Here is a 57671-nt window from a genome sequence, read left to right as displayed (position 1 = left end):
GATGCCTTCGTCTTTGCCATCACGAATATGGACGACCCTGGAGTGGGTGAACTATTGTGGCACCACAATGGAAGACGCTACGCCAAGACGGCTTGTAAGTTCTTCGAAGCTATTGAGATAGATTCAACGGAGGCTAAGGAGCTTCGAGAGAGACACGAATACGCCAAGAGACTAGGACAACGGCAGTGGCCTGGCCGAGTCGGTTTTGTCGAGAAGTGGACTGCCTCGAGTGACGACCTACTTGCTGCACGACCTGGTTCAGACGCATTGGTATATGCGAACCTCATCAACGCCATGATGGTCGATCTAGATACTGGCCGCTACAGCTTCGACCGCACCGATGACATTACATCCTTTCCTGGGTGGGGAAAGATAGCCAGCGCCGACACTGGCTTGTGGGTCGAGGCAAGCAGGTCCTACTTGGAGTCTTCCCATGACCATTCGGACGATTCGCTGGAAACGCATGTAGACAACATATACGCGACTGCCGGCTACGTCGCACTGGTCCTCCTAATCCAGTCCGGCAGTGAAGACAAAATGGAAGACATAGCTTGGGCGAAATGGTGCGGCTCGATCATCACCTTTTGGGCTACCAGCAGTGACGAAAGTTCCCGAAAACGCCGGCAGGCACTTCTCAAACTTGGCCTTACGAATGCGCCAGAGCATTTTATGTCTGTTCTCAGACGGTGCATTGGTACTGAAACCCAGTGGCGGTCTTATTCCGATGAGATCGAGCTCATTGATACGGCCTGGCACCCTCAGATTCTGGAGCTATGGTGCTCTTTGGAAGAACACATTCGTGAAGCCGGTGGTTTGACGAAGTCCAAGGCAGCTGCCGGGGGCCAGGCTGATGCCAGTTATCCGGATCACGAATTATCTATGAAGCTCATGACCTGGCATGCGATCGTCAAGAAGATCGTTGACTCCGATCCCGCGAGGGGGCTCGCGCTTCTTGAAGGGATCATCAGATCAAACAACAAAGTCAGCAGATCGTGGACGATCGAGGCGGCCAGTCTATTGATGGCTTACGGCACGGACGCCTCGTGGCAGGTCATCCAGCAGACGGCAAAAAGCGATGAAATACTCTCTCGCGACATGGCTTTGGCTGCCGCGAGACCGAGGCAGTTTCTACCTCCGCTCACTGCATTTTCACCGACAACTTTGAGAGAACAATACGACTGGCTCGACGATCTCTTTCCTCGGGTTCCATCTCCCTCGGGCGTTCATACTGTAGGCCCTGAAGAGGAGGCTGGCCGCTGGAGAGACTCCCTACCAGCTCAAATAGCCGCAGTGGGCACAGCCGAAGCACTTGCCCAATTGAAAGATCTCCACTTGCATAACCCGGAAGACCTAAACTTACGTGCAGTACTTTTGGAGATTCGCGACAGATTGTCCGAATCGGAATGGCAACAACCGACGCCGGGCGAGGTCAATAGCCTGCTCGCCTACTCAAACCGCAGGTTTGCACGCACGGACGCAGAACTGGCATCAGTCGTCCACCAAGTGATTGCGGAACTGGAATCCAACCAGTCAATTCTCGCTGACCTCCTTTGGAACATGATCCCCAAGAACTACACGGGCGAGGGTGTCGGTGAGCTGTGGCAACCGAAATCAGAGGCCGCCATGTGTGCCTATCTGGCCTTTGCCCTGGATCTGCACTTCAGAAACAGAGCGGTTATCGTGAATCGTGAAGTGATGATCAAACCCACAAATCACCAAGGGGCAGGAGAACGCACCGATCTGTATGTTCAATCACGCAGCTTCAACAACGTAGGGACTTCAGGCCCACCCAACGAGACGAAAGTGGTCATCGAAGTAAAAGGGTCGTGGAACGCGGGTCTTATGTCGTCACAGGAAACTCAACTAGCCTCGAGGTATTTGCCCGAAGTCGACAGTGTTGCCGGGATTTACATCGTCTTTTGCGCCAGTCTTGAGCAGTGGAGTGACACCTCGGACCATCGCCGTGCATCGGCCAGGCGCCTCAACTTGAGTGATGTCGCCACAAACCTCGAAGCGCAGGCGCAACAAATACGTATCGACACTGGCCGCAATGTGATTCCCATCCTCTTTCGGATGACACGGCCTACCGTCATCACCTAAGCCGACAGCGGAGTGTCCCTCAGACCTCTTCACCGAGGTCACCCATGTTGATGAACATGGGGAAGAACGGTCCTGATTCGTTGAGGACGAATGATCTTTTTTGCCATGCTTTGAACATAGTTGCTCCCATTTAAAGCCTAGTGGCCATTTTATGGGCTCTTCGTAATTAGGCATGGTTGGCGGGTTTGGTCCGGTACGGGCGGTGGCCGCCAACCATGCCTAATTACGAAGAGCCGCATTGTCGGACTTCACCTCACCTGTCACCGAACGCCTGAAGTACCTCGCTGTTGTCTGGCGCCTCATGCGTTTTCTGAACGTAGTGCTTGCTGGTGATCTTTTCGCTTGAGTGGCCGAGCTGAGCCGTCGCGGCGGCGATGCCCTGGGTGTTGGCGAGGATCGTACCAACGGACTTGCGGAACGTGTGCGGCGTGACCCAGTCGTAGCCGAGGGCCTCTCGGACCTCGCGCCATTGCTTCCGGAAGCCATTCGGGTCACGAATCGTCCCCACGCTGGAAGCAAAGACAAGGCCAAGGTCATTCGTCCGTGCAGTATCGGCCTGGCGCCGGCGGAGCATGTCAACCGCAAAAGAAGGTAGAAAGTATCTCTGCCGCGAGTTAGAACTCTTTGGGTGGTCCTGAATTTGCAGACCACTCAAGCCCTTGACTTTGATGACCGTCCCATTGATCGTCACAGTTGGCTTTTCGGCCTCGAGATCTACATCGGTCCACCGGATGGCCATTGCCTCGCCGATGCGGGCACCGGTGGCCAGCATGATGTCGACGACGTCCAGGATGTCCTTCTCGTGCAGTCCGTTGGGGCGCCCAGTGGGTTGCTGCCACGCATACACGCCCCTGCGCAGGGCGATAACTTCGTCGAGCGTCAGTGCTCGGACTTCCTTGGTGACAATGGGGATTTTTGCAACGTCCCTTAGTGGATTGGTACTGATGGCGCCGTGCCGCGTCGCCAGGCTGAGCATTCCGGAAAGGATGGACTTGCACATCTTTGCGGTCGTGGGTCCGCTATTGGTTCGGATGGTCTTGAGGAACCTGTCCAAGGAATTGACGTTGGCTTCCCTAATGGTGAGCTCACCTGTCCCCGGCAGGATGTGAGTGTCAAGGAGCTCCCGGTACCGTTTACTGGTGTTGGCGGCCCTGCCAAGGTCTTCAAATTCAGCCCACCAAATCCGTGACAGCTCGCGCAGCTGCATCTCCGGACGGATCTCATCCTCGTTCACGGGGACAAGCAGCGTGAGCTTGTGAATCAGAGCCGCTTCAGCCTTTGGCCCAGAGGCTCCCCAGGCTTCGTACCTGCGGACGACGCCGTCGAAGGAACGGAACTTGGCGCGGGCACGCCAAATCTTGGGTTTGAGCTGCATGCGGGTGATCTGACCCCAGGTGCCCAACGGCAGGCGCGCTCTAGGCAAAGTGATCTTCCGTCGTTGCGAGCCACTCATTCAGGTCGCTCCGGCTGATGCGCAGGTGCCGGCCAATCCGGTGCGCTCGTGGACCAAGGTGCTTGACGCGCCACTGGTAGAAGGTCTGCTCCGGAATTTGCAGTTCCTTGCAGATGTCCCGTGGGGTCAGCCATTCCTCAGCGATTGCTGCGGTGGACGGGACGTGGCTAGTTTGCTCACTCATCAGATGCTCCTGTTCAACATGGACGTTCCCCTTCCATGGTGCAAAGACTCTGAAACTACCTGACCGTCGTTGCCATCGTGAAGAACGACGGCGGTCATCTCACCCAGCGCTACAGCTCGGTGACAGAAGATCTGCCGGATACTTTTACGCTGAACATCACAGAGTCATTGAAGCTCGGGCCGCGCACAACATGGCTTCCCATGGGACTTCCCGCCACGGGTTAGACCTTGGGTGCCAGACGCGTGAAGGATTCTTGATATTTGTTCCATCGTCGGAGCATAGTACGGTTTTGAATTCAGGTTGAAGGCTGCGCTACGAGGTCTGAGTTCAAGAATGAGGTTTGCCTTAGCAGCCTTTTGGAATCGTCGATGCGGCTCAATTGGGGGAGCCGTCATTGTGTTATCGAAGACTGTGGCAGCCATTGACTCAGCGATGTCTGGGACCTCGGCAAAGATCTACTCCCCGCGCCCAATGAACTGGAGCTCATTCCGGACAGAGTGCTCAAGACCGAAAGAGATACCATTGAGATCGTGTTAGAGGGGTCAGTGGCCTAACTTGGCGTCCATGTTTCCCTTGACTACCAAACTCCGGCGGATCAAGAGTCAACATACCAAGCTCGCGAATATAGTTTGGTACCCCACGACGCCGCTAACAAATGGCTCCGTAGTTACCTGATCAATTTAGATTGTGCGGTAACGGGGTCATGCAGGACCATCGGGGAACAGGAATACTGTATGGAAGGCGGCACTGCTATCTCGGTAACGAGAGATCTTTGGCCGAATGCCCCAACGCTTAGTCACGATGTAGTGGGTATACGGGGTGGGTGAGGCCATACCTTTGGCAATCACAGTTGCTAGCCGAACCATAGTGGCCTCGCTGCAGACATCAGCATCGACACGTACTGGTGGGAGCTGGATTTGATTGCCGTTGCTGGTCAGGAGGAATGTCGCCAATATGTTGTGATGACTGTGAGAGATTTTCGAAGCAAGCATTGGCAGTTGAAGAAGCGTGTCGGCTAAATCTCCTGAATCCGTGCGACTTCTCAGTCCAGATCTTGGCCAAATATCCAGATGAATTCCGATTGTTGGTTCAAACGGCCGTAGTTTCTTTTTGCGGTAGGATATGATTTTTTGATTAACAAGTCGTCCGAGGCTGAAACCTGCCATCAGGAGCTTGCCGACCATAGGTATAGATCGAAGCAGCCATTCTAAAAACTTTGAAGGTCCCACAGCAGCACCTATGCCAGGACGGTACCCCCTAAGTAGTTGTATGCCACGCGAGTTGAAATACTCTTTGACGGTATCGAAGATGGAATCTGAAAAAGTGTCTTCGTCGTAGATTCCACGGGCTCGATTGGGGGTTATAGACACGAGCAGGCCTGAAAAATCGGCCACATCTTCCATTGGCAGCAACACCAATCAGCTCACCTTTAGCCCTTCATCAAACGACTTCAGCACTAGCTCAAGCCGGTCAAACGTGGCGTCTCCAAACAACTCATCCGCCCCGGTGGGCGCCAGTTCGCTGTAGGGGGAGTCGTAGAGCGCGCCGATATCCACCGAGCCGTTCTCGGACAACTGTGTGGTCAGCACAGCCAGGAAGTCCAGCTGTGCGGCGTTAAGGGTTGCGCCAGCAATGAACTCGGACAGGGCTTCCTCAATGGCTGTGCGTTCCAGCCCCACCAGCGAACGGACAAAGTGGGCCAGGCCCTCGGTGCGGGCCCGTGCGAGGTCCTCCTGCGTGCCGGCGCCGCTTTCCTCAAGGATGCGTTCCAGTTCAGAGAGGTCCATCGGAGTCAGTGGCTTGTTGCGGCGCAGGCGCTGCAGTGTGGCTAGGTCCAGGTGGGAGCGCAGGTACATCTGCGCCTTCTGGCGGTAGCGGTCAAAGTTGTTCACGCCTGAGTGGACGCCGTCGAGCTGGATCTCCACCAGTTCGCCCAGTTCGTCTTCAAAGTTGGTGTAGACCACGTTGCGGCGCTTCTTCTCGATCAAGTGGACCAGCCCGCGCAAGTTTCGCCGGATCGATTCGAGCCACTCCAGGGAGACGGACTGCCACTCGTTGTCGTCGGCTATTTGTTCCAGCAGGACCAGCACCGGTGAAATGGCTGGGTTGTTGGGCTGGTCGGCCAGAGCCGCGGCGATGTCTTGGATCTTCTTGCGGTATGTGTCCACGGCGCCGGGATCCACCAGGGATGCCAGCTGGGCATTGAGCACGATCAGGTCAAAGCGTTTCGCTTCTTCCTTCTCGGCAGGGGATCCCTGTCCGGCAACTTTGGCTAAACCGGTTTCCAGTCCGGCCACGTCCTCATCGGACAAACCATCCCAGCCCTCCGGCGTCGAATATTTCTCAACAGCCTGCCGGTGCGGCTTAACCAGGAAGTTAGCAGCAGGCAACAAGGAAACTTGCCCGGAAAGCCCCTGCACCAGGTCCGTGACGAGGGACAGAGACCCCAGCCCAGCAGCCCGGGAAGCCACCAGCAGATTGGCCCTCGTGGCGAATGTCGCCTCGGAGAGTGACTTGCCCACCGAGCCCTCGTTCCCGGGAAGTCCGGCGTTGAAATACTCGGCGTTGCGGCAGAGGTCGAAGATAAAGAAGTCCTGTTTGTCCTGGCCGGGACCGTAAAGGTCGGGGCGCAGACGCGTGCCGCGCCCCAGCATCTGCCAGAATTTCGTCTTGGAGCGCACCATCTTGAAGAACACCAGGTTGACGACTTCCGGTACGTCAATGCCGGTGTCCAGCATGTCTACCGACACGGCAATGTGCGGGTTGTCTTCAGTGCGGCTAAAGGAATCGATCAGACTCTCCGCATACGTCTCCTGGTACGTGATAACGCGGGCGAAGTGCCCTTTCAGATGAGGGTAGTTCTTGTCGAACTGGCGGGCAATGAAGTTCGCGTGGTCGTTGTTCTTGGCGAAGATGATGGTCTTGCCCAGCCTGTCGCCGCCGGCCACCTTGTGCCCGCGCGTCATCAGCACTTCAAGCGCCTTGTTCACGGTGTCGGTGTTGAACAGCCAGCTGTTAACGACGGCGGGGTCCACAGCATCGGGGATCTCACCTTCCTCGTCCCATTCGAGTTCGTCCCACTGCTCCTTTTCTGCTTCGCTCAGATCGTCGTAGCGGATGCCTTCGTAGGGGAACTTCAGTGGCACCGGCACAACACGGGGCGGCACGAGATAGCCGGCCTCGATTGCCTCGTCCAGCTCGTAGGCGAAGGTGGGGACGTTGTCTTCAATGTCGAACATTGAGTAGGTGTTGCGGTCCACGTCGGCCTGCGGCGTGGCGGTCAGGCCCAGCAGCAGCGAGTCAAAGTAGTCGAAAATAGCCCGGTACTTTTGGTAGATCGAGCGGTGCGCCTCATCGACAATGATCAGGTCGTAGTGTCCAATCCCGAACGACGGCTGACCATCTGCGCCCCGCGCACTGCCGGAAATCATGTTCATGATGGTCGGGTAGGTGGCCAAGTTGATGCGGCTGTCGGTGTCGTTGTCGCGCCCCAGGATCGCCGGTGCGCTGCCGGGAAGGTGGGTTTTGAAGGCCCTCGCCGCCTGCTGGACCAGGGATACCCGGTCGGCAAGGAACAGGATGCGCTTGGCCCAGTTTGCGTCCATGAGCAACTTGGACAGTGCGACGGCGGTCCTCGTCTTCCCGGTTCCCGTCGCCATCACAACAAGGGCTTTTCGGGACGAGGCCTCGAAGCTTTCCGTCACCGCGCGGATGGCACTGTGCTGGTAGTTGCGTTCCACAATGTCGTTGTCGATCGGCTCGCCGGCAAGGTGGCGGCGCGTGGTTCGACGCGCGACCATCAGTTCCAGCTGGTCACGGGTGTGGAACCCCTGGGCGGGGCGGTCGCCGTACAGGGCATCGTCCCAGATCCATGTCTTGTAGCCGTTGCTGTAGTAGATGACCGGGCGGCGGCCGAACTTTTGCTCGAGGCAGTCGGCGTACAGCTTGGCCTGCTGCTTGCCCACCAGCGGATCCTTGGTGGAACGCTTTGCCTCAACCAGGGCCAGCGGCAGCCCATCGGCACCCCACAGCACATAATCGACATAGCCGACCCCGCTGGAACTGGGCATCCCGGTGACCGGATACTCACGGTCCTCATCCTGCGTCAGCGGCCATCCGGCGTCGTGCAGGTCCTGGTCAATGAGGTAGGCGCGGGTCAGTGCCTCGTCATAGTTGTGCACGTCCGGGGTAGCCTGGTTGCGCTGCTTGGCCGCCGCAACCTGGGCCAGGGCCTCCGCGAGCTGGTGTTCCAGTGACGTGGACGCGGCACGGGCTTCAGCGAGTTCCTTGTCCTTTGCGGCAAGCTCATCAGCGAGCTTTGCCACGGCTTCCATGGAAGAAGGAGCAAGTGCCGGAGTCTTCAGCTTCGGCTTGAGCAGTTCGAGATCGAACGCCATGCCGGTTGCCGGCAGGTTCGCAGCGTCGATCGTGTAGGTGCGGGCAAGCCAATAGCAAACATGGAAGAGCTCAGCCACGGCGAACTGCGAGTTTTGGGGAGAAGGATCAGACTTGCCGTGGACGGCGTTGTTGCCGGCCTTGCGGATCGCGTTGAGTTTGCTGGTGACGGTGCTGCCCACCAGCGCTTTGAATTCGAGCTGGTTCAGCAGGCCATTGAAGTCCCGCTGATACGGGTACGGGATGGCGGATTCATGCTCGTAAATCCAGTCCACAATGTGCTCGGCCGTGTGGCGGGCATACATCATGGACACGCGTGGATCTATCCAGGCAAACTGCTCGGCCTTGCGGGCCCGCTGCGCCAGGTCCGGCCACTGCGCCGACATGAAAGCGAAATTGCTTTGCACTTCCCCCAAGACTGCTCCATTCGTATCAACAATTGTTTGCTTGACTCATTGAATCATGCAGCAGTGACAGAACCGGAGTGCAAGCCGCTCTTTGACGGTACGGCGCCCATTTGCCCTGAATTACGATGCCGGACAGCTTGCGTGGGTGCGTCAGTTCACTGTTGCTGCGGTGTTTGAATCTCAAACGTGCCAGGTGACTTTGACGATGACCCGCAAGTGATGACCAACGTGTTCTGGATTGATATGTTCAATAGCTGCCGTCGCAGGTGCGGACTCAAATCCCAGCAGCGCCAAGTAATCCAGAACTGGTGCAGGGACGTAACCCAGGCGCTGATCAGTAGTGGTCAGAAGTTGGCGCGCGCGCCGATCGAACAGATTTTCCTGCTCGGGCACGACTTTCAGCTGGGATCCCTCAGTGAACTCGCCGGCATTCACAGAATTCATAACAGCCGCATCCTGGTGCCGTAGACCATGTACGGGGACAACGAATGCAACTGTTTTGGCAGTCAGGTCAAGGTCAGGTTCACGGAATAATTCATAGGTGTCTGCAACACGGTGTCCAAATGAGCGGCCAAGAATTTCGAAGGGTGCTGCATCAGCGTTTAACCCCATATTGCTTAGCCACTCTGGACGATCTGGGCGCTTGGAACCCATCAGCCTGCCCGAGAAAAATGGGAACATCACTGTGGATGTATAGGTTGATTTTGGATCACGGAAGCCTGGAATGGGGCGGAAATCCTTGTTGTCCTCGACGGAGGCAAAATACTTGAACTCGTAGGAGCCAGACTCGTTCATGCCGAGGCGTCCCAAAAGGATGTAGCGACGAGTGTTCGGGTTCTGCCAAGTGACCAGCAACCCGCGGTCATCTGTCTGCTGTGTCCAGCGTGGCTCATGCATCAGTAGCTGAGACATTGACGAAGCCTTTCCAAGTTGGACTGAATGATATTGGTTGCAAGACTAGTTGCAGGTAGTGACATTCTAGAGGAGGTAAGCGCTTCTATGGCTTCGGCTGCCGGAAAGTCATTGATCCGGTGGCGCCAATGTTCTTGAGCCTGGGGTGAGCATCCGGCCAGAAAACTGCAGGCAAAGTCTACCAAACTGACGGTCTTGCCAGATTCAAACCTATGCGCGGTAGCCTGGGCTGCAAAGTCAGGGATCAGCTTTGGTGACTCAAGTAGTCGATCCCGTTTGTCACCGCGATTGCTGATGCCAAGGCTTGTTGCGTGGTCAAATGATGGCGCGAGGTGCAATTCGCCGGTCTGAGTAGTTTCGACGGCCCAGTTCTGGCTGTGCCGGTCTGTGTTCCCGATGAGGGCATCGAATAACAAGTAGCCGGAAAACCAATCTGCGGCCGACAGTGTGGGATCGTAACCAATAGGGCCCTGGATCTGCTCAAGTAGCGCGCGGATCGTGGCGAGGCTGTGTCCGCGTGACTGCTTGTCTCTTGGATCAAAGTTCTTTGTAAACTCAACAAGATAGGACGCGGCTTCTTCCATCTCATGGGTTGGGTCGAGGATCACATTTCGAGAGATGCACCCAGTAGTTTCGGCATACCGCGCCAACTCAACGGAGGCCGCCGGAATGCCCAGTAAATTCGCTATCCGGCTTGTAGCGGCTTCGCAGGAGCCTTCGTCCTGACTTCGATTCTGACGGTTGGGCTTGTAGAGCCAGCGTTGGCTCGTGCATGGATCCACGAACCAACGCTTGTCGGTTTCTCCAAGCGGCTCGTCGTCAGCCCTGCGCCATGAACTTAGATCGATGACGGGTAGTGGAGAAGCTGACATTAGGCAGCCTTTCTAGGAGAGGGGATGAATACTCCTTGCACCTATATCCAATCACTGAGATTCAAGGATTATCTCGGGTAAATTATTCGGCTGACCCGGATTCATCTAGCCGTGTCTCGAATGCCTGGCGGACAATTCCTAAAACCTGTGGCAATGAGAACTCATCCTTGACCATCATTCTGAAGTTTCCGATTCCCCAGTGGCCGAGCTTGCTAATGTCCCTGCACAGCCCATGAGGATCATCAAGTAGGTGGCTATCAATCTTCACTTGGACTGCAAGTCCTTTAGCCATGGGGAAAGCATCCACGAAAGCCTCGTCCATGACAAAGTTTGCCCAGTTCTTGGTGAACTCTTCTGCCACGGTTGGGTCGAGGGCTAGCACTTCTTCTCGTAGAGCATTGTAGAGATGAGCCCAGGGTCCGGATGTAAGCCCCGGGTGGTCGTCCACGGTGTATTTGGGTCTTTTGGGAGTACCTTCCTCGACAATCAGGTCCGGAGCGACGGCCGGTTTTACCCAGATTTTAAGTGCAAGCTGAGCCAGAACCTGCGCCCTGCTGACGATAGCGTTCTCATCCCACACTGATGCAGAGCGAACAGACTCATTTAGTTTGAGCGGGCTGGACTTGAACCCACCTTCCATGGACATCTTGGCCGAGAAACTCTTGTCGCTGTACTCGGAGTTGTAGCCAGTTAGCGTCAAGTTTCCTATGGTGTGAAGCCACTTGGTCCGGACGTCTGACCAGTTGGGGCCGAGCTCAGCCTGCCATGACTCAGGAAGATTCGGGTTCTGCGGCATAACATGCTCAATGGTGTAGTCGGCGATGCTGATGGGTTCCTTGCGGCCATGGTTTTCCAACTTGCGGAGCAGGTACAGTCGGCGTTGGAAGTGGTAGGAATCGTTGATCTGAAGCTGTTGGACAAATTCCTCATCACTAGGAAAACGCTTATAGCTCTTCTGTAGGCCTAGCGAAGCCACAAAGCTATCCGAATACCGGCTCTTGTCTACCTGCTTCATCATCCGAGCAAATGTCAGGTTGAGGGAGTTGGTAGGGATGGAGCAGACGGCCCTGCGGAAAACGTAGGACTCGATGGCCCTAGCTGCGTCGATCAGCTGTTGCTTACTGAGCAGGTTGTACTGGTCATAGTCTGCGTACAGTTCCAAGAGTACAGGGTAGGCTACATCCACCTTGAGTGATGCAATATCGTGGAACACGGATTGCAACGCAGGGTCCTTCTCCGCCCCAAGTGCAATAGCGCAGTAGTACTCCGCATGGGAGCGCACATCAGAGAGTAAGTCCTCCAAAGCGGCGTCTGCTTCCTGAGGATCATCAGGCAGTACAGACTTCGCATAGGTTTTGAACGCCTCATAGATGGCGTTCTTCTTGGGAATGCTATTGGACTTAATCGTCAAATAGTGACGTACGAAGGGGTCAAACTGCTCTGTGTATGCCTCCTGGCCGAATGCCATCTCCATGGGCCGCCAGTAGTTTTTGTACAGTTTCGACTGCAGCCCTGGTTCAAGTCCCATCAGCACATAATTGCGGATCAGGTCCGCTTGGCTGAGTTCCTTCCCAGTCGAATTCATCGACTCGAAGATCAACTGCGGGTTTTCTTGGTCTCGGTTGAGAGCGATGTCCACCACCATCAGCTTCTGCAGGCCGTGGCAAATGACGGCCAAGTCTTTGCCCTTAGCGGTATAGTTTTCCAGCTTCTCCACGAACCACGTGAAATTTTCGTGGATGCGGATGGAGACTTCGTTAGGCATTGGGTTGTCGTCGACCAGTGCGCACAAAGTGTCCTTGTCCGTCTGCGTGAGGACGAGTTTGTACCTGCGGTGATCGACTTCGTCGTCATTGATCAAGTATCGTTTTGCGATCTTGGTGGGTGAAAACCCGTCTGCCGGCTCTTGGGATTCAACGGGGAATTTCTTGATTGCCAGCGCCAGCGCCTTGAGGAACAAAGTTGTCGAAGTGAGCCGTTGTTGTCCATCGATGACCAGCAGCGGCTCATGCGAAGTGAGATTGCTTTGGCCCTTGCTGATATGCACAACCGAGCCGATGAAGTGGGCATTGATGTGATCGCTGGCTCCAGCTCGTGCAACGTCATCCCACAGCGTTTGGCATTCCTCAGTGGTCCACGAGTACTGACGTTGGTACAGCGGAATCTCAAATTGTTGCGCCTGACGCAGCATTTCAAGCAGTTGGGCTTCGGACGCTTTCATCTACAGTTCTCCTCTAAATGCGCGGTGTTGCAGGGACGCGAAAAGGGTGTCCAGTTCCCCCAGCTGGGTGCGGTGCTTTTCCTTCAAGCGGTCGACGCCGGCCACTCGCCTTGCGAAGGTCTGCTGCAGTTCCGGTGGCGGTACAGGGATGCTTATTGTCATGACTTTGGCTTTGGAGATATTAACCATGGATTGGGCTGATCCAGAAGCTAGAGCCTGAATCTCGCCTCGTTGGTTTACATGCTGAAGGACTGATGCCAGATAGACATTGCTAACCGTGTCAGGATCGCTGATGCAAAGTCGGAAGATTAGATCTGGAAGCAGCAATCTTGGTGGAGTCCGGTTAACAAGGCACACTGCCGCGACAAGGTCAGGGGTGTTCTTTCTTGAGAACAAGACGTCTCCTGCCTTCACCTCAAGTCGGGGATCTGGTTGGCTGTCAGCAAGTGCCTTGTTGTGGTTAGGAAGCCAAGATTGAGTTGAGATTGCACCTAGCTTCAGGACTCCCCATTCACCGTCTGTAGCAGGTCGAGCGAGACAGACTGGGCTTCTGCCGCTTTCGATAGATGACAACAGAGCCGACATCGGGGCTTTTGGCCAGCCAAGCTCATTCGAAACGGGGTCGCCAAACATGTCGTCGAAGATCGACCGGGTCAGGGCGTCGAGGTGGGCGAGGGCTTCGCGGCGCTGGGTGCGGAGACGGTCGGCCTTGTCCAGGATGGTCGCGATTCGGCGCTGCTCAGGGAGAGGCGGGAGGGGAATGGGCCATTCTCTGAGTATCGACATGTTGATGTTGTTCTGGGCTATCCCACGGCTGGTCGCTTCGAATGCGGAGGTCGACGCATCGAGGAAATGGCGTAGATAGTTGGTTTGTACGCGATCATGGTCAAGCTGAAGCCCGGCGATGGCTTGGTTACTTGCTGCTGGAATACCAAGAACTGCCGTACGGCCAATGGTCGCGAAGATAGAAATTAGTAGGGTCCCAGCTGGCCAAATTTTTGCCGAGCTAGTGGCCAACCCTGTCTCGGTGATGGATTCTGTCGTTGTAAGGACAGTTCCCTGAAGCATGTCGCCGATTTTGACCCACGGAATGTCACCGTTGAAGTTGGACTGGGTGCCGCGGCTCGGTGTGCCACCGGACTCAACTTTGCAGATCTCTCCGAGCTTCACAACTGTCACTTCAACAGCTCCCGAAGTTCTGACATGCCGATCAAAATGGAAGCTTCCAGTTCGTCGAGGGCGCCGAGGATTTCTTCGGGGGACTTGTGGTTCACCTCGTCGTACTCGATTTCCTTGTAGCGGTTGAGGGAAAGGTCGTAGTCGTTGGCTTCGATCTCGGAGCGGGGGACGCAGAAGGACTGGTCGGTTCGAGCCCGGGTGAGTTCCGTCGTCGAACGTGTCATCCAACGGGAGAAGACATCCTCAAGATCGGAAGTTGCGAGGGGTGTGCGCTTGTCGTCGAGGGAGAAACCGTCGCTCTTGACGTCGTAGAACCAGATATTCTCCGTGCCACCGGCGTTGGTCTTGGTGAAGAACAGGATGGCGGTTGAGACTCCGGCATAGGGCTTGAAGACGCCGGAGGGGAGCTTCACGACGGCATCGAGGCGGTGGCCGTCGACGATCAGCTTGCGCAGTTCCTTATGCGCCTTGGTGGAGCCGAACAGCACGCCGTCCGGGACGATCACCGCTGCGCGTCCACCGGGCTTGAGCAGGCGCAGGAAGAGTGCCAGGAACAGAAGCTCCGTCTTCTTGGTCTTGACGATGCTGAGGAGGTCTTTGGCGACGTTGTCGTAATCGAGGCTGCCAGCGAACGGGGGATTGGCGAGGATGAGATCGTATTTTTCTTCCTCTGTTTCGTGGAGGTTGGCCAGGGAGTCCCGGTAGGTGACCTCGGGGTTTTCCACGCCGTGCTGGAGAAGGTTCATGGCGCCAATGCGGAGCATGGTGTTGTCGAAGTCGAAGGCGTGAAACTGTTCGTTGTGGTAGAACTTTGCCGTCTCCGAGTTGGTCAGCAGCGTTTCGTTGTTATCGCGCAGGTACTCGGAGGCCTGGACCAGGAAGCCGCACGTGCCGGATGCAGGGTCGCAGATTACCTCGAGCGGCTGGGGCGCCTGCATCTGGACCATCAGGTCGATGATGTGGCGAGGCGTGCGGAACTGTCCATTGGTGCCTGCCGTGGAGAGCTTGGAGAGCATGTACTCGTAGAGGTCGCCCTTGGTGTCCTTGCCCGACATGTCCATGGCGGAAATGACGTCAACCACGGTGCCGAGTACATTCGCGGTGGGGATGGTGAAGCGGGCGCCTTCAAGATGCCTGGCGTAGCTGGAGGCCTCGCCGTTGGACTGCGTGTGCAGGTCCTCGCGCAGGAACGTGAACATGCGGTCAGTGAACAGTTTGAACATCTGGTCCTTGGACAGGTCCTGGAAATTTTTCCAGCGCAGATCACTCCACGGACGGCCCAAATGGTCATTGCCCAACGGGAACGGCAGGTTGTGGGCTTGTTTCCCCGTACGTAGCGCCTGCTTCTCGGCTCGGGTCTGGGCTTCATCCAGCCGCTTCAAGAAGAGCAGATACGTGACCTGTTCAATAATCTCGATGGGGTTGGAGATGCCGCCGGTCCAGAACGTGTTCCAAACCTTGTCTACCTGGGACTTAATTTCACCTGTGATCACCAATCGAGTTTAGCGCCGGAAACCTTACTGGCTGGGCCGGTCGATTCTGCCGCGTGTTTGGTGCGCTACTCCTGTTGTCGGAAATCGCTGGAGCCCAACTGGGCCGGAATGACACAAGTGCTCGTCGACGTCCGGTAGCCAGCGTCCTGTGCTCTCGCTATGCCGAGCTCCGTAGCATCCCTACCGTATCCGGTGATCGACGCCAGACGAGGTGACCGAGGGGTAAACCAGCCACTGAGGTGCTGAAAAGGGGGAGTGATTTCTGAAGAAAATTTGTCTGAATTGGGGGAGTAAAGGGGGAGTTGGCCATTTTTCGCACTAAATGCCTCTGACCTGCGGAACATATCCGCAGGTCAGAGGCCCTTTTGGTGCCCCGGGCGGGAATTGAACCCACGACCAAGAGATTAGAAGGCTCCTGCTCTATCCGCTGAGCTACCGAGGCATGGCCCTATAGAGGGACCGCATCTAAATTATCAGGTTTATTGCATTATCTCTTCCTCCACCGGTGCCATCACCCAACGGTTCGTCCACATTCGGGTCTTGCCCACTTCCGGATGCGGTCACGCAGGCGTTTGCTTGATCCAAGTGAACACCGCCGCAGCTGCGGCTCAACGAAAGGCAGAGCAATGGCTAATCATGTCAGCATTAGAGGGTTTGTAAGTTCCGAATTTGAGATGCGAAACACTACTACTGGGCTGGTTATTGGAAACTTCCGGATCGGTTCAACCGAGCGGCGCCAAGATCCGATCACCAAGTTGTGGGTTGACGGTCGCACAAATTGGTATCGGATAAACGTTTTTCGATCGTTGGCGCAGAATGCCGTTTCCAGTATCCACAAGGGCGACCGCATTATGGTCATGGGCAAGCTCAACATCAAGTCTTTCCTTCGTAAAGACGGCACGCACGGGACCAGTGTCGAAATAGATGCGGAGAGTGTGGGTCCGGACCTGCAATTTGGGACTGCCCTTTTCAGGCGCATGGCAAGCGCGCATCCTGCCGGAGAGAATGGATTTGCACAAGAGTCCAACGCTGCGGCGGGGACGCACCTTTCTGTAGTGGGAAATGATGAAGACCAAACCTACGATGACGCCGATGATGATACCGACGGCGAAGCCGACCAGCTCCATGGGTTCGCGGCAGTTGCAGCCGCGATTCACGCCCATGATCAAGATGGTGAAGACGACGACACTGGGCCCGAGGACGATTCTGGTCTGAACGACGGCGAACGGGCAGATCATCAAACCGGTGAGATTCTAAAGACTGCCGCGCCTTTCTAATTCTGAACTCCTCATGCGCAACAGACAAGTCCTGACCGTCATGGCAGACTGGTCAAGTGACTTTGGAAAAGATGACATCCCGTGATCAGTCTGCGCTGCACAGCATTAGGGCTCGTTCTTTTGGAGCCGCAGTTCTGTTAGTCGTGGCACTGGCTCTAGGAGGGTGTTCCTTACTGCCCACTGGGCCCGCTGATTCCGGTTCGGTTCAGGGAAGCCCCACTACAGCTGCGGCCAAGAACTCCAGTGAGGCGGAAATGGAACCCACGGAACCTCCAACTGCAGCGCAAGAGCTCGCCACCAGGATAAGAGACTCTCTCACTGAGCTTGCTGGCGTTACAAAGTCGCCAAACCGGGACCAAATGATGTCCGCCATGCTCGAAGCCGGTGCGGAAAAAGACAAAGTTGAACTGTCCATCGACATCACCCCAACGGGACTTGCCGTTGATGCCATAGAGTCAGCAGCCCCGGTGGGAGAGGAATGTGTGGTTGGCCAGGTACGCGACGGCAACGTTGCAGTGACAATACTTCCCGTCTTGGCATCTGGACGCTGCTTCGTTGGCGACGCCCACTAGCTCTATGCCGGAAATCCGCTACTAAGGAGATATCCCTACTAGCGAGGTACTGCTATAGAGCGCTACTGCGGGAAGAAACCAGCTACCCAAAGCGCGCAATGAGGCGTCAACTACAGGCTTCCAAACGTAGTTCCAATGCCGGGTTCCTCACTTAGCCGTAGAGGAATGTGGGATATCCGCTTGCACCCACTAACCTTGGGACTATGGCGGAATTTATTTATACAATGTCCAACACCCGTAAGGCTGTTGGCGACAAACTCATTCTTGACAACGTAAGCATGTCTTTTTATCCCGGCGCCAAGATCGGTGTTGTTGGGCCTAACGGTGCTGGCAAGTCCACCATCTTGAAGATCATGGCCGGCTTGGATACACCTTCCAATGGTGAGGCTCGCCTGAGCCCTGGCTACACTGTGGGCATTTTGCTCCAGGAGCCGCCGCTCAACGAGGAAAAGACTGTTCTTGGAAACGTCCAAGAAGGCGTTGGTGAAATCTACGCGAAGATCACCCGTTACAACGAGATCTCTGAGGAAATGGCCAGCCCCGACGCTGACTTTGACACTCTGCTCGAAGAGATGGGCAAGCTGCAGGAAGCCATTGACACTGCCGACGCCTGGGACATTGACTCCCAGCTTGAGCAGGCCATGGACGCATTGCAGTGCCCGCCTGGAGATGCCGACGTCACAGTACTTTCTGGTGGTGAGCGCCGCCGTGTTGCCTTGTGCAAATTGCTGTTGCAGAAACCTGACCTATTGCTCCTTGATGAGCCCACTAACCACCTCGATGCCGAAAGCGTCCAGTGGTTGGAGTTGCACTTGAAGAACTACGCTGGCGCAGTCCTAGCCGTGACTCACGATAGGTACTTCCTGGATCACGTCGCCGAATGGATCGCCGAAGTGGACCGCGGCAAGCTGTACCCCTACGAGGGCAACTACTCCACGTACCTGGAGAAGAAGCGCGCCCGCCTGGAAGTCCAAGGTAAGAAGGACGCCAAACAGGCCAAGCGCCTCACCGAGGAACTCGATTGGGTTCGCTCCAATGCCAAGGGTCGCCAGACCAAGTCCAAGGCGCGTCTTGCACGCTACGAGGAAATGGCTGCCGAGGCAGATCGTACCCGCAAGCTCGACTTTGAAGAGATTCAGATTCCACCAGGCCCGCGTTTGGGTGGAATCGTGCTCGAAGCAGAAAACCTAAAAAAGGGTTACGGCGATCGCGTTTTGATCGATGGCCTTTCCTTTACACTGCCGCGCAACGGCATCGTTGGGGTCATTGGCCCGAACGGTGTGGGTAAGTCAACGCTCTTTAAGACCATCGTTGGCCTTGAAGAGCTGGATGGCGGCAAGCTCAAGGTGGGCGACTCCGTCAAGATTTCCTACGCTGACCAGAGCCGTGGCGGCATCGACCCAGATAAAACACTCTGGGAAGTTGTCTCCGATGGACTGGACTTCATCCAGGTTGGACAGGTAGAGATGCCTTCTCGGGCCTACGTTGCCGCATTCGGCTTCAAGGGTCCGGATCAGCAGAAGAAGGCAGGTGTGCTCTCCGGTGGTGAGCGCAACCGGCTGAACTTGGCGCTGACCCTGAAACAGGGTGGCAACCTTTTGCTCTTGGATGAGCCCACTAACGACCTTGACGTGGAAACTCTTAGCAGCCTTGAAAACGCTTTGCTTGAATTCCCGGGCTGCGCCGTAGTGGTATCGCACGATCGCTGGTTCCTTGACCGGGTCGCGACTCACATCCTTGCCTATGAAGGCACCAATGAGAACCCGGCCAACTGGCACTGGTTTGAAGGTAACTACGACTCCTACGAGGAAAACAAGGTTGAGCGTCTTGGCGCCGATGCGGCACGTCCGCACCGCGTGACGCACCGCCGTCTCACACGCGACTAGCGCCTCACACGCGACTAGCGCCGACCATGCGTGAGCGTGGCTCACGCATGGCGCAACAATAATGGCCGGCCCCACTGGGACCGGCCATTATTTGTTGCCTAACATCTCTCAGCCGCAGACTTATTCCTTTGGTGTTCCTTCGGGGATTCGCAGCATGCCCTCCTGAGCAACTGAGGCGACAAGTACGCCGTCGCGGTTGTAAAAACGGCCAAAGTTCAGTCCACGTGACTCGGAGGCGCTGGGGGATTGGGCAACATAGAGCAGCCAGTCGTCAACCTGCAGCGGGCGGTGCCACCACATGGCGTGATCAAGACTGGCAATGCTGATACCCCGGGTTACCCAGCTGATTCCGTGGCGGCGCAATGAAGGCTCAAGCAAAGTGTAATCGCTGGCATAAGCAAGAGCGGCCCGGTGTAAATTCTGGTCCGTTGGCATCGGGCCGAGCGTTTTTAGCCACACTGCCTGATGTGCCACATGCTCGCCCTTGACATCAAAATAAATGTCAGAGCCCACATGGCGAATATCGAAAGGCCGTTCATAGGCCCACGCCCTTGCCACAGGGTGATCGATGCCACCCAGGAGTTCAGCTGTTGTTGGAAGTGTCTCAGGCGCAGGAATCCCTTCCGGCATGGGTTCCTGATGCTCCATACCGCTGTCGGGGCGCTGGAAGGAGGCGATCATGGACAGGATCGGCACACCACCTTGGTAGGCATGGGTACGCCGCGCTGAAAATGAGCGTCCATCACGCAGCCGCTGCACACCAAAAGTTAGGGCTGAGGAGGCGTCGCCGGGGCGCAAGAAATAGCCGTGCATCGAGTGCACAAGATGATCGCTCTCCACCGTGCGGGTTGCTGCAACCAATGACTGAGCCAACACCTGGCCACCAAAAAGCCGCGGTTGTGGTGCGGTCTTATCGCCGCGCCCCACAAAAATATCTTCATCTGTTTGGGCTCCGCCAGCATCGGAAAGCTCCAGAATGCGCAGGAGTGATTCCATGGGGTCGGTGTTGGTTGGCATCGAATTCATAAACGTGACTCTATGCGTCCGCAGGTCCTTGCGACAAATGGACTCCCCGGTGTAGATACAGCCATTTTCAGCCGCAATACTGTGACCTTGCCGACTTCGATTGGTGGCGCCTGGGCGGCTTTGGCATGATGAAAGCATGGCATCTGGTATTGATCTCTCACAGCAAATCCGTTTCGGCGACATTGATTCCTATGGTCACGTCAACAATGTGGTTTATTTGCAGTATCTTGAGGATGCGCGCGTCCAGCTGACTTACACGGAACTTCCCGACGGCGGCACTTTCCAAGACCTTATTGGCACGGATTTATTCACGCTGGTGGGGCGAAATGAAATTGAGTACCTTGCACCCATCAGTTTCCGGCCGCAACCCATCGTGGTACAAATTTGGGTCACACACGTTGGCGGCTCCAGCTTTGACTTCGGCTACATCATCACGGAACCTGACTCTTCGGTGATTTACGCACAAGCTGCCACTTCCATGGTTTTGGTCTCGCGTAGTACCGGGCGTCCAGTGCGCCTCACCGACCAACAGCGCACTGCATTAGAGGCGTGGCGCGGGGACCCCGTCCCGTTCAAACGCAGCCCGGCACGCCCAAGCAACCCCGCACTTGTTGAAGGAAGTATCTGATGTCCACCACCACTAACACCGACGAACTGCTACTGGAAGACGCTGGAACGCTGGCGGATTTACGCACCTTTGTGGCGCGCGCCCGTACAGCGGACGACGGCGCTATTCGGCTTCAGGGGGCCGGGAACGTACTTGCGGCGTATGTATGTGTTATGCGAGGCAAGCTCCTGGGCGAAGGTACCCCAACGGTTCTGGGCCTGCGCACCATGAGGTTGGGGACGCCGTCGGACATTGATGTGACGGTGTCGCTTTCCTCTGTGGCGGATCGCCTGGCACGCATGGATACAAATGATCTTCGGCTGCCCGTGCCGCCCATTAGCGTCAATGAGTCATGGGCAGGTGTCAGTGCACCACGCGGTGCATGGGAGGAGCTTGGCACGGTCTCAACTGACAATCTGATCGAGGTAGCCAAGGCGGGGGTTCAGGAAATTGGCCAGATCATCCCGGTCAACCCGGGCGCCATGTTGGTCAACAATATCCGCGCATCGGTCTGGGGCCGGCCGATGGAAGGCCTCCCAGGCGATGTACCTGGCGGAGCCGCATTCGCCGCGTACGCCCTGGGATTCGTGGCTCCCGGAGAAAACGGCATCATTTACCGCTCTCACAAGTGGCTGCGCGTCAGTACAAACCGTGGTCATATTCTGATCCGCCCCACGGCGTTCCTCTGAGCCCAACGGCTATTACATGGCGGCGGTTGGTGGAAGCCTCAGCCATTGCCAGAAGAGCTTCTAGAGCTTCTGTGCCGGCTCTGACGCAGCGTTGACAAGTGAGTGTGCTGCGCGCTCGAGATAATCCCAGAGGGTGGCCTCATGCATGGGAGAGAGCTGCACGGCATCGACGCCCTTGCGCATGGCTGCCAGCCAACGGTCTCGGGCCTCCGGGGTTACCGCGAATGGAACGTGACGCATGCGCAGCCTCGGGTGGCCGCGTTCTTCCAAGTACGTCCGCGGACCGCCCCAATACTGTTCCATGAACATCAGCATCCGGTGCTCTGCCGGGCCCAAGTCCTCCTCCGCATACATGGCGCGCAGCAGTGGATCTGCGGCAATGCCTTGGTAAAACACGTGAATCATTTTCTTGAATGTCTCGTGACCACCGATTTGCCCATAGAACGTGTCAGAGTAATCCGCGGGTTCGGCCTCTTCCCCGCTCACGACCGAGTGGGAGGCAGCTGGCCCGGTTGTGGATGGCAGCTGCCGGCCCCTCGTGGTTGGAATCGGCAGCATGCGGGCCAACGGTTCCCCAAAACGTGAGGGAATGGGGGTGCCCTCCGCGGCGTCATTCTCGGCGGGGCCGTTGGCGAAAGGAGAAGTAGGGTTATGCTCGGTGCTCATGGCGTTGAGAGTGCTTTCTAGTTTATGGAATCGGTAATTTAGTTCGTGCCCGGGCCGGCAGGGTCTTCCTGGACCGGACGGTAGTTGCCTTTGGAACGGTTGCCTAAACGCATGATTTCGCCGTTGCGGATATACCACAGGGTGCCGTTCTCTGCTCTGACACGGGTGATGCGCAACCCTAGATATTCAACTGAGCCAACCACTTCACTTGTTTCAATCACATCGCCAATACCGTATTGATCCTCGATGGTGATGAAGATGCCGGCGAGAAAATCGCGGATGAGCTGTTGGCAACCAAAACCAATGGCAATGCCCAACACCCCTACGCTTGCCAGCAGCGGGGCGATGTTGATTTCAAAGGCGATCAAAATATAGAAACCAGTGACGACACAAACCACTGTGGTTAGCACTGAGTTCAACAACGAGCCGATGGTGCGGGCCCGCTGGCCGCGACGTTCATTATCCAAGGCACGGATCATAGGATCAATGTTGCGCAGCATGGGACCGGCCCAACGCAGGGACCGGTGCTGTAGGTATGTGCGCTCCGCCATGGCTCGTTTCACCACAATGCGGATTAGGTAGTGAAGTACCAACCACACCAGTATGCCAACGGCGGCCGTGATACCGGCAAGGGCCAGACGCTCCAGGATAGTACCGTCAGAGCCGATGAATAACTTGGTTGATTGCACGCGCGCTGTACCCTTTGGTAGTTCGTGGTGGAAGGTGGACCTTACTTCTCAACCCTAGCGCGCAGACCAGTTTGAGCTAGTCCTGCGTTGCGGTTAGCAGACCGGGATCATGGTTGACAGGAAAGTTTACGCTGCGGGCAATGAAGCACTTTGATGCGGCTTCGGCGTGCAGCGAGAGGGCTAGTTGTTCAGTTGCCGGATCGGCAACATAGATCCGGGGGTGCAGCGTCACTGATTCGAAGTGGCCGTTGCCGTCGGGGGTCATGACAAGCGTGCCTGTGGCCCGGTCTTCGTACTTGGTCACAACTACGCCATGGAGGACGGCCACATGAAGGTAAGAGAGCATATGACACTGTGCTAAGGCTGTGACAAGGAGTTGTTCCGGATTCCATCTATCACTATCGCCATGAAACGTCTTATCGGCTGAGCCCAGCAGGACTGGCAGCCCAATGGCCGTGATTGTGTGATCACGGCCATACTTCTTATAGCCGGAGGTACCGGAACCCAAATTTCCGGTCCAATTGACGTTGATCTCGTAGTGGTGCTGGTTCAAGGCCATGGCTGCAGTCTAAAGCAGAACACGTCAGTTCGACTCCTGCGCACGGTACGGGTTGGCCGTGCCGCCACAGCCATCGCTGCGGCACTAGCCCTCCGCACGGTGCGCAGGAGTCGAACCAGGTGTTACTTGTCCGCCGCCTGGGCCCGTAGTGCCCGTACTACTGTGTCCCGGCTTTCCACCAACAGGCGGTGCAGCGCAGGCGTGCCTGTGCCCAGCTGCGCCAAGAACGCGTCGGTGGCATCCAGGGTGTGCTGGGAAACCAGCTGCGAGGGGTACAGGCCGGTGATGATGGTTGAAGAAGTCTCATATGAGGACTCTTCCCACACGCGCTGAATCGCGGCAAAGTACTTCTCCACATACGGCTCAAGCAATGCCGTGTCCCATACTTTGCTGAAACCAGTAATGGCTGCGCGTTGCACAGCATTGGCGCCCACACCGTCAACAACAACAGCCTCCCAGGTCGCAGCCTTCGCCTGGGCCGTGGGGATGGCCGCGTGTGCGGTGGCTGCCGCCAACTGACCGGTCTGAGTGTTATCCAGTGCCTGGGCAGCCTCGATAGCATCGGCATCGGCGCGGCCACCGGCCACCAGTGAAATGAGGAATTCCCAACGAATATCGGTGTCGATGGTCAGGTCCTCTAGCGTGGCACTCCCATCAAGCAAACCCTGGACAAGGTCCAACTGCTCAGCGGACTGGGCATGGGAGGCAAACGCTTTCACGAACTGCAGCTGCGCATCCGAGCCAGCCTGAGCGCACTGAGCCAGGCCCCACAAGGAATCCGCAGCAGCAACAGCTGCCCGCTTTTGGTGCTCGGGGGCAACATAGAATGCCAATGCCGTAGCCAACTGGCGCAGCAGCACCATCACCACTGAGGAGTCAGTCTCGTATCCAATGGTGTCCAGCACAAACTGGACGTATTCACGCGCTGGTGTTTCGCCATCCCGTGCAGCATCCCATGCAGATGCCGAAACCAGGGTGCGGGGCAGTGACTCTTTGAAGTCCTTCAAATGCGTCTTAGCAGTGGCAAGTGAGGCTGGGTCGAGACGGATCTTGGCGTAAGCCAGATCGTCATCATTGAGCAGTATCAATGCCGGACGCTGCATACCCACCAGTTCCGGCACGTGTGTAACGGCTCCGTCAACATCTAGTTCCACGCGGTGCGTGCGTACCAGTTTGCCAGCGTCTTCGCCCTCCTGCGCCAGATTATAGAAGCCAACCGCCATGCGGTGCGGGCGCAACGTGGGATGCTCGGCCACAGCGGACTGCACAATGGAGAAGCTGGTGATCGTGCCGTCATCCGCCACATCAAGGGCGGCCTTGAGCGTGTTGACACCCGCTGTTTCAAGCCACTTTTGCGTCCACACTGATAGATCGCGACCGCTGGCAGCCTCAAGCTCCACCATGAGATCGGGCAGCTCCGTGTTGGACCAGGCGTGCTTGGCAAAGTAGGCGCGCACCCCTGCCATGAATTCCTCTTGGCCTACCCAGGCAACCAACTGGCGCAGTACCGAGGCACCCTTGGCGTAGGTGATGCCGTCAAAGTTGACCAGTACGTCTTCAAGGTCGTTGATCTCGGCCTTGATGGGGTGTGTGGACGGGAGCTGGTCCTGACGGTACGCCCAGCTCTTTTCCAGGGAGGAGAAGGTGGTCCAGGAGTCCACGTACTTTGTGTTCTCGGCGGCGGCCAATGTGGACATGAACTCGGCGAATGATTCATTGAGCCAGAGATCGTTCCACCAGCGCATTGTCACAAGATCGCCGAACCACATGTGGGCCAGCTCGTGCAGGATGGTGATGGCGCGGCGTTCAACCATGGCGTCGGTGACCTTGGACCGGAACACGTAGCTTTCCAAGAACGTTACGGCCCCGGCATTCTCCATAGCGCCGGCGTTGAACTCTGGCACGAACAGCTGGTCATACTTTGGGAACGGGTAAGGGACACCGAACTGCTTTTCAAAGTACTCAAAGCCTTGCCGGGTCAGCTCAAAAACGTTCTCGGCGTCAAGATATTCCATGAGAGATTTACGGGCAAACACGCCCAGCGGCACCACGCGGCCATCGGAGCTTGTCAGCTCGCTGCGAACAGATTCATAAGGGCCGGCAATGAGTGCAGTGATGTAGCTGGACATCGTCAACGTGGGCTCGAAGTGCCAGCTGGCTTTGCCTTCGCCAGCACTCTCCGGGGCCGGGGTGGGGGAGTTGGAGATGACGTCCCAGTGCGCGGGGGCCGTGACGTGGAAGGTGAAAGTAGCCTTCTGATCTGGCTGCTCGAACACGGCAAACATGCGCCGGCTATCTGGCACCTCGAACTGGCTGTACAGGTACACCTCACCGTCCACGGGGTCAACGAAGCGGTGCAGGCCCTCGCCGGTATTCATGAAGCGGGCGTCAGCGACCACTGTCAGTTCATTCTCGGCGGCCAGATTCGGCAGTTGGATGCGTACGCCGTCGGACACCTCAGCAAGGTCTTGGTCCACACCGTTCAATGTCACCCGGTGCACGGCGGCGGTTACCGCATCAATGAACGACGACGAACCCTCCTTCGCGCTAAATCTCACCACGGTTGTGGAGGGGAAAGTAGTATCTGAAGCGGTTAAATCAAGTGTGACGTCGTAGCTTTTGACGCTTAGGGTCGCCGTGCGTTCAATGGCTTCGGCGCGGGTCAGGTTCATACCAGGCAAAGTGATGCCTTCCGTTTGAGTTCGGATGTATTGGGCGGCCCACAGGATTACCGTGGGCTGCAGCCGCCGGAACGTTGTCCGGCAACCGTTATCTCAATTCTGTCACCAATTGAGCCCGGATGTGGTTCGGGTCTCCTCTGGCCCACTTGAACTTGTCCACAGGACGGCCCGCAGGAACTGTTTCGCGATGGAGTTGTGGGTACTTCCGCAGCGGGGCACTCTTGAGTTGATGGCAAGAATTTTGCGGCTCATGCAGGATCGTGAAAGACGGGTTTTCGTGGGGCAACAAGGACGCAGTGCTGAGGATGAGCGGGTTTACAACCGGCGGTGGCTTATTACTGTCATTGGCGGGCCCTTGCTTGCTGGTGTTTTGGTGGTTGTTTGGATGTTCATGGTGGCGCAACGGTTGCCAACTGAGCTGGCTACACACTGGAATGGCAAAAATGAAGTGGACGGGCATTCCTCGTTATGGTCAATGGCTGCCATGACAGTAGCCCTGGCCGCAGGCACCGGCTCTGGAATTTCATTCTTGGCGATCGCCACCCGCAGCCAGAACCTTCTCATAGCGCGCATCGGAGTCGGTTTTGGCGTGGGCTTTGGCACAGGCATGGTGGCGCTGATGGCCGCTATCGTGGCGGGACAACTTGACCTTGTAGACCCATCCGCCCCCGCATTGTCGGCACCTGTTATGGCAGGGGGATTGGGGCTGGCTTTTGTAGCCGGAGCCGCTGCGATCTGGCTGTACCGGCCCGGTGAAACCGAGCGGGCCCTGACCGGCACGCTCTGGCTATGAACGAGGCTGTCGTAGCAATGACAGGCCCACTGGCTGTGGCTGGCCAAGACAGCGCCGTACGGGGTGAGACCATGGCCGTAAAAGTATCAATGGCCCGTTGGGGGCCCATCATAAGTCTTGGTATAGGGGCTGCCACCGGTGTTGGCCTGTTCTTCATTTTTCCGTTGTTGGCTTTGTTGGGTGCGGTGCTGGGCGGTGTTATCTGGATATTCACTCGTGGTACGGCGATGATTGGGCCCGACGGCGTGAAGGTGCTGGCCGCCGGTTTTTACAAAGTCATGCCGTTGCCGTGGGATGAAATCAAGCGGGCAACGGTGGAGGACATCAAAGCGTTGGACTATGGCGGGTGGGGTTACCGGATCAATGGCGGCTCTGTTGGTTTCATTATGGCCAGCGGACCGGCACTGGTGATAGAGGCGGGTTTCCATCAGAAGTTCGTCATCTCTATGCCTGACGTGAAAACAGCCGGTAAAGCCGCAGCCCTTATCAATGGTTACGTTCACGCAACAACAGTGAAAAGCTAGTCCCATGGTATCCGAGGGCAATCACGATTCAACAGGCAGTCATGATTCATCCGGCAGTTACGATTCCACAGGCAGTCATGATTCAACGAGGGAGCGGCACATCGATGCAAGGGCCCTGCGCTTTGCCTTGATTTTCCCGGTCCTACTCGCGGCCGCACTGGTCCTTGGTGGTGTGTTCACCAGCTCCCAGCTTCCCGATGGCGTGCTGCTTCCGGTGGGTGGGTGGGCTGTGCCACTGCCTACATTCTTGGGCATTGGAGTGGCAAGCATTCTGATTCTTGGGGCGGGTGTAGGCAGCTTTGGCGCTCGCACCACCTTCTCACGGACGCTTCGGCGGATACTGCTCGGTGTAGCCATGACGTTACAACTAACAGCATGCGCACTCTTCGCCGCCACTCTTTTGGGCCAGGCCGGTGCCGGGGAGCTACCCGCCGTTCAAGTGGATGGCTACGTCATGTTGATGGGCAGCGGGCTGGCTATGGCCATGGGCGTAGTTCTAGCCCTCACTTTCAAACCGGACGAGCAGTGGAGCTCAACGGATGATCTAGCGCTGGCCCGAGTCCTGTTGGCCGAGGAAGATCCCGCTGCCGGCAAAGACCAACTGGCCTACTTCCTGCACCCGAAGAGTTCAGTGATCATGATGATTTTGCTGGCGGCCATCCTGCCTGGGGCCCTGTTGGCTTTGCTCTCGCCGTGGGTTCTCTTGGCGGCAGGGCTTCTGGCGCTGCTGGCGATATCCATGCTGTGTGCAACCGTCGAGGTTGATCGCAGTCAGCTGATCGTGAAGCTGCTGGGAGTGATACCTGTGGTGGTTGCCCCCTGTGAAGAGGTGGATGCCGCAGTGTCACTGAACATTGTGGCGAAAAACTACGGTGGTTGGGGTCTACGCAAGCACAGCGGATCCGCTACGTTTTTGACACACTCGGGAGCCGCCGTCGTACTGAGGGAAAGTAGCGGAGCGAAAGTGGTAGTCAGTGCGCCTAATTTGGATATTGCTGATGAGCTCTCACAGATTCTGAACCGTCGAGCCGGGAAATCGCCGCAACAACGCTAGTGCCTCCGACCGGGCCCACATACGTCGCAGGCTTGGGTAGGCTGATGAGTACTACTCACTTCCAGATCAAGGAACACTCATGCGCGTTCACATTGCAACCGACCATGCCGGCATGGAGCTCAGTGCCCACCTCATTACAGTTCTGATCGCCAAGGGCTACGACTTAGTTGACCATGGGCCCAAGGCGTACGACGCCGAAGATGACTATCCTTCTTTCTGCATCAACGCGGCGTTGGCCGTTGTCGCAGACCAAAGCGAGGGAGTCGATGCGCTGGGAATCGTACTGGGCGGGTCTGGCAATGGCGAGCAGATCGCGGCCAACAAGGTCAAGGGTGTGCGCGCTGCGCTGGCATGGAACCTCTCCACTGCGAAGCTGGCCCGCGAGCATAACGACGCCAACGTGGTTGCTGTGGGTGGGCGCCAGCACAGTGTTGAAGAGGCCACAGAGATCATTGAAGCCTTTCTAGCCGAGCCATTCAGCAACGCTGAGCGTCACGTTCGCCGCATCTCAAAGATCGCCACCTATGAGACCAACGGCGAAGTTGTTCACTAACAACGCAGCGGATGACCGAGTAACGCCGGGGCTCGTGAGCGCGTAAGGGCTGGTTTCAGTGCAAGAGATGGGAAATAAAAGCAATGCCTGAAGGGCACTCGGTACACCGTTTGGCTCGGCAGTTTAACGATGTTTTTGCCGGGGCCGCACTGGCGGTAAGCAGTCCGCAAGGGAAGTTTGCTGCCGGTGCCGCTCGGATTGATGGCCACAAATTAGAACATGCTCAAGCCCACGGCAAACAAATGTTCCTGTTCTTCTCACACGAATTGGTCATGCGCGTGCATCTGGGGCTATACGGAGCGTGGGACTTTGGCGGTGATTCCAGCTTCAGGGGTGCCTCCAGCATCGGGGCCCCCAGACGGATCGGTGAGAAAGAGCTTGACTCAGGCGCAGGGCCGGACGGTGTTGTCGGGGACATGTATTTGGGCCCACCAGAGCCCAAGGGTGCTGTGCGCGTCAGGCTTATTTCCCATCATGGGTGGGCAGATCTGCGCGGACCAACAGCCTGCGAGGTCCTCACGCCGGCAGAATCAACAGCCGTCCTGTGCAAACTTGGCCCAGATCCTTTGAATGACTTCCCCGGTGACGCCCAGGAGTTTGCCCGCAGAGTACGGCGAAGCGCCACCTCCATTGCCCTGTTGCTGATGAAACAAGAAGTGTTAGCCGGAGTGGGCAATGTGTACCGTGCCGAGGTGCTGTTCCGACTCGGCTTGGACCCTATGCTGCCGGGAAAAACCCTGGAGCAGGAAGAAGCCTTGGCAATATGGCGAGATATTTCCATTGTCATGGCAGATGGACTCTGCGACGGGCGCATCATCACCACCGAGTTGGTTGATAGGCCCACGGGATTAGGTGCTGAGGTGGGGCACGGGCAGGCCATGGCAGCAATGACATCCGCTGAGGGAGGGGCACACCCTGCTGTGCCCGCCCGTGCTGTGCCCGCACGTGCTGTGCTTGCCCCTGCTGTGCCTGCCCCTGCTGTGCCCGCCCCTGCTGTGCCCGCAGATGAGGCGCACTATGTCTACAAACGTGAAGGGTTGCCCTGCCGTCACTGCGGGAGCCCTATCGCCCTGAAGGAGCTTGGTGGTCGCAAACTCTATTGGTGCCCACGGTGCCAAGGCGGCCGCTGAACTAATGACCGTTCCGGCGGCTGAACTGGGCGCAAACCGGGCTAATGCACACCGCGTAGGGGCCCGATTTGCGGCAAACCGAAAGTCGTTGATAGTGTTACGGAGTTGTTCCGGTGAAAGCCCATAACAATGGGGGCGTAGCTTAATGGTAAAGCCTCAGTTTTCCAAACTGATGACGCGGGTTCGATTCCCGTCGCCCCCTCTGCACTGAAGAAGTTTCCCCGTCAGAAGTTGTCGGGGCTTTTTTATTCCCGGTCGCTTATGCGGTGGATAACATCACGAATGTGGTGCTGCTGAGAGGCGATTGTGCATCTGGGAACATTTGCCCGTAGACTGTTGCGGGCACTACGGGGCGTAGCGTAGTGGCTAGCGCGCCTGCTTTGGGAGCAGGAGACCGCAGGTTCGAGTCCTGTCGCCCCGACTTCAGCATTATTCGGTTCACGTTTGGTCAGTGACTGCCCATGTGCTGGGGCCATTTATCCATCAACAGACCATCAGGAGTACCACGCTGTGAAGAGCGCTGTCGAAAACCTCACACCCACTCGGGTAAAGCTCGACGTTGAGGTTTCCTTTGAGGAATTGAAGCCCAGCATTGCAGAGGCTTATACGACAATCGGTGCGCAGGTTCAGGTACCTGGCTTCCGCAAGGGCAAAGTCCCCAACAAGCTGATCGATCAGCGCGTTGGCCGCGGCTACGTCTTGGAAACAGCTATCAACTCCGGCCTGAACGGCTGGTACCAGGAAGCTGTCATCGAGAACAAGCTGACGCCCTTGAGCCGTCCTGAAGTTGAAATCACGGAGGTTCCGGACCCCACGGCAACCGACGGTGTGGTTAAGTTCCACGTTGAACTGGATATTCGCCCCGAGATTGAACTCCCTGACTACGAAGGCATTGAAGTTCAGGTTGCAACGCTTGAGGTTTCCGCCGAAGACAGTGAGAAAGCCCTTGATGAACTGCGTGGCCGCTTCGGCACGCTTAAGACCGAAGATCGTCCCAGCGTAGAAGGTGACTTCCTCACCATCAACATCGAAGCCAAGATCGACGGCGCAGAAGTTGACTCGGCTACTGATCTGTCCTACCAAATCGGTGCAGGGAACATGCTCGAGGGCCTGGACGAGGCAGCCACTGGCCTGTCCGCAGGCGAAGAAGCAATCTTCAACACCAAACTTGCCGGTGGCGAGCACGCTGGTGAAGAAGCACAGGTAACCGTGAAGGTAACCTCCGTGAAGGTCCGCGAGCTTCCCGAAGCCAACGATGACTTTGCACAGCTGGCTTCCGAGTTCGACACCATCGCTGAGCTGAAAGAGGATTTGGCCAAGCAGGCTGCCGAATCCAAGACCGTTGAGCAGGGCGTTGAGGCTCGCGACTTGGTGCTTGAGAAGCTCATTGGACTTGTTGAGGTTCCGGTTCCGGATTCAGTCGTGGCCGATCAGCTTGAGCAGCACTTCAAGCCGGAGAATGCTCACGGCCCCGAGGAGCACGACACCGAAGCGCACCGCGCCGAGGTCAAGGAAAACACCGAGAGTGCCTTCCGCAACGAGATCATCCTTGACGCCATCGCTGAGAAGGAAGAGGTTGGCGTCAGCCAGGCTGAACTGATCGATTACATCGTTTCCTCCGCCAGCCAGTACGGCATGGAACCAAATCAGTTCGCGCAGATGCTGGACTCCTCCGGCCAGGTCAACATGATCGTTGGCGAAGTTCGTCGTCGTAAGGCTCTTGCCGTTGTTCTGGGCAAGGCAATTGTGAAGGACACCGAGGGCGCTTTAGTAGACCTGAGCGACTTCGTTTCAGCCGCCACCGAGGAAGAAGACGTTCTTTCTGAAGATGAGGCAATCGAGCCCACAGCAGTGACCGATCCGGGCGAAGTTCGTATCTAATACTGCCCGCCAGGGTATTTGAGTATTGCAAAGCCGTTGCCGGTTCCTTGAAAAGGAACCGGCAACGGCTTTTTTGCTTTGATGTGGCATTGCACAAGTAGTGCTGGAACTGCCACGTGAAGCTCGTTTTATTCCCGGAGCGCCCTCATCTTCAGGTGTCGTGCGCCTACAGCGAACAGTGTCCAGATGGACCACAAACGCCCGCCAAAAAGGGCTACTGTCCAAGTAGTGAACATTAGTGATGGTCACGTTGGGCAGGCCCGACGGACCACACGAAGGAGAGGTAAACCCACCATGGCACAGCAAACCACCCCCACAATGGCCAGCGCGGATCCGTCCGCTCAGGACCAGTACATTTACAACCGTCTGCTCAAAGAGCGCATCATCTGGTTGGGCTCGGAGGTTCGCGATGACAACGCGAACCTGATCTGCTCGCAGTTGCTACTGCTTTCGGCAGAGGATCCCGAAAAGGACATCTACCTCTACATCAACTCACCCGGTGGCTCTGTCACTGCGGGCATGGCCATCTATGACACGATGGAGTTCATTCCGAACGACGTTGTTACAGTAGCCACCGGCCTCGCCGCCTCGATGGGTCAGTTCCTCCTCTCCTCAGGCACCAAGGGCAAGCGCTACGCGACGCCCAACGCACGCATTCTCATGCACCAGCCATCAGGGGGCATTGGAGGAACGGCGTCGGACATTAAGATTCAGGCAGAACTGATCCTTCACATGAAGAAGGTGATGGCTGAACTGACGGCGGAGCAGACTGGCCAGAGCGTTGAAAAGATTTTAGTTGATAATGACCGTGACAAGTGGTTCACGGCTGCCGAAGCCCTTGAATACGGCTTCTTCGATAAGATCAGCCGCCATGCAGGAACCGTTGCCGGTGGCGGCGGAACCAACGCCAAATAATAAGCCGAAGAACAGATTTCAGGAGCAATACCATGACCTATAACTTTGGCAGCACCGCTTTTGGCAAGACTGCCGGTAACCTGCCCACCAGCCGCTACGTGCTCCCGCAGTTCGAGGAGCGTACACCCTACGGTTTCAAGCGCCAGGATCCGTACACAAAGCTCTTCGAGGACAGGATCATCTTCCTCGGCGTGCAGGTTGATGATGCATCCGCCGACGACGTTATGGCGCAGCTTTTGGTGTTGGAGGCAGATGACACAGACCGTGACATCACCTTGTACATCAACTCACCCGGAGGTTCATTTACGGCCATGACGGCCATTTATGACACGATGCAGTTCATTCGTCCGGAAATCCAGACCGTGTGCTTGGGCCAGGCCGCTTCGGCAGCAGCGGTCCTGCTTGCTGCGGGGGCACCCGGTAAACGGTTGGCTCTGCCAAACGCCCGGGTACTGATCCACCAGCCGGCACTTTCCGGCGGCCAAGGCGGACAGGCCTCCGACCTTGAAATTCAGGCGAATGAAGTTATGCGTATGCGCGCGTGGTTGGAGAACACACTCTCCGATCTTTCCGGACGCACACCCGAGCAGGTCAGCAACGACATTGAGCGTGACAACATTCTAACGGCGGCCCAGGCCAAGGAATACGGTCTGATTGATGAAGTTTTGGCTCCGCGCAAGATGAAGCCGGCAGCAATCACACGCTAGAACGGTACAAGTAAATGCCGGGCAGGGGAACATAAAAACCCCTGTTCCGGCGTTTGCTTTCCGCCCAATGTCCATGCCGTGGCCTAGAGTGGAAGATAATTTGCAGGACGTTCCCGGCAACTGTCGTGAACGAAGACTTATTTTGTTCTAATCCCGCCGCCGGCGGGTTGTTCGCGGGAGGACACAGCAATGGCCAGGATGGGCGAAAGCACCGATCTGCTGAAATGTTCCTTCTGCGGCAAGAGCCAAAAGCAGGTCCGCAAGCTAATAGCCGGTCCCGGTGTTTACATCTGCGACGAGTGCATAGAGCTTTGTAACGAGATCATCGACGAAGAATTGGCAGAGGTGGCAGAACTTGACGCCTTTGAACTACCTAAACCTCGAGAGATCTTCGATTTCCTACAGGAATACGTCATAGGCCAGGAACCGGCAAAGAAGTCGCTGGCTGTGGCGGTCTACAACCATTACAAACGCATCCAGTCCGGGCATGCACTCAAGAGCACCACCCTGTCTGGGGACGTCCACGATGATGTTGAAATCTCCAAATCCAACATCTTGCTTGTTGGCCCCACTGGTTGTGGAAAAACCTACCTGGCACAGACCCTCGCTAAGCGCCTGAACGTTCCCTTCGCAGTTGCTGATGCAACCGCCCTCACAGAGGCCGGGTACGTGGGTGAGGATGTAGAGAACATTTTACTCAAACTGATTCAGGCTGCCGACTTTGATGTTAAAAAGGCCGAACAGGGCATTATTTACATTGATGAGATCGATAAAATCTCGCGCAAGTCAGAGAACCCCTCTATTACCCGTGACGTATCCGGTGAAGGTGTCCAGCAGGCGCTGCTGAAAATTCTTGAAGGAACCGTAGCCTCGGTGCCGCCGCAGGGCGGGCGTAAGCACCCGCACCAGGAATTCATTCAGATCGACACCACAAACGTGTTGTTCATTGTTGCTGGTGCTTTTGCCGGGTTGGAAGAGATCATTGGGTCTCGTGCTGGCAAAAAAGGTATCGGTTTTGGCGCCCCACTTAGTGCGCTGAAACAAAGCGATGCTAGCTATGCCGACGTCATGCCGGAAGACTTGCTGAAGTTTGGGCTGATCCCCGAATTTATTGGGCGGCTACCAGTGATCACCACCGTCACACAACTTGACCGCGCATCACTGATCCAGATATTGACAGCGCCCAAGAACGCGCTCATCAAGCAGTACCAAAAAATGTTTACGCTGGACGGCGTCGAGCTTGAATTTGATGACGAGGCTCTGGCCGCCATTGCCGAGCTGGCACTGGATCGCGGCACCGGTGCCCGCGGGCTGCGGGCAATCTTGGAAGAAGTGCTGCAACCGGTCATGTTTGACCTGCCCAGCCGCGAAGACATCGCCACTGTTGTGATCACTGCCGATGTTGTGGGCAAGAAAGCCGAGCCCACGCTGATCCCACACGAGGTGGCAGCCAAGCGCAGGAACAAGTCTGCCTAACTGCTCTTGATCGTGGCGGAATAGTTTTAGATCCAGGACCGTTACAGAAAACAACGGCTTTAGGCCTGTTGACGATGTGAATTCATGCCCTACGAAGGAGATTTGACGTGTCTGAAAGTGTTCTGCCCGCCAGTGAAACTGCCGATTTCTGGTTTGACCCCACGTGCCCGTTCGCTTGGGTGACTTCGCGTTGGATTGGGGAAGTGGAGACGGTCCGGAACATTTCCGTCAACTGGCATGTCATGAGCTTGGGCGTGCTCAACGAAAATAACGACGATTTACCTGCCGAATACAAAGAACACATGGCTAAGGCGTGGGGACCGGTTCGGGTGATCATCGCCGCAGCGCAGGAACACGGCAAGGAATTCATCAAGCCGCTCTATGACGCCATGGGTACCCACATACACAACAATGGCAACAGGGATCTAGACGATGTTATGGCCAAGTCATTGGCCGAAGTTGGGCTGCCAGGTGAACTAGCCGCGGCAGCGCGCACAGACGCCTACGACGCACCGCTGCGTGCCAGCCACGCCGAAGGCATCGCCAAGGTGGGTCAAGACGTTGGCACCCCCATCGTTGCCTTCAATGGAACAGCATTCTTTGGCCCTGTCATCACCCGCATCCCTCGTGGTGAAGAAGCGGGAAAGCTCTGGGACGCCACGCTAACGCTGGCCAGTTTCCCCTACTTCTTCGAGATCAAGCGCAGCCGCACAGAGGACCCACAGTTCAGCTGACACCACTAATGTGATGTGCCCAAGGCCAGCGTGCGGAATCCTCCGGGATCTTTCACACTGGCCTTTGCGCTGTCCCAAACACACCGGAATCAACCGTTCATCTAGTTTTCATCGAGGAGTTCCCGCAACTGCGCGTGGAGGTAACCTTCAACGGTCATGGTTGGAGCGTGAAGGTTGCCATAGTTGCTGAATCGTTCCTGCCCGAGATGAACGGGGTTACCCACTCCCTTCTAAAAGTCCTGCAACATCTAGACGCGCGTGGCGATGATGTTTTGGTCATTGCGCCATCCACACCAGAAGATGCCCCCAACATGGTTTCAGGTGCCAGCGTCAGGCGGCTGCCATCAGTTGCACTGGCAGGCTACCGCAATATCCGTGTTGCTGTTGGGGGTGTGGCCAAAGTGAAAACAATTTTGGCGCAGTTCAATCCGGACGTTGTTCACCTAGCATCCCCTTTCGTTCTAGGCTGGCGTGCTGTCAGAGCTGCCGCCGCGCTGGGAATACCTACGGTGGCCGTCTACCAAACTGATGTGCCCGGATACGTTGCAAAGTACGGGATGCCTTTTCTGGAAAACTGGGCATGGCACCGAGTGGAACAGATCCACACAACAGCAACCAAAACGCTTGTTCCCTCTACCGACTCGTATCAAGCACTGAGCGGTCATGGCATTCCACGCGTGCAAATGTGGCGCCGTGGGGTGGATCTGGAACGCTTCCACCCAAAAAAGCGTTGTGATGAGTTCCGCGCCACTGTGGCGCCGCAGGGACAAAAAATCATTGGCTACGTTGGTCGCCTTGCCCTGGAAAAACAAGTAGCAGACCTATCCGTTCTCGCTGGCTTAAACAACACCAAAATTGTCATTGTGGGCGAGGGACCACAACGCGAAACTCTCCAAGCGGCCCTTCCCGATGCATACTTCACCGGCTTCCTTGACGGTGAAGACTTGGCAACTGCCATGGCGTCCCTGGACTTATTCGTGCACCCGGGGGAGTTGGAAACCTTTTGCCAAACGATTCAAGAAGCCATGGCATCGGCAGTCCCGGTTATTGCTACCGGCCGGGGCGGGCCCTTGGACTTGGTGGATTCCTCCCGCACTGGCTGGCTCTATGAGCCGGGTGAACTCAGCCAGTTACGCGCCTATGCAGCAGATTTGATCGGTGACGATGCTAAACGCAGTGCTTTTGGCCAGGCAGCTTTGCAACAAGTACAGGGCCGCTCCTGGGGTGTCCTGTGTGAGGAGCTGATGGACCTCTACGAGCAAGCCATTGCAGAGTACCCGCAGCTAAGTGCAGTCTTGAAAGGAATCAGATGAAAATTTCAGTGATTGGTGCCGGGTATCTAGGAACAGTTCATGCGGCGACGTTGGCCCACTTGGGGCATGACGTGGTGGGACTAGATACAGATGCTCTAAGAATTGCACACCTTGAAAGTGGCAACGCCCCTTTCTATGAGCCGGGACTGGCCGAGTTACTGGAGCAAGGCCGCCACAATGGGCGCCTTCGTTTCACCACCGATCCTGGCGAGCTGGCGCAGGCACAGGTCCATTTCCTCTGTGTCGGCACCCCTCAGTCCAAGACTGGTAACGATTCTGACCTATCGTTTCTGTTCAGCGCCATTGAGACCCTCGTGCCTTTTGTACGAGCAGATGCCGTCGTGGTGGGCAAATCGACCGTTCCAGTTGGGACGGCCGCTCAAGTCCAGGAAATGATTGCAGGGACGGGGGCCGCTCTGATCTGGAACCCGGAGTTCCTTCGTCAAGGCACTGCCGTACAGGATTCCTTGGTCCCGGATCGGTTGGTCTACGGTCTGCTGGACGGCACATTACAAAGCAGCGCGCGCGCCATGCTCGACGCCGTCTACGCACCCCTGTTGGCACGTGGCACACCGCAGGTGCTCACCAACTTTGCTACAGCGGAACTGATCAAAGTATCAGCGAACGCATTTTTGGCATTGAAACTCTCTTACATCAACGCTGTTGGTGAGTTTTGCGAGCAGGTGGGTGCCGACGTCGTCGCATTGCAACAGGCGCTGGGGCACGATGAACGGATTGGTGGAAAATATTTCCATGCGGGGGTGGGCTTTGGTGGCGGATGCCTGCCCAAAGATCTGCGCTCGTTTCGAGTTCAGGCGCAGCGGCACGGAATTGAGTCGCTGGATGAGATGCTCTCTCTGGTTGACGGCATCAATGCCGATGCCAGATTCAGGGTGGCTGAGACAGCGGTGGGGCTGTGCGGCGGTTCAGTCCGCGGACTTCGGATCACCATTTTAGGGGCATCGTTTAAACCCAACACTGATGACATTCGCGATTCTCCCGCATTGGATGTGGCAGTTCAGCTTGCTGCACAAGGGGCACGGGTGAGCGTCACTGATCCGCAAGCCGTGGACAGCGCCTGGTTGCAGTACCCGCAGCTTAGCTTTGAAAGCGATGTATTTGCCGCCCTGCGTGGAGCCGAGCTAGTGCTTTTGCTGACCCAGTGGCCGGAATTCGTTTCTTTGGATCCGCGCAAGGCAGCCGCTGCGGTGCAACGGCCGGTGATCGTGGATGGCCGAAATGCTCTTGATGCGCGGTCATGGCAGGAGGCTGGGTGGGATTATCATGGAGTTGGCCGCGGCAGTGACCAGGTGGTTGGCCCGGCAGTAGAAAAGTGGGCACCAGCTAGCGGGGCGAACATTGCCTCCAACCAGTTTGCTCTCTAACGCCCCGTGTTCGCTGGTGAACCTGGGCGCTATGTGGCACTGGGCGATTCCTTTACTGAGGGCGTTGGCGACGTCAACAAGCACCTGCCCAATGGAGTCCGCGGCTGGGCGGACAGAGTTGCGGAAGGGCTGGCCAAGGAAGCACCCGGATGGGAGTACGCTAATCTGGCGGTGCGCAGCAAGCGCCTACGGGACATTGTTGCAGAACAACTTGAGCCCGCCCTAGCCATGGAGCCAACGCTGATTACGCTGTATGCCGGCGGGAATGATGTTATGGACTTCGGAACAAAACTCCCGGAAATCCTGGCGCACTATGAATTCATGGTTTCCCGGCTTTCTCAGACCGGCGCCACCTTGCTGCTCTTCACCGGTTACGACGTGGAGGTTTCCCCGCTGCTATCTCCTCTGCGGCGCAAGAACCATGCCTACAATGACGGTGTGCGGAATCTGGCGAAAAAATACGATGCCATTTTAGTCGATTACGCCGGCTTTGCAGCGTACGCAAGTCCGCGCATGTGGGGGCCGGACCGGCTGCATATGTCAAAGGCAGGGCATAAGTATTTAGCTGCCGCGCTCTTAGATTTGCTGGATGTCCAGCACGGGATTACTCATAAACACAAGGAAATTACTCCCATGCCCGGTCTGGTGCACTGGACGCGAGAACAATATCTCTGGGTTAGAGACTGGGTGCTTCCGTTGGCTGTGCGCAAAGTGCGTGGCACCACCTTGGGTGATTCACTGACACCGCGTTGGCCGGAGCCCGTCCGGGTACCGCCCAAAAAAGGACTGAAGAAACGTGCCCGGGAGTTAACGAATCCGCCTGGTTGAGAAGCGGAGTTGAGGACACCCCTTCGTTCCTCCGGGGGTGTCCTCAACCACACAGTTGTGCGGCGTATCAGGCCTGTGCTGCGGATACTGCTGCAGCGGGTTCTTCTGCCGGTGCCAACACCACATCGGAAACACGCAGTTCGCCTTCGCCCACGGCAACCGTGATCTCCAGGGCATTGGCGGCAGCCTTAAGGTCGCCCAGACCGGCAGCAAGCTGAGAAGCCTCCACGGCTCCGGCCGTCACTGTTGCTGAGAGTACCTGGGTACGTTGCTTGACCTTCGCTTCTGACTTGGCCTTGCGGATACCACTCAAAGCATCGCCCACTGTCGCCAGTAAGCTGGTGTCGCCGTCGTCCACGGCGACCAGCGCCGGCCATAATTCGCGGTGAATCGAACCCTTGCGCCACCAGCTCCACACCTCTTCTGTTGCAAAGGGCAGGAAGGGAGCAAAGAGGCGCAGCAGAGAATCCAACGTTGTCGCCAAAGCTGCCAGCACGGAGGCCTGACCCTCTTCGCCACTGGCTCCGTACGCACGGTCCTTGATCAGCTCTACATAGTCATCGGTGAAGTGCCAGAAGAAGCTCTCAGTAAGCTGGAGTGCACGGGCGTAGTCGTACTTCTCAAACGCTGAGGTGGCAATCCAAACAACCTCAGAGAGCTGAGCCAGCAGTCCGCGGTCCAACGCATTTTGTAGCTCATCGGAATCGGCGGTGAGGACATTGGCTTCGGTGGCGCCGAGATTGAGCACAAACTTGGAAACGTTGAGCAACTTGATTGCCAAGCGGCGGCCAATCTTCATCTGCGCAATCTCATAAGCCGTATCAGCGCCGAGCTTGGCTGAGGCCGCCCAGTAGCGAACGGCGTCGGCCCCGAAGTCGTTCAGCACATCAGTGGGGACCACCACGTTGCCCTTGGACTTGGACATCTTCTTCCGGTCGGGGTCAAGGATCCAGCCCGAGATGGCTGCATGCTTCCAGGGTGCGCTTCCTTGGAGAGCGTCTGCGCGCACGGCTGAGGAGAACAGCCAAGTACGGATGATGTCGTGGCCTTGGGGACGCAGGTCGAACGGGTAGACGTTGTTGAATAGTTCTTCATCTACGCCCCAACCACCAACAATTTGCGGAGTCAGGGATGAGGTGGCCCACGTATCCAACACATCGGCGTCACCGACGAAGCCGCCAGGGAGATTTCGCTGCTCTTCGGTGTAGCCAGGAGCGGCGTCCGCTGCAGGATCAACTGGAAGCATTTCGGTGGTGGGCAGGATGGGGTTTTCGTAGTCTGGGTTGGCGTCGGCGTCGAGGGGGTACCAGACGGGAACCGGGACGCCGAAGAAGCGCTGACGCGAAACCAGCCAGTCGCCGTTCAACCCGGAGATCCAGTTGTCGTAGCGTGAGCGCATGAAAGCCGGGTGGAATTCGATTTCTTTACCGCGGCTGATCAGGTGTTCGCGGCGATCCGCGTCACGGCCGCCATTGCGAATGTACCACTGGCGTGAACTGACGATTTCCAAGGGCTTGTCGCCCTTTTCAAAGAAGTTCACCGGGTGCATGATCTTCTTGGCTTCACCGTCAAGAAGCTCAGCGTCGGTCAGCAGGGTTATGAGACCTTCTTTAGCACCAAAGACAGTCTTGCCGGCGATGGTGGCGTAGTTCTCGCGGCCCTCCTCGGTGGTGATCCACTCGGGGGTCTCCGAGAGGATGCGCCCGTCACGGCCAACAATGGCGCGGGTGGGCAGCTGGAGTTCACGCCACCAAATGACGTCTGTCAGGTCACCAAAGGTACACACCATGGCGATTCCGGAGCCCTTATCGGCCTTGGCCAGAGCGTGCGGAAGGACCTCAACCTCTACTCCGAACAACGGGGAGGTAACCTTTTTTCCAAACAACGCCTTGTAGCGTTCGTCGTCAGGGTTGGCCACCAAGGCGGAGCAGGCCGCCAGCAATTCGGGACGGGTCGTTTCAATGTAAATCTTTGAACCATCTTCGGCGAAGAAGGGGAACCGGTGATATGCGCCGGGCATTTCACGGTCTTCCAGTTCTGCCTGGGCAACGGCGGTCCGGAAGGTGACATCCCACAGTGTGGGGGCCTCAGCCATGTACGCATCCCCGGCACTCAGGTTTTCCAAGAAGCCGCGCTGCGAGACTGCTCGTGAGTGATCATCAATGGTGCGGTAGGTCAGTGCCCAGTCAACAGAGAGGCCCAGGGTCTGGAAGAGGTGCTCAAAAACTTTCTCGTCTTCAACGGCAAGCACCTCGCACAGCTCAATGAAATTCTTGCGTGAGATGACATCGAAATCACGCTGGTTCTTGGCGGGAGTCGCCGGAGGTTGGTATCCGGGCTCGTAGGAAATCTTTGGATCACAACGCACACCGTAAAAGTTCTGCACGCGGCGTTCGGTGGGCAGACCGTTGTCATCCCAACCCATGGGGTAGAAGACGTTCTTGCCGTTCATGCGCTGGAAGCGTGCCAGCACATCGGTTTGGGTGTAGGAGAACATGTGCCCCACATGCAACGATCCAGAAGCCGTGGGCGGGGGAGTGTCAATGGAATACACCTGCTCCCGCGTGGTCTCACGATCAAATTTGTAGGTTCCTTCAGCAAGCCAGCGCTTGGTCAGGGACTCTTCAAGGCCCTCCAAAACGGGTTTGTCGGGAACGTTGCTTGGGGTGGGTGCGGGCGTGTCTGTGCCCGGAATGTTTTCAGCCATGGCCCAATTCTTCCACGAGTTGGGCAGGAACGGGTGGTTCAAGCATTCCAGGTGGGCACTTGATACCATTTGGGCCAAAAGCCGTGTGGAGAAAGTGGCACTGATGACCCATGAAACCTTGTTGATGATGCACCAAAACGTCTGGGAGCCTGCCGGGCTTGTGTGCTCTTCGATCGAGCCTGAGCCCGAAAGTATGCAGTATTGCGCCCACACACTAAACATAGATGGCCGGCTCATGCTCTTCCGTACGGCCAAGAGAACGCCCACAAAGCTGGGTCAGTTCGTAACGCTGTGGAAGCGTTCAGCGCAAGGGCCCATCCGGCCCTTTGACACGTCCGACGGCGTTGCCTCCTTCGTGATTCACGCCGGCCTTGGCACCGGGCTGGGTCAGTTCGTGTTCCCCCTTGAAGTTCTAACTCGCCACGATGTGGTGTCAGTGAGTGGCAAGGGTGGCAAACGGGCCATGCGTGTATACCCTCCGGATGTGCAGGGCCTCAGCACTACGGCCCGGCGGACACAAAAGTGGCAATGCGAGTATTTTCTACCCCTGGACTCCGACGTTGCACTGATCAAAGAGCTGTACTCTGCCTGATTCCTCTCCTTCTGCGTGCCGTTTTGCGCCAATAGTGCGCAGCAATGCTTGTGGCGCATCATAGCCTCCAAACGCTGCGCAGAAGGAGGTCTCGGGACTATGCTGCTGACATGGGCACTGTACGAATACTGCGGGTATATGAGGAGCCGGAAGCGGGGGAGTACCGCGTGCTGGTGGACAGGCTATGGCCGCGGGGGATCAAGAAGGGCACCATTGACCTCTGTCTCAAAGACGTGGGCCCCAGCAAGGAAGTTCGTCAAGCTTTTGATCACGTGCCGGAGCGCTTTGACGCCTTTGTGCACCAGTACACGGCCGAGCTGGTCAAGAACTGCGCCGTAGCGCAGCTGCGGGAGGTCATGGCCGAGCACAAGAAAGTGGTGCTGCTCTATGGCGCCAAGGACCATCATGAAAACCAGGCAGCAGTCCTGCTGGACTTCCTGCAAAAAACGGCTGACTAGGAATAATTAGCGGACCGCAAAAAAGCGACAGGTGTTCAACCCGGGGCTGCAACGGCGCTAGATTGGTGACATGGCTGAAAACACTTCTAAAAATGCAATTGTCACGGGTGCCAGTTCAGGGATTGGCGCGGCCACCGTCCGCCAGCTGCGACGGGACGGTTGGAACGTGATTGCCGTGGCTCGGCGCGAGGACAGGCTCGAACAGTTGGCTGCGGAGACCGGAGCCTTGGCGTTCGCCACTGACATTACCAACGACGACGAGGTCTCACGTTTACGCAATTTCACCGCCGACACCTTCGCCCAGACCGGTGGGCTAGATACCCTCATCAACGTTGCCGGCGGTGCCCGCGGTGCGGACAGTGTGGCCAATGCGGAGGTGGCAGATTGGGATTGGATGTACCAAGTCAACGTCCTGGGTACGCTCAAAGTCATTAAAGCTTTCCTACCTGCTCTGCGGGGACACGGCCACGGCACTATTTGTAACCTCACTTCCACCGCAGGAGTGGAAGCGTATGAGGGTGGGGCCGGCTACAACGCAGCCAAGTTTGGCCAGCATGCCCTGACCGGTGTGTTGCGTCTGGAAGAAGCCGTGCACAACATCCGCGTCATTGAGGTGGCGCCCGGCATGGTGCAGACCGAAGAATTTGCGGTGAATCGACTAGGCGGTGACCGGGAGGCAGCCGCTAAGGTCTACCGTGGCGTGGCCCAGCCACTCACGGCAGATGATGTGGCCTCGGTAGTGGGTTACGCCGTCGGGCTTGCCCACCACATCAACCTGGACCAGATTGTTCTGCGCCCTGTGGCGCAAGCAGCCGCACACAAGTTGATCCGCCGCTAACAGACTGAGCCCTAACAGACTGAGCCCGACAGGCAGAACGGGATGCGCGCAGAAGTCCCGCGCATCCCGTATAATGAATAGATAATGCGTTGACCCGGCCATCACCGGTGAGCTTCCGGAAGAAAGTGCCCCTCAAAAGGCGCCAGTAGAACCGGACGGGTAAGCCCGTCACAGCAGCTAATGAGCGGCCACACCCTGGAAACAAAAGCCGGGGGGTGGTAAGCGAGGTGGTACCGCGGCGCAAGCCGTCCTTGCATCCTGAACCTGAACGCCCACAACCAGGATGATGTGATGACCCACTTCCCGAAGGCCTCTGCCGCCGCCGGCCTCCATGCCGAATCCAAGCACGTTCCCTCCTCCGTGAATTTTCCGAAGGTTGAAGAACTTGTCCTGAAGTACTGGGATGAAGACGGCACCTTCCAAGCCAGCATTGACGCCCGCGACGCCGGTGAAGATGGCTCAAATGAATTCGTCTTCTACGACGGTCCGCCCTTCGCCAACGGTTTGCCGCACTACGGGCACCTGCTCACCGGCTACGCCAAAGACCTAGTTGCCCGCTACCAGACCCAGCGCGGGCGCCGAGTAGAGCGCCGCTTCGGGTGGGACACACACGGTTTGCCTGCGGAGCTGGAAGCCATGAAGCAGCTGGGCATGACGGACAAGGCGCAGATCGAGGCCATGGGCATCGACAAATTCAACGACGCCTGCCGCTCCTCCGTTATGAAGTACGCCGGGGAATGGCAGGAATATGTCACCCGCCAGGCGCGCTGGGTGGACTTTGAAAATGACTATAAGACACTCAACGTGCAGTACATGGAGTCCGTGCTGTGGGCGTTCAAACAGCTGCACTCAAAGGGTTTGACCTACAACGGCTACCGTGTGTTGCCGTACTGCTGGAAGGATGAGACGCCGCTTTCCAACCACGAGCTGCGCATGGATGACGACGTCTACAAGGACCGCCAGGACCAAACCGTCACCGTCACCTTCCCCATCGTGGCCGGCGAATCTGCGCTGTCCCGGGAACTGGCCGGCGTTGAGGCCATCGCCTGGACCACCACGCCCTGGACCCTGCCCACCAACCAGGGACTGGCCGTGGGACCTGCCGTGAGCTACGCCGTCGTGCCTGTTGGGCCTAACGGAACCAGGGCAACGGGGGAGAAGTTCCTGATCGCGTTGGATCTGGTGGGTGCCTACGCCAAGGATTTGGGGTACGACGACGGTGCTGGCGCAACTGCCGCCGTTTCTGCCACGTACCTGGGCGCCGAGCTTGAAGGTCTGAAATACCAGCCCTTGTGGGACTACTTCGCCGACGATGAAAAGTTCGGCACCGCAAAATCGTGGCAGTTCCTGCTGGCTGACTACGTCACCACCACCGACGGTACGGGCATTGTCCACCAGGCACCCGCCTACGGTGAAGAGGATCAAAAGGTCTGTGAGCAGTACGGCATCCCGGTGGTCCTCTCCGTGGATGAGGGTGCGAACTTCCTGCCGCTCTTTGCAGGTGGCCCGCTCAGCGATATTGCCGGCGTGCAGGTCTTCGACGCCAACAAGACCATCACCCGGGTGGTCAAGGAGGCCGGCCGGCTGATCCGCCAGGCCAGTTACGTGCACAGCTACCCGCATTGCTGGCGCTGCCGCACACCGCTGATCTACCGGGCAGTGTCGTCCTGGTATGTGGAAGTGACAGCGTTCAAGGACCGCATGGTGGAGCTGAACCAGGACATCAACTGGATCCCGGGCAACGTCAAGGACGGGCAATTCGGCAAGTGGCTTGCCAACGCCCGCGACTGGTCCATCAGCCGCAACCGCTACTGGGGCAGCCCCATTCCCGTCTGGCAGTCCGACGACGAAAATTACCCCCGCACCGACGTTTACGGCTCGCTGGCGCAGATCCAGGGCGACTTTGGCCGCCTGCCGCTGAACAAGGCTGGCGAAGTTGACCTGCACCGCCCCTTCATCGACGAGCTCACCCGTCCCAACCCGGATGATCCCCGCACCCCTGAGCAGGGACAGTCCACCATGCGCCGGGTGGAGGATGTGCTGGATGTTTGGTTTGATTCCGGGTCCATGCCGTACGCCCAAGCTCACTACCCGTTCGAGAATGAGGACTGGTTCAACACCCACAACCCAGCCGACTTCATCGTGGAGTACATTGGCCAGACCCGCGGCTGGTTCTACATGCTGCACATTCTCTCCACGGCACTCTTTGACCGCCCGGCGTTTAGGAACGTCATCAGCCACGGCATTGTGCTGGGCTCAGACGGTGCCAAAATGTCTAAGTCGTTGCGTAATTACCCGGACGTCTCAGAGGTTCTTGACCGTGACGGTTCCGACGCCATGCGTTGGTTCCTGATGTCCAGCCCCATCCTGCGCGGAGGCAACCTGGTGGTCACCGAACAGGGCATCCGGGACGGGGTCCGCCAAGTCATCTTGCCGCTGTGGAACGTGTACAGCTTCTTCACCCTGTACGCGAACACGGCCAAGGGCGGCACAGGCTACGACGCTGTGCTGCGCTTTGACGGTTATGCGGATCCCATGGATCAGTACCTGCTGGCGAATACCGGTGACTTGGTGCGTGAAATGACTGCCAAACTCGATGGCTATGACGTCTCAGGTGCCTGCGATTCACTGCGCAGCTACCTGGACATGCTCACTAACTGGTATGTCCGGCGTAGCCGCAACCGCTTCTTTGACGAGAGCACGGACGCCTTTGATGCGCTATATACGGCGCTGGAGACGGTGTGCCGGGTGGCGGCACCCCTGCTGCCGCTGGTCACCGAAGAAATCTGGCGCGGTCTCACAGGTGGGCGCTCAGTTCACCTCACCGACTGGCCCAACCACGAGCTCTTCCCTGCCAATGCAGACTTGGTGGAAGGTATGGACCGAGTACGCCAGATCTGCTCCACAGGTTCAAGCCTGCGCAAGGCCGCTAACCTGCGGGTGCGTCAGCCCTTGGCGGAATTGACTGTTGTCACGTCAAACTTTGATCTGAGTGTTGCTGCTGACATCGTCAAGGACGAACTCAATATCCGCACTGTGCGCTTCGTTGATGCTGCTCTCGCCTCCCCTGAGGAGTTCGGCATCTCCCAGAAACTGGTTGTCAACGCTCGGGCAGCAGGGCCGCGTCTGGGCAAAGACGTTCAGCTGGCCATCAAGGGTGCCAAGTCCGGGGATTGGTCCGTCACCGACGGCGTTGTCACCGCTGGCGGCTTGGAACTTGAGCCTTCCGAGTACAGCCTGGAAACTGTTGTTGCTGATACGCACGACGGCGGCAAAACTGCCGTTGCGATGCTGCCGCACGACGGCTTCGTGGTGCTGAACACCGAGCTGACACCGGAGCTTGTTGCCGAAGGAACCGCACGCGATATGGTGCGCGCCGTCCAACAGGCCCGCAAGGACGCAGGTCTTCAGGTCAGTGACAGGATCCGCACCATTATCAGTGCGCCGCAGGAGATTGTCGATGCCCTACACGCCAACGCAGATTTGGTGAAGACTGAGACTCTGACACTGAAACTTGAACTCATCCCAGGTGACGTTGAAACCACCATCACTGTTGAACGGAGCATTTCATAAATGCCTGCTGACCATGACGAATTCTCGGTTGAGAGTGTCTATGCCGATCTTTTGGGCCGTGCCCCCGAAAACAAGATGGAACCCAGACTGGCTCCGTTGTTTAGGGCCATGGACATCCTGGGGGAGCCCAACAAGGCTTTTCCGATCATCCACATCACAGGCACTAACGGAAAAACTACCACTGCCCGGATGATTGAGGCTGGCCTGCTGGCTCACGATCTACGCACTGGCCGTTACACCAGCCCGCACCTGACCCGGGTTACTGAGCGCATCAGCATTAACGGGGCTCCCGTCAGCGATGAGACGTTTGTGCGGATCTGGGATGAGATCCGGCCCTACCTGGAGATTGTTGATGCCGAACTCATGGCAGGCGGCGACGTCCGTCTCACATACTTTGAGGCATTGACAATCTTGGCGTTTGCCATCTTTGCCGATGAACCAGTGGACGTAGCTGTTATGGAAGTCGGTTTGGGTGGCATCACAGATGCCACCAACGTGGGAGATGGCCAAGTAGCAGTCATCACTCCCATCTCCCTTGATCACACTGAACTTCTTGGTGATACCACGGGTCTTATAGCGCAGGAGAAGGCCGGGATCATCAAAGAAGATGCATTCGTGATCAGCGCAGCCCAGCCCACTGATGCCGCGCAGGTCATTTTGGATGCGTCGCGAGAAAAGCATGCCGAGTTCCGTTTTGAGGGCGTGGAATTTGGTGTTGAGGCACGCACTGTGGCTGTTGGTGGACAGATGCTTGACCTGCAGGGACTCGCCGGACGCTACCCTGGAATTTTGCTTCCGTTGCATGGGGAACACCAAGCTCAGAATGCCGCCGTGGCACTGGCAGCCTTGGAAGCATTTCTTGGCGGGGGCGAAACGGAACTCAATCACGAGCTGATACAAGAAGGCTTCGCCGCCGTCACGTCACCTGGCCGCCTGGAAGTCATGCGCACATCACCGACCATTGTTGTCGATGCAGCGCACAACCCGGCAGGGATAGCCGTCACGGCGGCTGCATTGCAGGAGTCGTTTGCATTTAGCAAACTTGTGGTGGTGCTGGGTATCCTGGCGGAGAAGGATGCCGAAGAGATTCTCAATACTCTCAAGGAATCTTATGGTGATGAGGCAGCGGAGATCTGCTTGACCCAATCAAATTCTCCCCGTGCCATCCCGGCGGCCGAGCTCGCTGAAATGGCGGTGGATCTTGGTTGGGCTGAAGAAGACGTTCACATCGCCGAGAAGCTTGATGACGCCATTGAATGGGCTGTTGAACGTGCGGAGTCCAACAATGATCTGGCCGGTGGCATCCTCATCACAGGTTCCATCACACTTGTTGGAGAAGCACGGATTTTGTTGGGCCGTCCCGGCGAAAAGCAAGGTGCCTGAGATGGCTAAGCTGACGAAAGCGCAGCGTGAATGGAAGCCCAACACGCCAAAAAAGGCGCGTTCCACCAAACTGATGTTTGCCTCTGTCGTATTGTTGCTCGAAGCATTTGTGGCACTCTTTCTAGGATTGGCATTATTTGGCCTCAAGGGCAAAGATCCTCTCTACCTTATTGTTGCTGCCGTGCTGGCGCTGCTGCTGATCGTGGCCTGCGGAGTGGTCCGTAAATCGTGGGGTCCAGCGTTCGGCTGGGCCCTGCAGTTGGCTTTGATCGCCGGTGGTTTTTGGGAACCGTCCATGTTCGTTGTGGGTGTCCTTTTTGCGGTTGCCTGGTGGTACGCCCTCTACGCAGGAGCAAAAATCGATCGGGAGAATGCTGTGCGGGCTAAGGCCCAAACCGTGTGGGACGCAGCTCATCCGCAGGTTTCGACTCCCGAAGTCCCAACCCCAGATGCCGACGCCAAGTAAACTAAATCCGAATGTCCTTTTTATCTAGTTATTGGAGTTACTGTGAGCATTGAGCGCACCCTTGTCCTGGTCAAGCCCGACGGTGTTGCCCGCAACCTTTCAGGGGCGATCCTGGCCCGCATCGAGGCCAAGGGATACACCCTGGCCGAGCTGAAGAAGGTTCCCGCCACCCGTGAGCAGCTGGAAGCGCACTACGAAGAGCACGTGGGCAAGCCATTTTATGAGCCGCTTGTTGAATTTATGCTCTCGGGCCCGGTTGTCGCGGCAATCTTCGAAGGTAACGCCGTCATTGCCGGTTTCCGGTCCCTGGCTGGCGCCACGGACCCCACCACGGCCGCACCCGGCACCATCCGCGGCGATCTTGGCCGCGACTGGGGCTTGAAGGTTCAGCAGAACTTGGTTCACGGCTCCGACTCTGCAGAATCCGCTGAGCGCGAGATCGCCATCTGGTTTGCATAATCCCAGAAGCAGTTAGCGAACGACGACGAGGGGCGCCTTCCACTAGGAGGGCGCCCCTCGTCGTTGCCCACCCTGACGCTCGCTCACTTAACGTCGTGTTTTCGCTGACGCTCGCTCACTCCTGGGGCTTAAGAATCAAACGCTCCTTCATACCTGAAGGAGCGTTTGATGAAACTCGACGTTAAGTGAGCGAGCGTCGGGGGTGGGGGTTATGCGTTCGACGGGATGATCAGGTGCATGAACTTGAAGAAGATCGAGGCAACGGTCGCCACGTAGATCAGCCCCACAATAATCCAAGCCCACTCGTTGAGGAACTTGGTCAGGGCAGGGGGAGCGCTGATGACTCCGTGGTTGAGGTTACGCACAGTGATAAAGACAAACAGCGGAATCATCATTGCCCACACAATCATGCAGTAGGGGCACAGGACGGCGAGTACGTAGACGGCCTGAAACCAGAACCAGCCAATCAGGCCCATGCCCGCGGTTATGCCCACTTGCATGCATATCCAGAACCAACGGTTCATGTGTGCCCCGGCCAGTAAAACCACACCTGTAGTCATGAGGACCGCAAAGGCGACCACACCAATAAATGGATTGGGGAAACCGAGAATAGCCGCCTGAGGTGTTTTCATAACATCACCGCAGGAGATCCAGGAGTTAAAATCGCAGCTGAGATTCGAGTCCGGGTTTGTGTACAGCTGCAGACGATCCAACACCAAAACGAAAGATGCAATCCATGAGATGGCGCCAGTAATGACCAAGAACCAACCAAACGGTTTAGCACGCACCATGGCGGGCAGATCCACCTCCGTCTGGTTGCTGGTGGAAACTTTGGTGCTTGGCATGGTGTCCTATCCATTGAAATCAGTGATTGTGTCCTGATTGTAGCGTGAGTTTCTTGGCGCGCCCTCCGTGAAACGGCTCCGTGGCTTGGCGCATGTGAGACAATGAAAGCGGCTGGTTGGCGATCCACATGCGCCCCTCAGTCCAATGGCAAGCCTCCGGCTGCCGGTGACGACACTGCCTATCCGTGCAGCTATCCACCGGACGGATCCCGCAAACCATTGGCTTTTCAGAGCTTGCGCACCCAGAAGTTGGTGCCGCCTGGGAGGTATTTAGACGACTTCCGTCAGCGCCTGCGGGGGCTGACACATCTGCCGCTGTCGGCGCCCGATGTGGGGGTGCCGATTCGGCGCGAAAGTAATGCCCACAATGGATAATGAACAAACCTCACCGGAGCACACAGAGCCAACGCAGGCAGCTCCCGCCAAAGTAAAGACCACACGATCGCGTCGGGCAACCGCCGCCGTCACCAGCCCGGCAAGCGTCACCAGCCCGGCAAGCAATGTGGCGGCCCCAACAGTTAGTAAAGATGTCCCAGCCGCTGACACCTCTGCGCTTGAGAGCACTGCTGTGCTTGAAAGTTCTGGCGAAAAAGAACAAAGCCCGGCAAAGAAGACTCCTGCACGTCGCAGCCGAGCCAAAAAGGTTGCGCCAACGGCTGGCTTGGAAACATCAAATGAATCATCAGTCAAAGCAGCTGAACCTTCGCTGTTGGATGAGATAACTGAGCCCGCCAAGACTGCGCCAACCGCCAACCAAGGCACCAAAGCGGCAGAGGTAGCGGCGGAAACTAGCTCAGCTCCGGCCAAGCGGGCACCCCGACGCCGGGCTACAGCGCCCGTGACCGCGCCCGCGCCAGTGCGGGATGAATCTACCGGTGTCCAAGGTGAGCTGAGCTTGGCCGGAGCAGACGTTCAAACACCTGCAACAAAGGCCCCGGCTAGGCGCAGCCGTGCAGCCAAGACTCCAGTCACCAGCACCGCCGCTGCGCAGATTGATACCCCGGAGCCAGATGCAACGAAGTCAGCAGCAAAGGCCCCGGCCCGGCGTACAAGCCGGAAAGCCGCAGCACCGGCTGGTCCTGCTCCAGTTCAGAGTGCGATTACTTTGGACACGCCCAGTAGTTCAACGCCAGCATCGGAAGCGCAAACTGTTCAGACTCCGCCCGCACCCGCTGCCACCAAAACAACCCGCAGTCGCCGCAGGCCCGCAGCGAAGACTGCCGCTGCTGGGCCTGCCGCTGTTCAGGCTGTTAGCACTGAAACCGTGAGCACTGAGACTGAAGAACAGGCAACAGCCACTGACTCTTCGGCGGGAACCGCCGCCCCAACGCAGCACACTCCCGTCCAGAATGAGTTTGGAGCAGCAGCTCCGGCCCACAGTGGAGCCCATGACGGCTCCGAGCCTGAAGCCCCAGGAGCATTGTTCATTTCCCCTGCAGCAGGGATCTCAGCATTGTTCATGGCTGCAGATTTGAGCATGGCCGTCCCGGCTGCCACTCAGGAGACCCGCAATGATAACGAGGCCAACGGCACACGCGACTCACAGGAAAGTGAACGAAGCGGCCGTTCACGCTCTCGCAACCGCCGTACACGAGGCTCCAGCTCTGAGGCAACTGAAACTGTAGAAATATCAGAGGGCACCAACGCGGCTGACACTGATCACTCCAGTGACTCCACCAACACGGATCAAATGGACGACGGCGTAACGTCGCGCCGTCGGCGCCGCCGCCGCCGTGGTGAAGCAGATTTGGAACTGACAGGTGGCAGCGAAGAAGATCCGCCCAACACTGTGACGCGGGTGCGGGCGCCTCGCACGCCGTCGGAGTCCACATCCGTGGACTCAAACCGGGTCACAAGCCTGCGTGGCTCCACTCGTTTGGAAGCTAAGAAGCAGCGTCGCCGTGATTCCCGCGACTCGGGTCGCCGCCGCACTGTCATCACAGAAGCTGAGTTCCTTGCCCGCCGCGAATCAGTTGACCGTGTCATGGTTGTGCGCCAGGGCGAAGACAGGATTCAGATTGGCGTCCTTGAAGACGGCATCCTGGCTGAGCACTTTGTTTCCAAGACCCAGCAGGATTCACTGATCGGCAATGTCTACCTGGGCAAGGTCCAGAACGTGCTGCCCAGCATGGAAGCGGCTTTCGTGGACATTGGTCGAGGGCGCAACGCTGTTCTCTACGCAGGTGAAGTTGATTGGGATTCCGCAAATCTGAACGGACAACCGCGCCGGATTGAGAACGCGTTGAAGTCCGGTGACCCCGTCCTGGTGCAGGTTTCCAAGGATCCGGTGGGCCATAAGGGTGCACGTCTGACCAGCCAGATTTCTTTGCCTGGCCGTTACCTGGTGTTTGTGCCGGGGGGGTCCATGACTGGGATCTCCCGCAAGTTACCCGACGTGGAACGTAATCGCCTCAAGCGCGTGCTCAAGGATCACCTGCCCGAAAATGCTGGTGTGATTGTCCGCACCGCGGCCGAGGGTGCCAGTGAAGAAGAGCTAACGAATGACATCAACCGTTTGCGCGCTCAGTGGGCGGGCATCAATGAGCGGGCGTCTTCGCATAAGACGCTCGCCCCGGAGATGCTGTACGGCGAACCTGACCTGACGATCAAGGTTGTCCGTGACGTCTTTAATGAAGACTTCACCAAACTAATTGTCTCGGGCGAGGACGCCTGGGACACCATCGAGGCATATGTGACCTATGTTGCCCCGGATCTGCTTGACCGTTTGGAGAAGTGGAACAAGCCCGAAGATATCTTTGCCGCGCACCGCATCGATGAGCAGATCAACAAGGCGCTGGAACGCAAGGTCTTCCTGCCCTCGGGAGGTTCGTTGGTGATCGACCGCACCGAAGCTATGACAGTGGTCGATGTCAACACCGGTAAGTTCACCGGCTCCGGCGGAAACTTGGAAGAAACAGTGACCAAGAACAACTTGGAGGCTGCCGAGGAAGTAGTTCGTCAGCTGCGCCTGCGTGACATTGGCGGGATCATTGTCATTGACTTCATCGATATGGTGCTTGAATCCAACCGGGATCTCGTGCTGCGCCGTCTGGTTGAATGCCTGGGACGCGACCGCACCAAGCATCAGGTTGCCGAGGTGACCTCACTTGGATTGGTTCAGATGACCCGCAAGCGTATGGGTACAGGCCTCCTTGAGGTCTTTGGCGAGCAGTGCCCAACCTGCGTGGGTCGCGGCATGGTCACGCACGAGATTCCAGTGGAGCATCGCCGTACGCATAGTCCTGCCGTGGAGGTTGCGCAGACCCATGCCAGCAAACCGGAGCATCGCGAGAACGAGCGCACGGCCAATAGGTCTACCCGCAGCGAACGTAAACGCAACCGCAACCGCGGGCAACAGGCTGAGGCGCAGCACCCGGAAAGCGCTCCTGTGCAGTCAACCGATGAGGTTAACGAAGCAGAGAAAATCCAGAAAGCCCACGCTGCCCGTACTGCATTGGCGAACATTGCGGCAGCTGCGGCTGCTTCACATCATGAGCACGACGGGGACGAGTCACACCGTGGCGCTGCGGCCGTAGCAACAGCAATTGCGCAGAGCGCCACAAGCTCTGGCGGCAACGTAGGTGTCAAAGGCGACGAAAAAGCAGAAGGTTCAGGAACCTCCGACGGCGCAACCCTCACGTTGGGTGGGGAAGCCATTGAACTCCCTCGTGGGCATCGTAGTGAAAGCAGCGCAAACGTACAGGCAGGCAATGCTGACCATGCGGCGGCGCTGGCGGATCTGGCACAAGCTCTAGACCAGCTGGTGGCTCCCGGCCAGGACCAGCATCATGAGACGGTGGGGGACTCCAACGGTGGTAACCGTTCGCGTGCACGTCGGGGACGCCGCAACCGCAGTGCACGTAGCGCTCAAGGTGGTGCCGACATGGTGGTTGAAACTTCTCATTATGCTCCTGCAGGTCAGGGTTCCGCTCCGCATCTGAGTACCGCGGCAGCTATTCCGGCACCTGCAACGACTGTAACCAAAAGTAGCGAACCGATCATTCTCGGTGTGGGAGTGCCCGCTTCAGAGCTCTGATGCTGACACTGCCGGCCCGGAACCTGCGTTAAAATGTGCGTGCAGAACGCAGTTTTTGACATTGGCTCTGGGCCGGTTTTCTTTAAGCGTCACGGCTGGGGCTAGGGTGGAGATCGACACGGGGTGCCATGCCATCAGGGCTGGCTGAGAGAATACCCGTTGAACCTGCCCGGTTAGAACCGGCGAAGGGATGTCCCATTGAGTACCTACGCAACAGTTTCTTCCACCTCTGAAACTGGGCAACGCACCACCGTGCCCGCAGCTGTGAAGCACCCCCGGATCCTGAGTATTGCAGGTTCTGATTCATCGGGCGGTGCCGGTATCCAGGCTGACATTAAATCTATTTCAGCCCACGGTGGATATGCAATGACTGCCATTACGGCATTAACTGCGCAGAATACGCGGGGAGTACAAGACATCCATACTCCACCGGCAACTTTCCTCACAGCCCAACTGGACGCTGTAGCTTCCGACGTCACCATAGATGCCGTGAAGATCGGCATGCTTGGCACTGAAGAAGTCATCAACGCGGTGAGAGAGTGGCTGGCGCGGACCCGGCCCGCCGTGGTTGTACTGGACCCGGTCATGGTGGCTACCAGCGGTGACATGCTTGTGGCCCCGGCCGCCCGTGAAGCTTTACTGGAACTCATCAAAAGTTCGCACCTAGTGACTCCGAATCTCCCAGAGCTAGGGGTTCTCCTTGACCAACCGGAAGCTGCAAGCTGGCAGGCCGCCGTTCAGCAGGGTAAGGAGCTGGCCGCGACTCATGAGGTGTTGGTGCTCGTGAAGGGCGGGCACTTGGCGGGGGAGCTGTGCCCCGACGCACTGGTTCACCCTGACGGTGTGGTCAATGAGTTCATTGGCGCTCGGATAGATACCGTGAATACTCACGGAACCGGGTGCTCATTGTCGGCGGCAGTGGCTACTTTGCAGGCTCAAACTGGTGATTGGATTGCCAGCGTCCAGCAAGCCAAGGAGTGGCTGGGTAGGGCCCTTGAGACATCCGAGGTGCTAGAGGTTGGCTCCGGTGCAGGCCCCGTCAACCACCTGCACGCACTGTGGGAGAACGCAGCGCCTGGAGTCGGGCAATTCAGTGCAGCATTGTGGGCGCACATCGAACCCCAACGACAAGCAATTTTCGCTCTTGAGTTCATTAAGGAATTAGCCGCCGGTACGTTACAACGCAACCACTTTGCCTATTACCTGGTTCAGGATGCGCTGTACCTGAGCGCATACTCGCGTGTCCTTGCCCGTGCCAGTTCCTTGGCCCCAACCGAAATGGAGCAGAAGTTCTGGGCGGAAGGGGCACAGAATTGTCTTGAAGTTGAATTGCAGCTGCACCGCAACTGGCTCAATGGGCAGCCCGCAAATCCGCAACAGGGCCCGGTGACAAAGCACTACGTGGACCATTTGCAAGGTGTTGGATTCTCCGGCAGCTATGCGGAAGTGGTTGCCGCAGTTCTTCCGTGTTACTGGCTGTACGCAGAAGTGGGGCGTGTGCTGCATGCCGATTACCTATCCTTTTCGGGCGAACATCCCTATGGCACGTGGCTGGCGACATACGCCGACGACGACTTTGCTCAGGCAGCGGCCACAGCCGTGAGCATCATGGATACGGCCGCGCGCAGGGGATCGGCCCTGGAAAGAGAACGTATGCGGGCCGCCTTTGCGCATTCTGTACAGTACGAGGTGGATTTTTTTGCGGCACCGCATCAACACGTTCCAAGCGAGATCTAGGCACACTTGTCTGCAAAGGTGATCAACGCCACTGGTGATTGCCTAAGAAAACGGCGCGTCACGGTCCTAAATGAAGAAAAACGGTGGCAACCACGCTAAAGTTGGTGAGTACGGTTTCAGGAACCCCGGAAATTGTCAGTCAAAACAATGTTTTGGCAGACGCGCTTCGGAAGCTCGAAACCAGTCTCATTTGCTCCCGGAGCCAGAATTAGCGTATTCTTGATCTTCGGTGCTTACGCCAACACCTAGGGCAACCACTCCATGGCAGAACTCCATTGAGGTCCACGGCGTTGAGGCACATAGTATGCACCCCGCGTTTGTTCTTTTCTAGAACTGCGGCGCATGCGGTTGGCAGCGATCAAATACGATCCCTGCCGGCATAAAAATTTGTAATAAACGTCGAGAGAAGTGAGTTCCCCAGTGGTGTACGCGATTGTCCGCGCAGGCGGCCGTCAAGAAAAGGTTTCCGTTGGAGACCACGTGACCATGAACCGCGTCCCCGGTGGAGTTGGCAGCACACTTGAGCTGCCCGCTTTGCTCTTGGTTGATGGTGAGAAAATCACCACAGCCGCGAAGGACCTGGCTAGTGTAAAGGTTACGGCTGAGAAGTTGGAGGATCTTCGCGGGCCGAAGATCGTCATTCAGAAGTTCAAAAACAAGACCGGTTACAAGAAGCGTCAGGGCCACCGTCAGGAACTGTCCAAGGTCAAGATCACCTCAATCGCTTAATAAGCGTTTTGAAGTTCGATCCACTTAGAATCTTTTAGTCAAAAGGCAGGCATTTTCAAATGGCACATAAAAAGGGTGCGAGTTCCACTCGCAACGGTCGTGATTCAAACGCCCAGTACCTCGGCGTAAAGCGCTTCGGCGGTCAAGTTGTCAAGGCAGGCGAAATTATTGTTCGCCAGCGCGGCACACACTTCCACCCCGGTGAGGGTGTTGGTCGTGGCAAGGATGACACATTGTTTGCATTGGATGCAGGCGCAGTCGAGTTCGGTCAGCGTCGCGGACGCCGCGTCGTAAACATCGTCGCTGCTGCACTCTAATACCAAAGCTTTTCCAGTGGAGCGGGCCGCATGGCTCGCTCCACTGGCTTTTAACACAGTAATACCCACCGGCCGGCATCAGGCCCTAGCCCATTACAGGACTAGAATGAGTGCGCAATAGCAAGATCTATTCAAGGAGATTTTAGTGGCCAGCTTTGTTGACCGGGTTGTTCTGCATGTATCCGGCGGGACTGGCGGCCATGGCTGCGTGTCGGTTCACCGGGAAAAGTTTAAGCCTTTGGGCGGGCCCGACGGCGGTAAAGGAGGCGACGGCGGTTCTGTCACCATCCGTGTGAGCGATCAAACCACCACCCTGTTGGATTTCCACCACGCCCCGCACCGCCACGCTGGTAACGGACAGCCCGGTATG

48 protein-coding genes, 3 tRNA genes and 1 riboswitch (2 of these 52 cut by a window edge) are annotated in these 57671 nt (G+C 57.2%); of the genes, 34 read left to right on the top strand and 17 right to left on the bottom strand.

The features are described from left to right. Positions 1-2100: the 3' portion of an NACHT domain-containing protein gene (locus QMG40_RS02410; protein WP_283527522.1), read on the top strand. The gene continues 2367 nt to the left of window position 1, outside the view; only the last 2100 of its 4467 coding nucleotides appear in the window; the start codon falls outside the window, past its left edge; it ends in the stop codon at positions 2098-2100. 253 nt (positions 2101-2353) lie between these two features. Here the strand turns inward: QMG40_RS02410 and QMG40_RS02405 are convergent, their stop codons facing one another. Next, entirely contained in the window at positions 2354-3553 is a 1200-nt protein-coding gene (locus QMG40_RS02405) for a tyrosine-type recombinase/integrase (RefSeq protein ID WP_283527520.1), read from the bottom strand. Further along, positions 3516-3737: a helix-turn-helix domain-containing protein gene (locus tag QMG40_RS02400; protein ID WP_283527517.1), complete on the bottom strand. Its 222-nt coding sequence runs from the start codon at positions 3735-3737 to the stop codon at positions 3516-3518. Before QMG40_RS02400 ends, QMG40_RS02405 begins: the two co-directional genes overlap by 38 nt. 77 nt (positions 3738-3814) lie before the next feature. Here QMG40_RS02400 and QMG40_RS02395 point away from each other — a divergent pair, with 77 nt between their 5' ends. After that, the gene (locus tag QMG40_RS02395) at positions 3815-3961 is read left to right on the top strand and encodes a hypothetical protein (RefSeq protein ID WP_283527514.1); all 147 of its coding nucleotides are present in this window, start codon (positions 3815-3817) and stop codon (positions 3959-3961) included. Between the two features lie 477 nt (positions 3962-4438). Here QMG40_RS02395 and QMG40_RS02390 read toward each other — a convergent pair whose 3' ends face one another. The 8 genes from QMG40_RS02390 to QMG40_RS02355 form a co-directional block, all read right to left on the bottom strand. Then, positions 4439-5140: a hypothetical protein gene (locus QMG40_RS02390; protein WP_283527512.1), complete on the bottom strand. Its 702-nt coding sequence runs from the start codon at positions 5138-5140 to the stop codon at positions 4439-4441. Between the two features lie 15 nt (positions 5141-5155). Continuing rightward, the gene (locus QMG40_RS02385; RefSeq protein WP_283528592.1) at positions 5156-8539 is read right to left on the bottom strand and encodes a DEAD/DEAH box helicase family protein; all 3384 of its coding nucleotides are present in this window, start codon (positions 8537-8539) and stop codon (positions 5156-5158) included. A 180-nt stretch (positions 8540-8719) separates the two neighbouring features. After that, a complete protein-coding gene (locus QMG40_RS02380) occupies positions 8720-9451 on the bottom strand; it encodes a hypothetical protein (RefSeq protein ID WP_283527510.1) in 732 nt (243 codons plus the stop codon). Then, a complete protein-coding gene (locus QMG40_RS02375; RefSeq protein WP_283527508.1) occupies positions 9436-10323 on the bottom strand; it encodes a HipA domain-containing protein in 888 nt (295 codons plus the stop codon). The genes QMG40_RS02380 and QMG40_RS02375 overlap by 16 nt, the downstream gene beginning before the upstream one ends. 82 nt (positions 10324-10405) lie before the next feature. Next, positions 10406-12544 carry a DUF262 and DUF1524 domain-containing protein gene (locus QMG40_RS02370; RefSeq protein WP_283527506.1) on the bottom strand — a complete coding sequence of 713 codons (2139 nt, stop codon included), beginning with the start codon at positions 12542-12544 and terminating at the stop codon, positions 10406-10408. Then, positions 12545-13723 (bottom strand): restriction endonuclease subunit S, encoded by a 1179-nt coding sequence (locus QMG40_RS02365; RefSeq protein ID WP_283527504.1) that lies wholly within the window; start codon positions 13721-13723, stop codon positions 12545-12547. It lies immediately after the preceding gene. Further along, positions 13720-15216 (bottom strand): type I restriction-modification system subunit M, encoded by a 1497-nt coding sequence (locus QMG40_RS02360; protein WP_283527502.1) that lies wholly within the window; start codon positions 15214-15216, stop codon positions 13720-13722. The genes QMG40_RS02365 and QMG40_RS02360 overlap by 4 nt, the downstream gene beginning before the upstream one ends. Before the next feature lie 366 nt (positions 15217-15582). Continuing rightward, positions 15583-15658, bottom strand: a tRNA-Arg gene (locus QMG40_RS02355). Between the two features lie 184 nt (positions 15659-15842). Here QMG40_RS02355 and QMG40_RS02350 point away from each other — a divergent pair. From QMG40_RS02350 to ettA, 3 genes are all read left to right on the top strand, one after another. Continuing rightward, the gene (locus QMG40_RS02350; RefSeq protein WP_283527500.1) at positions 15843-16493 is read left to right on the top strand and encodes a single-stranded DNA-binding protein; all 651 of its coding nucleotides are present in this window, start codon (positions 15843-15845) and stop codon (positions 16491-16493) included. 56 nt (positions 16494-16549) lie between these two features. Next, positions 16550-17065, top strand: coding sequence for a DUF6993 domain-containing protein (locus QMG40_RS02345; protein WP_283527498.1), 516 nt, complete (start codon positions 16550-16552; stop codon positions 17063-17065). Between the two features lie 203 nt (positions 17066-17268). Next, complete coding sequence (ettA, locus tag QMG40_RS02340; protein ID WP_283527496.1) at positions 17269-18951, top strand: energy-dependent translational throttle protein EttA; 1683 nt, start codon at positions 17269-17271, stop codon at positions 18949-18951. 120 nt (positions 18952-19071) lie between these two features. On the opposite strand, the gene QMG40_RS02335 is transcribed toward ettA, so the two are convergent. Beyond that, positions 19072-19977 carry an acyl-CoA thioesterase gene (locus QMG40_RS02335; protein ID WP_283527494.1) on the bottom strand — a complete coding sequence of 302 codons (906 nt, stop codon included), beginning with the start codon at positions 19975-19977 and terminating at the stop codon, positions 19072-19074. A gap of 136 nt (positions 19978-20113) precedes the next feature. On the opposite strand from QMG40_RS02335, the gene QMG40_RS02330 reads away from it, so the two are divergent. Next, on the top strand, positions 20114-20605 hold the full coding sequence (locus QMG40_RS02330) for an acyl-CoA thioesterase (RefSeq protein ID WP_283527492.1): 492 nt from the start codon (positions 20114-20116) through the stop codon (positions 20603-20605). Beyond that, entirely contained in the window at positions 20605-21273 is a 669-nt protein-coding gene (locus tag QMG40_RS02325) for a hypothetical protein (RefSeq protein WP_283527490.1), read from the top strand. Before QMG40_RS02330 ends, QMG40_RS02325 begins: the two co-directional genes overlap by 1 nt. A gap of 60 nt (positions 21274-21333) precedes the next feature. On the opposite strand, the gene QMG40_RS02320 is transcribed toward QMG40_RS02325, so the two are convergent. The 4 genes from QMG40_RS02320 to pepN form a co-directional block, all read right to left on the bottom strand. Then, entirely contained in the window at positions 21334-21822 is a 489-nt protein-coding gene (locus QMG40_RS02320; RefSeq protein WP_459252953.1) for a globin, read from the bottom strand. A 155-nt stretch (positions 21823-21977) separates the two neighbouring features. Then, complete coding sequence (locus tag QMG40_RS02315) at positions 21978-22607, bottom strand: mechanosensitive ion channel family protein (protein ID WP_283528588.1); 630 nt, start codon at positions 22605-22607, stop codon at positions 21978-21980. 97 nt (positions 22608-22704) lie between these two features. Next, positions 22705-23187, bottom strand: coding sequence for an OsmC family protein (locus tag QMG40_RS02310; protein ID WP_283527489.1), 483 nt, complete (start codon positions 23185-23187; stop codon positions 22705-22707). A gap of 122 nt (positions 23188-23309) precedes the next feature. After that, on the bottom strand, positions 23310-25859 hold the full coding sequence (gene pepN, locus QMG40_RS02305) for an aminopeptidase N (RefSeq protein WP_283527488.1): 2550 nt from the start codon (positions 25857-25859) through the stop codon (positions 23310-23312). A gap of 238 nt (positions 25860-26097) precedes the next feature. Between pepN and QMG40_RS02300 the strand changes: the two genes are divergently transcribed. The 15 genes from QMG40_RS02300 to QMG40_RS02230 all read left to right on the top strand — a co-directional run bounded on the left by QMG40_RS02300 (position 26098) and on the right by QMG40_RS02230 (position 39161). Then, positions 26098-26661: a DUF1648 domain-containing protein gene (locus QMG40_RS02300; protein ID WP_283527486.1), complete on the top strand. Its 564-nt coding sequence runs from the start codon at positions 26098-26100 to the stop codon at positions 26659-26661. Further along, positions 26658-27185, top strand: coding sequence for a hypothetical protein (locus tag QMG40_RS02295; protein ID WP_283527485.1), 528 nt, complete (start codon positions 26658-26660; stop codon positions 27183-27185). The genes QMG40_RS02300 and QMG40_RS02295 overlap by 4 nt, the downstream gene beginning before the upstream one ends. A gap of 4 nt (positions 27186-27189) precedes the next feature. Continuing rightward, positions 27190-28239, top strand: coding sequence for a hypothetical protein (locus QMG40_RS02290; protein ID WP_283527484.1), 1050 nt, complete (start codon positions 27190-27192; stop codon positions 28237-28239). A gap of 79 nt (positions 28240-28318) precedes the next feature. Further along, positions 28319-28792 carry a ribose-5-phosphate isomerase gene (locus tag QMG40_RS02285; RefSeq protein WP_283527483.1) on the top strand — a complete coding sequence of 158 codons (474 nt, stop codon included), beginning with the start codon at positions 28319-28321 and terminating at the stop codon, positions 28790-28792. An 83-nt stretch (positions 28793-28875) separates the two neighbouring features. After that, positions 28876-29922 (top strand): Fpg/Nei family DNA glycosylase, encoded by a 1047-nt coding sequence (locus QMG40_RS02280; protein WP_283527482.1) that lies wholly within the window; start codon positions 28876-28878, stop codon positions 29920-29922. Positions 29923-30053: 131 nt separating this feature from the next. Further along, positions 30054-30124 (top strand) — tRNA-Gly (locus QMG40_RS02275). Positions 30125-30270: 146 nt separating this feature from the next. Beyond that, a tRNA-Pro gene (locus QMG40_RS02270) sits at positions 30271-30343 on the top strand. A gap of 89 nt (positions 30344-30432) precedes the next feature. After that, positions 30433-31803 (top strand): trigger factor, encoded by a 1371-nt coding sequence (gene tig / locus QMG40_RS02265; protein WP_283527480.1) that lies wholly within the window; start codon positions 30433-30435, stop codon positions 31801-31803. Between the two features lie 294 nt (positions 31804-32097). Further along, complete coding sequence (locus QMG40_RS02260; protein WP_283527478.1) at positions 32098-32718, top strand: ATP-dependent Clp protease proteolytic subunit; 621 nt, start codon at positions 32098-32100, stop codon at positions 32716-32718. Between the two features lie 32 nt (positions 32719-32750). Further along, positions 32751-33425 carry an ATP-dependent Clp protease proteolytic subunit gene (locus QMG40_RS02255; RefSeq protein WP_283527476.1) on the top strand — a complete coding sequence of 225 codons (675 nt, stop codon included), beginning with the start codon at positions 32751-32753 and terminating at the stop codon, positions 33423-33425. Between the two features lie 189 nt (positions 33426-33614). Next, a complete protein-coding gene (gene clpX, locus QMG40_RS02250) occupies positions 33615-34901 on the top strand; it encodes an ATP-dependent Clp protease ATP-binding subunit ClpX (protein WP_283527474.1) in 1287 nt (428 codons plus the stop codon). Positions 34902-35008: 107 nt separating this feature from the next. After that, positions 35009-35635, top strand: coding sequence for a mycothiol-dependent nitroreductase Rv2466c family protein (locus QMG40_RS02245; protein WP_283527473.1), 627 nt, complete (start codon positions 35009-35011; stop codon positions 35633-35635). Positions 35636-35802: 167 nt separating this feature from the next. Continuing rightward, complete coding sequence (locus tag QMG40_RS02240) at positions 35803-36948, top strand: glycosyltransferase family 4 protein (protein WP_283527472.1); 1146 nt, start codon at positions 35803-35805, stop codon at positions 36946-36948. Then, complete coding sequence (locus QMG40_RS02235) at positions 36945-38333, top strand: UDP-glucose dehydrogenase family protein (RefSeq protein ID WP_283527470.1); 1389 nt, start codon at positions 36945-36947, stop codon at positions 38331-38333. The genes QMG40_RS02240 and QMG40_RS02235 overlap by 4 nt, the downstream gene beginning before the upstream one ends. Positions 38334-38372: 39 nt before the next feature. Further along, a complete protein-coding gene (locus QMG40_RS02230; protein ID WP_283528585.1) occupies positions 38373-39161 on the top strand; it encodes an SGNH/GDSL hydrolase family protein in 789 nt (262 codons plus the stop codon). 67 nt (positions 39162-39228) lie between these two features. Here the strand turns inward: QMG40_RS02230 and valS are convergent, their stop codons facing one another. Continuing rightward, complete coding sequence (gene valS, locus QMG40_RS02225) at positions 39229-41868, bottom strand: valine--tRNA ligase (RefSeq protein ID WP_283527468.1); 2640 nt, start codon at positions 41866-41868, stop codon at positions 39229-39231. Positions 41869-41971: 103 nt separating this feature from the next. Between valS and QMG40_RS02220 the strand changes: the two genes are divergently transcribed. The 7 genes from QMG40_RS02220 to ndk all read left to right on the top strand — a co-directional run bounded on the left by QMG40_RS02220 (position 41972) and on the right by ndk (position 49637). Then, the gene (locus tag QMG40_RS02220) at positions 41972-42460 is read left to right on the top strand and encodes a MepB family protein (RefSeq protein WP_283527466.1); all 489 of its coding nucleotides are present in this window, start codon (positions 41972-41974) and stop codon (positions 42458-42460) included. A 110-nt stretch (positions 42461-42570) separates the two neighbouring features. Continuing rightward, positions 42571-42918 carry a DUF488 domain-containing protein gene (locus QMG40_RS02215; RefSeq protein ID WP_283527464.1) on the top strand — a complete coding sequence of 116 codons (348 nt, stop codon included), beginning with the start codon at positions 42571-42573 and terminating at the stop codon, positions 42916-42918. Positions 42919-42988: 70 nt separating this feature from the next. Further along, the gene (locus tag QMG40_RS02210; RefSeq protein ID WP_283527463.1) at positions 42989-43756 is read left to right on the top strand and encodes an SDR family oxidoreductase; all 768 of its coding nucleotides are present in this window, start codon (positions 42989-42991) and stop codon (positions 43754-43756) included. Positions 43757-44047: 291 nt separating this feature from the next. After that, complete coding sequence (gene ileS, locus QMG40_RS02205) at positions 44048-47329, top strand: isoleucine--tRNA ligase (RefSeq protein WP_283527461.1); 3282 nt, start codon at positions 44048-44050, stop codon at positions 47327-47329. Further along, positions 47330-48712, top strand: a complete 1383-nt coding sequence (locus tag QMG40_RS02200; RefSeq protein ID WP_283527458.1) for a bifunctional folylpolyglutamate synthase/dihydrofolate synthase — start codon at positions 47330-47332, stop codon at positions 48710-48712. It abuts the gene before it with no gap. A 1-nt stretch (position 48713) separates the two neighbouring features. Beyond that, positions 48714-49178 (top strand): DUF4233 domain-containing protein, encoded by a 465-nt coding sequence (locus tag QMG40_RS02195; RefSeq protein ID WP_283527456.1) that lies wholly within the window; start codon positions 48714-48716, stop codon positions 49176-49178. 42 nt (positions 49179-49220) lie between these two features. Next, entirely contained in the window at positions 49221-49637 is a 417-nt protein-coding gene (gene ndk, locus QMG40_RS02190; RefSeq protein WP_283527454.1) for a nucleoside-diphosphate kinase, read from the top strand. Positions 49638-49846: 209 nt separating this feature from the next. Here ndk and QMG40_RS02185 read toward each other — a convergent pair whose 3' ends face one another. Further along, positions 49847-50482 carry a vitamin K epoxide reductase family protein gene (locus QMG40_RS02185; RefSeq protein ID WP_283527452.1) on the bottom strand — a complete coding sequence of 212 codons (636 nt, stop codon included), beginning with the start codon at positions 50480-50482 and terminating at the stop codon, positions 49847-49849. A gap of 367 nt (positions 50483-50849) precedes the next feature. Between QMG40_RS02185 and QMG40_RS02180 the strand changes: the two genes are divergently transcribed. The 5 genes from QMG40_RS02180 to obgE form a co-directional block, all read left to right on the top strand. After that, entirely contained in the window at positions 50850-54518 is a 3669-nt protein-coding gene (locus tag QMG40_RS02180; protein ID WP_283527450.1) for an Rne/Rng family ribonuclease, read from the top strand. 109 nt (positions 54519-54627) lie between these two features. Further along, a riboswitch (TPP riboswitch) is annotated at positions 54628-54726 on the top strand. Further along, positions 54717-56255: a bifunctional hydroxymethylpyrimidine kinase/phosphomethylpyrimidine kinase gene (gene thiD, locus QMG40_RS02175; protein ID WP_283527448.1), complete on the top strand. Its 1539-nt coding sequence runs from the start codon at positions 54717-54719 to the stop codon at positions 56253-56255. (Overlaps the previous riboswitch by 10 nt.) 420 nt (positions 56256-56675) lie before the next feature. Continuing rightward, a complete protein-coding gene (gene rplU, locus QMG40_RS02170) occupies positions 56676-56984 on the top strand; it encodes a 50S ribosomal protein L21 (RefSeq protein ID WP_283528583.1) in 309 nt (102 codons plus the stop codon). A 59-nt stretch (positions 56985-57043) separates the two neighbouring features. After that, complete coding sequence (gene rpmA, locus QMG40_RS02165) at positions 57044-57301, top strand: 50S ribosomal protein L27 (protein ID WP_283527445.1); 258 nt, start codon at positions 57044-57046, stop codon at positions 57299-57301. Positions 57302-57446: 145 nt separating this feature from the next. Next, positions 57447-57671: the beginning of a GTPase ObgE gene (gene obgE, locus QMG40_RS02160; protein WP_283527444.1), read on the top strand. Its footprint extends 1389 nt past the window's final position; the window shows 225 of its 1614 coding nt (coding positions 1-225); its start codon is at positions 57447-57449; the stop codon falls past the right edge of the window.

The organism is Arthrobacter antibioticus, from assembly GCF_030063205.1.
Classification (GTDB): domain Bacteria; phylum Actinomycetota; class Actinomycetes; order Actinomycetales; family Micrococcaceae; genus Specibacter.
Note: the sequence above shows the minus strand (reverse complement) of the source record. Positions and strands in the feature narration are given on the sequence as shown.

Excerpts from the sequence above, each read along its gene's own strand:
- valS (WP_283527468.1), bottom strand. The coding sequence starts at position 41,868 with ATGGCTGAAAACATTCCGGGCACAGACACGCCCGCACCCACCCCAAGC.
- pepN (WP_283527488.1), bottom strand. The coding sequence starts at position 25,859 with ATGAACCTGACCCGCGCCGAAGCCATTGAACGCACGGCGACCCTAAGC.
- clpX (WP_283527474.1), top strand. The coding sequence starts at position 33,615 with ATGGCCAGGATGGGCGAAAGCACCGATCTGCTGAAATGTTCCTTCTGC.
- QMG40_RS02300 (WP_283527486.1), top strand. The coding sequence starts at position 26,098 with ATGGCAAGAATTTTGCGGCTCATGCAGGATCGTGAAAGACGGGTTTTC.
- QMG40_RS02400 (WP_283527517.1), bottom strand. The coding sequence starts at position 3,737 with ATGAGTGAGCAAACTAGCCACGTCCCGTCCACCGCAGCAATCGCTGAG.
- QMG40_RS02195 (WP_283527456.1), top strand. The coding sequence starts at position 48,714 with ATGGCTAAGCTGACGAAAGCGCAGCGTGAATGGAAGCCCAACACGCCA.
- QMG40_RS02330 (WP_283527492.1), top strand. The coding sequence starts at position 20,114 with ATGGCATCTGGTATTGATCTCTCACAGCAAATCCGTTTCGGCGACATT.
- QMG40_RS02210 (WP_283527463.1), top strand. The coding sequence starts at position 42,989 with ATGGCTGAAAACACTTCTAAAAATGCAATTGTCACGGGTGCCAGTTCA.
- QMG40_RS02405 (WP_283527520.1), bottom strand. The coding sequence starts at position 3,553 with ATGAGTGGCTCGCAACGACGGAAGATCACTTTGCCTAGAGCGCGCCTG.
- QMG40_RS02180 (WP_283527450.1), top strand. The coding sequence starts at position 50,850 with ATGGATAATGAACAAACCTCACCGGAGCACACAGAGCCAACGCAGGCA.
- QMG40_RS02350 (WP_283527500.1), top strand. The coding sequence starts at position 15,843 with ATGGCTAATCATGTCAGCATTAGAGGGTTTGTAAGTTCCGAATTTGAG.
- ileS (WP_283527461.1), top strand. The coding sequence starts at position 44,048 with ATGACCCACTTCCCGAAGGCCTCTGCCGCCGCCGGCCTCCATGCCGAA.
- rpmA (WP_283527445.1), top strand. The coding sequence starts at position 57,044 with ATGGCACATAAAAAGGGTGCGAGTTCCACTCGCAACGGTCGTGATTCA.
- QMG40_RS02295 (WP_283527485.1), top strand. The coding sequence starts at position 26,658 with ATGAACGAGGCTGTCGTAGCAATGACAGGCCCACTGGCTGTGGCTGGC.
- QMG40_RS02235 (WP_283527470.1), top strand. The coding sequence starts at position 36,945 with ATGAAAATTTCAGTGATTGGTGCCGGGTATCTAGGAACAGTTCATGCG.
- QMG40_RS02310 (WP_283527489.1), bottom strand. The coding sequence starts at position 23,187 with ATGGCCTTGAACCAGCACCACTACGAGATCAACGTCAATTGGACCGGA.
- QMG40_RS02185 (WP_283527452.1), bottom strand. The coding sequence starts at position 50,482 with ATGCCAAGCACCAAAGTTTCCACCAGCAACCAGACGGAGGTGGATCTG.
- QMG40_RS02255 (WP_283527476.1), top strand. The coding sequence starts at position 32,751 with ATGACCTATAACTTTGGCAGCACCGCTTTTGGCAAGACTGCCGGTAAC.
- QMG40_RS02325 (WP_283527490.1), top strand. The coding sequence starts at position 20,605 with ATGTCCACCACCACTAACACCGACGAACTGCTACTGGAAGACGCTGGA.
- QMG40_RS02260 (WP_283527478.1), top strand. The coding sequence starts at position 32,098 with ATGGCACAGCAAACCACCCCCACAATGGCCAGCGCGGATCCGTCCGCT.
- QMG40_RS02390 (WP_283527512.1), bottom strand. The coding sequence starts at position 5,140 with ATGGAAGATGTGGCCGATTTTTCAGGCCTGCTCGTGTCTATAACCCCC.
- QMG40_RS02290 (WP_283527484.1), top strand. The coding sequence starts at position 27,190 with ATGGTATCCGAGGGCAATCACGATTCAACAGGCAGTCATGATTCATCC.
- QMG40_RS02200 (WP_283527458.1), top strand. The coding sequence starts at position 47,330 with ATGCCTGCTGACCATGACGAATTCTCGGTTGAGAGTGTCTATGCCGAT.
- QMG40_RS02380 (WP_283527510.1), bottom strand. The coding sequence starts at position 9,451 with ATGTCTCAGCTACTGATGCATGAGCCACGCTGGACACAGCAGACAGAT.
- QMG40_RS02375 (WP_283527508.1), bottom strand. The coding sequence starts at position 10,323 with ATGTCAGCTTCTCCACTACCCGTCATCGATCTAAGTTCATGGCGCAGG.
- ettA (WP_283527496.1), top strand. The coding sequence starts at position 17,269 with ATGGCGGAATTTATTTATACAATGTCCAACACCCGTAAGGCTGTTGGC.
- QMG40_RS02285 (WP_283527483.1), top strand. The coding sequence starts at position 28,319 with ATGCGCGTTCACATTGCAACCGACCATGCCGGCATGGAGCTCAGTGCC.
- QMG40_RS02215 (WP_283527464.1), top strand. The coding sequence starts at position 42,571 with ATGGGCACTGTACGAATACTGCGGGTATATGAGGAGCCGGAAGCGGGG.
- QMG40_RS02280 (WP_283527482.1), top strand. The coding sequence starts at position 28,876 with ATGCCTGAAGGGCACTCGGTACACCGTTTGGCTCGGCAGTTTAACGAT.
- QMG40_RS02220 (WP_283527466.1), top strand. The coding sequence starts at position 41,972 with ATGACCCATGAAACCTTGTTGATGATGCACCAAAACGTCTGGGAGCCT.
- QMG40_RS02335 (WP_283527494.1), bottom strand. The coding sequence starts at position 19,977 with ATGAATTCGATGCCAACCAACACCGACCCCATGGAATCACTCCTGCGC.
- QMG40_RS02370 (WP_283527506.1), bottom strand. The coding sequence starts at position 12,544 with ATGAAAGCGTCCGAAGCCCAACTGCTTGAAATGCTGCGTCAGGCGCAA.